Raw genomic sequence first — 57671 nt, 5'->3', positions numbered from 1 at the left:
GGTTGTGGTGGAAGAGGTCATAGTCCTGCCGCAATGACCGCATTTAATTAATCCCGATAACCAATGTTTATACTCCGTAACCGGACGAGACTTACTTAAAGGAGTGTATTCTTTACTGAAACGTTCCTGGGCTTTTTCAAAAAGCTCTTCAGAAATGATAGGTTCCAGCTCTCCTTTTTCTATAATCCATTCAGATTCCTTTTTCACTGTTTTTGTATCATTATGAACCCGGTTCCACCTGACATATCCCTTATAGATTGGATTTTGAATAATATATTCTACGGATCTGCGTTCAAAGTTTTTACCTTGTTTTGTTTTTAGGTTTAAGGTATTTAAATATTTTGCCAGTTGGAAAAATGTAAGTCCTTCATAAACATATTTATTAAAAATGGTTTTTACAATCTCCGCTTCGTCAGGAACAATAACTGGTATAGCGCCATGATGCTCAATCTTATAACCAAGGGGTGGGCTTGCTTGGTATCCCCCTCTGAGTGCTTTTTCAGTCATACCTCTATACACTTCTCCCGATAGTCGGATGGAATAGTATTCATCCATCCATTCTATGATTCTTTCAATGAGAGATCCGAAAGGGCCGTCTATTAAAGGCTCCGATATGCTTATTACCTCAATATCATTCTTCTTCAATAAAGATTTATAAACGATACTTTCTTCTTGATTTCTGGCAAAGCGGGAGTATTTCCAGACCAATATCACATCAAAGGGATGTTTTTTTTGTTTTGCTAATCCAATCATTTTTTGAAATTCAGGACGTTTGTCCGCCTTTTTCCCGGATATTCCATTTTCTATAAAGATATATTGTTCTGATACAACCATATTATTCTTTTTAGCGTAATCCAGTAATAATCGCTTTTGAGCATCCGGAGAAAGTTCTTCCTGCTTATCGGTACTTACCCGGATATATAAAGCGGCTATTCTAACAGGTATAGTTATTTGCATATTATCAACTCCTTTTTTCATTATATTGAGAAAAGGTCATAAAAATGCACCTCTAATCCTTAGATATATTTGTCTAAGTTTGAGGTGCATTTCAATATTTATTATACGCAAATAGTAGATAATAGAATAGGAATTTTAACTGTTTATATCATTTTCATTACTCCAAGGTTAGGCTCGAAATAAATGATGTAATTATCTACAGCGGTGTACTCTCCATATTTACTACGATAATACTTAATAGCATCCTGTAGAAATTCTTCCGTAACATCTAAGTAATCAGCCATACTGTATAAATTATGGCAGCCATATTCATAGGCCCTGATTATTCCAGTTAATCCTATTTGATTATTATATGCCCATAGCCTTGCTCTTAATTCCTGCTTCTTATTTTTAACATTTTGTAAATCTATAATGTTTCCCACAGTAGTATGATAATGTCCAAGTTCCTCTGCAAGGATACAAGCTTTTTCTTTTAATGTTGGGACGTCTTTTTTAATTGCAATCTTCTTGTCAAAAATTCTACCCTTATTCCCTAAAAGAGGTTTCTCTTTTACTATTAGTCCATAACTGGATGCCTCTTCAAGCAGTTCATCATATGTCATATATAACATCACCCTCCAATAAAAATTAGAAATTATCGTCATTCATGATATCATCATCATGCTTTAATTCTTCTTCTGTTGCGCTTTCTATGGCATGAGCTGCATTCACAACCAGGTGGGGTTTGTTACAACGGTTATACTCCATTTCTAAAACGGTATCTACAGTATGTCTACCTTTGTTATCAATGGAACGGTATTTATATAGGTGTTCTTCCTCAGATTTGGAAAGTTGAGGCTGCTCCCGGGGATTTTCATCCCAACCCATCAGATAGGATGGTGAACATTGTAAGGCATCAGCTAACAATTTAATTTTATCCCGCCTTACATTTTTAATCTCCCCACTTTCATATCTTTGTATAGTCGGTGTACTAACTCCAACTATTTTTGCCAATTCATCCATAGTCATATTTAATTCCAAACGCCGATTTTTTATCTTATCTTTAAATTCCACTTTTCATCAACCTTTCTTGATTAATATTAAAATAACATATCTTTTGCGAATATGCAATAGTAATTTTGCGTAAAAGTAAAAATATTTTGCGTTTATGTATTGACACAAAAAGTGAAAGGTGATAATATGAGTTGCGTAAACGTAAGAAAGGAGGAGGCTAATGTTTGATAAACTAAAATTCTTGGGAAAAATAAAAGAAAGGGGGAAAACAATTCAGGAAGTGGCTGATTTCCTGGAGATTAATCCAGCTACACTTTATAGAAAGATGAATGGAGAAAGTGATTTCTATAGAGAAGAAATCCAGGAGTTATGTAATTTTCTAAGCTTTGAAGATCCAATGCAAATTTTTTTTGCCGAAAGAGTTGCGGAAACGCAATAAAAGAAAGTTGGATAGTAGTTTTGTTTCATTATAGTAAATATGGAAAGTTATACTTAGTATTTGCAGTTCTTGGTTAAAGTTGAAGTATTTTGAGGTGATCCCAAAAATGATTTGTTTTCTTATGGGGATATCATATAGGAAAGTAAATAGCAACAAGTACAGGTCGTCATACATAACTTACTAAGGGGTGGTTTTTTTGAAAGAACTAACTGTACGAACCTTTGTAAGAATTCATGGGGAATATCAACCATGGGAGTCACTGTCAGCAGAAAAACAAGAAGAAATTGGTGTAGCTTTAAATGACAAAGCTTTAAGAGCAATAGGCTATGCACCGGTGAAAACAGAAAAAACTACCTAGCTGGTAAAAGGAGGGAGAAAGGTTTGAACAACGAAGTAATTACAATTCAAGATTGCTTGGACATGTATGAAAAGAAGAACCGAGTTGCAGTTTTACAAAGTGGACAAGTTGTTGCATTCAGAAGGGAGGAGAAAAAGAAAAGCTCACCGGAACCGCCATTCCAAAGTGAGCCCATAACAAATTATTACCAGTGCATTATAGCACGGAATCAGGAAGAAAACAAGATGACAGAAGTATCAGTATATTAGACAGAAAAGTATCTGTTAAAGAAATTTTTCTACCTGGTAAAACTACGGGAACTTTGGGAACCGTTGTTATTAAAACCAATAATAATAGGCGATTAAGGGGTTCCCAATTACGCAGAAGACAGTGGGAACTATAGAGAACTTTGGGAACTATAAGGAGGGAAATATGTCGAATATTAATAAAAATATTCCATCATCTGAACAGATAAGGTTAATTTTTAAATATACCTATGTTCTATACCACAAATATAGAAATTCTAAAACAGACCAGGATTTTCAGAATCTAGTTAAAGCATGCCATGAATTACAGAGAAGGTTTCCATTTCAGTTGTGCGAAAAGATTCTTTTGGAAATCTGCAATCTTATTGAAAAAGAATATAAAAGTCAGTGCGGGTTGGAAAAGCAAATGAATCAAAACTAAACTTTAAATTATTTTATAAATTATGCATTATAAACTACATAACATTTAAATATGCAGTACAGGATGAATATTATTGTAATTACAACTATTAACGAAGGAGTGATATCTTGACTGAGAAAGATTTAAATCAATACAAAGCGATTAAAAAAGAAATAGCTGATCTTAATAGAAGAATAAGAGAAATAAAAGAGGGAGAAGTAGTACATCTTGGAATTGTTAAAGGCTCAAGCAAAAATTTCCCCTACAATACAAAAAACTTTCATATTAATGGGATAGATCCCGAAGATGCAAGCAGGCGTCAGGAGTTGATTATGAAACTGCTAAGACAAAGAGAAGTACAAAGGGATGAGCTGCTTAAAAAGCAAATGGAAATTGAGAATTATATATTTGAAATTAACGATAGTTCTACAAGAACAATATTTAGGATGTATTTTATCGATGAGCTAAGTCAATTGCAGATTGCCAACAGGACCGGATACGACCAAAGTGCAGTATCAAGGAAGATTAAGCAATACTTACGAAATAAATAATAACTAATTTGAGATTTTATAAACTCTTATCAGAAGCCAGCTTGTCAGAGACCATATGCGATAGAAGTATAGTTATATAAATAGGAATATATCATATTGCATAAATAGCATAATATTGTGTGTTAAAATTGTATTATGGAAAGCTGTGGGTGAGGAACACTTGGAAGTCATTTGGTGTCTAAGCTAAGCAATTATTACATTCTTCTTAGGAGCTTAAGACTTTCCCCAGTTGCATAAATAGCATAATATTAAGTGTTAAAATTGTATTATGGAAAGTTGTATGTAGGATTACCTGAAAATATTAGGTGTCAGAACTTAGTAAACATTATATTTTTTCTAAGAGCCTGGGATTTTTCACAATTGCATAAATAGCATAATATTACATGCTAAAATTGTATTATGGAAAATTGTCGGTGATGATCATCTGGAATTTATTTGGTGTCTAAGTTTAAGCGATTATTACATTTTCTAAGAACTTGAGACTTTGCCATATTGCATAAATAGCATAATATCATGTGTTAAAATTGTATTATGGAAAGTTATCGGTGAGAGTCACCTGGAAGCTATTAGGTGTCAAAGCTTAGCAAATATTATATTCTTCCTCGGAGCTTGACATTTTTAATGGTTTATATTTCCATTCATAAAGGCATTCTGTCTGTTTGGCAGGGTGCCTTTTATCGTCACTTTGGTACTTCGGACGTTAACTGTAAAGACAAATAGGACCGGACTGAACCGGGTGAAAAATGGATTTGAAAGGGGAATGAAGTGAAAAAAGAAAATTTAATTGCATTAGGTTTAACAGAGGAACTAGTAAGCGAAGTCATGGATATTTATAAAAAAGATTTAAAAGGTTACATACCCAAGAAACGCTTTGATGAAGTAAACGACTCTAGAAAAGACCTTGAAAAACAGATTGAGGATAAAAATGAGCAGCTTATAAGCTTTGAAGAAAAAATCAAAAGTTGTGAAGAAGCAGAAAAGATTATCAAGAAGCTTCAACAAGATAATGAGTCTGCAAAGAAATTCTACGCGGCTAAAATTAAAGATATGACTATCACTTCTGCAATCCAATCTAAGTTAATGAATGTTAAGTATTCGGATTTATTAGTGGATAAGTTTGATAAATCCATATTAGTTGTTAACGAAGATGGAACAGTATCCGGAATCGATGAACAACTTACTATATTAAAAAAGCAGTATAAGGATTTATTTATCATTGACACGAAAGACGAGGAACTCAATTGTCAGAAAAAAAGCTCGGAAGGAGTAAAGAATCCCTGGAGCATGGAACATTTTAACTTAGCTGTAAAGCTACAGGTTTAGAGTCTGAAATTAATGATATCCGATGTTTATAAGAAGTGATGAATTCGTAATCTTGAAAACTGTCATAAGTTTTGGATTCGTTTATCTGTAAAAAATGCAACATAATCAATTATGAATTAAAAATGGAACAACCTCTTTTATTAAAGTAATTTTGTAAAAGAGGAAACGTAGAGAGGGTGAAAAGAGCATGATAAGTGAAATAGAACAAGCTATAGTCAATAAACTCCAAGAACTATACCCAACATACCCAATATACATGGATGATGTTACGCAAAGTCTTACCAAACCTGCTTTTATAATCTTCCTAATAGAGCAGGAGTATAAAAAACGAATGAATTCAAAGTACATAGGAAGAATCAGATTTGACGTTTCTTACTATTCGGATAAACCAACTGCAAAGATTAAGCTGGATTCCCAAAAAGTACAAGAAAATCTGTTCCATGAATTTGATTTAGTCGGAACATTCAGAGCTATAAACAAAAAAACAGAGTTTGTAGAGAATGTTCTGCATTTTACATTCGATATTAAATACTCGGAAATGAAAGTGGAAATGGAAGAACAAATGAAATCTCAAACAACAAATACAAATATTTAAGAAAGAAGGGTGAATTATGGCAGGAACATGGAATAATCAAAATAAAATTTTACCTGGTGCGTATTTAAATTTCCGTACAAATGCGCCTCTCTCTATTACTCCTGGTGATAGAGGAATCGTGGTATTGTTACAGGAAATCAGTAAAGGTGTGGCAGGTGAAATGTATGTTATCACTGCATTAGATCAATCAAAATATCCGACTGATATACCGGCTGAGGACAAGCTGCTTGTCAATGAAGCATTAAAAGGAGCAAAGACAGTAATTCTATATAATCTTGGTACTGAACATACTGCCGATACAATTGCCGCTGCCCTTGATGCTTTAAAGACAGTAGAATTCAATGCACTGGTTTATCCTTATGATGATACTGCTTACGAGGCCAATAAGGCTGCAATTAAAACCTGGATTAATACAATGCGCTCAGAAGAGGGTGTGAAAATTCAGGCTGTTATGGCTAACTATGCAGGCGATGGTGAATCCATTATTAATGTTACACAAGGTGTGGAATTAGCAGATGGAACATCATTAACTCCTTCCCAGTGTACTGCATGGGTAGGTGGCATTAGTGCCGGTGCAAACATTAATCAATCCAACACCGGAAGAAAATACGATGGCGCCATTGATGTTATTCCTCGTATGACGAAAACAGAACAGGAAGCGGCTATTACTGCAGGTGAATTTATCTTCAAGGTAGATGCTGCACAGAATGTTACTGCGGTATATGATATTAACTCATTAACTACCAAAACGGTGGAAAAAGGTGAAATATTCAAGAAGAATCGTGTTGTTCGTACCATTGATGGAATCCATAAGGATGTTTCAGAGATATTCGAATCTAATTACATAGGTAAAGTGAATAACAACACAGACGGAAGATCATTATTAAGAGCTACATTAATTGAGTATTTCAACGAATTGCAAAGAATGGGAGCTATTCAGAATTTCGTACCAGAGGATGTAGCAGTTTCATCTGGAACAAGTTCTGATGCAGTAGTAATTGACTGCTTTATACAACCTGTTGACAGCATTGAGAAGATTTATATCTCAGTAAATTTAGCATAAGAAGGGGGGACTAGATCATGGCAGATAATTATGTAAGATTAAGTGATACTATATCCGCAAAAGAGGGTAAGGCGTTTATAACCATAGATGGACAGAATAGAGAACTTTTTGAAATCTCCAGTCTTAAAGCGCAATTGGAGTTAAAAGTTCAAGAGCGCCAGATGATGGGACACCGCATGACGCAGCATAAAGTAGTTGGAGCAACCGGAACCGGTTCTATGACAATGTATTTTATGAATTCAGACATGCTTAATTTAGCCATAGATTACATAAAAGAAGGTAAGTATGGTGGATTAAAACTTCGTGTTATAAATGAAGATTCACAATCTACTGTTGGAAAACAAGATGTAGAATTGAAGAATGTTTTATTCAAGACAATTCCAGTTGCTACGCTGGATGACCAGTCTGATGATCCAATTACAATTGAAACGGAATTTACATTTGACGATTTGACCGGTTTAGAGTTCTTTCAGTCACCTGCAAATTTTAGATAATATGGGAGCTTCGGCTCCCTTTTTAAGGAGGAAAATAATATGAAATCATTAAACGCTTTTTTAAACCCAGTTCAGGTAGAAAACAAAGAAGTTATTGTGTCCAATCGATTTAAAGACAACGATAAAGTTGTTCCCTTTATTATAAGACCCATTACCCAAGAAGAAAATAAATTACTAATAAAAAAATATACAAAAAAAGACAAAAAAGGTACAGAAGTCTTTGACAGAGCCGAATATGTACAGGCCTTAACTGCAAGTGCAGTTGTTTTTCCTGACCTGAAAAATGCAGAGTTACAAAATGCATATGGTGTGTTAGGTGAATCGAGCTTGTTACAAAAAATGCTATACGTAGGTGAATATGCTGAATTAGCAATTGCAGTACAAGAAATAAGCGGATTGGACAAAGATATTAATAATGATATTGAAGAAGCAAAAAACTAATAATGCAAGGTGATCCGGAGGCAAATTTAGCTCACTTTGCATTACAAAAATTAAAAATTCGAGCGGGAGTTTTATTGGGGTTATGTTCAGCAAACGAGCCTATGGGGTACCAGGAAAGGGTATTTACCTATGGCAGTATATTGGTTAGAGTTGAACAAGAAAAGAATCAAGCCTCTAAGATAAAATCGAAGGGAGGAAGGTAATGGCTACATTAGATACTATGCTTATGCCACTTAACAATTATCCTGCTACTATTAGCCCACTAAATACCAATAACCAACTAAATATCAATGCCCAACTAAATATTTTTAATCAACTAAATGTCAAAGCGGATATACTAACAGAAATAATGACGGATGCAGGCGGCAGTACAGATAAGTTTAATGAAAAGCTTGAAGCTACAGGAGCAAATGCAGATACAGCTAGTAATAAATTTGGTAAATTCTTGGATATTACAAAATTAGTAAATGGTGCCGTTAAAGGTATGAAAATAGCTGATAAATTTATAAATATAAATACTAGACTAAAATTAGCCAATGATGGCTCACAGACACAACCTGAATTTCAGGATAAGATATTTCAAGCCGCTAATCGTTCGCGTGGTTCTTATATGGATATGGCAAGTACGGTGGCTACACTTGGATCAATTGCAAAGGATGCATTTCCTACCAATGACGAGGCAATAGCCTTTTCTGAATTGCTTCAAAAATCGATGAAAGTAAGTGGCGTAAGCGGAGCAGAACAAAGTACCACTATGGGGCAAGTAGCGCAAACAATGGGTAAGGGTACATTAACTAGTGGTGATTTCAGTTCAATCACGGATCAGGTACCTGCAATTATGGAAGCTCTTATTACAGCCACAGGAAAGTCAGAGGAAGAACTTAAAGGCTTAGCATCTACTGGTCTTATGACGGCTGACTTTATAAAAAATGCTATGTTTATAGCAAGCGATCAAATAAATGAACAGTTTGACTCTATGGATGTGACATTTGCAGAAATATGCAACCGCATAAAGAATGAGGTATTTTATGCATTTCAGCCAATTATTGAAGCCGTTAGTGAATTAATTAAGAGTGCTGCATTTAATGATATATTGGACAGCATTATAATTGGAATAAATATCTTATCATTGTTTGTTAATGAAATAATTGATTGTGTTATCACAAATTGGCCAATCATTGAGTCTATTTTGTTAGCAATTGGGATATTTCTAATGTTTCAACTTATTGGATACCTTACAGCTGCTATACCAGTGCTACTGACTAATGTAGCCTTATGGTGGGCTATGAACGCTCCAATTGTAGCTGTCATAGCAACTATTGCAGCCATTATATACATGCTACAATCAATGGGGGTAACCTTTGAAGATATATTTAGCTTTATAGGTGGGGTAATTGGAGTATTTGTAGGTTTCTTCGCAAATATATTTATCACATTATGGAATATTGTTGCTGATTTCGTTAATTTCTTTGGAAACATATTTAGTAATCCGATTGAAAGTATTATAGCATTATTCGCTGACTTGGCAATAACAGTCCTAGGATTTATTGAAGGAATTGCAAAAGGAATTGAGAATTTGCTTAATCATATACCTGGTATTAAGGTAGATATCACAAGCGGATTAACAGGGCTTAAAGATGGCATTGCCGCTAAATCAGGAAAATTTAAAAGCGAAGCTGATTTAAAAACGTTCATGGAGAAAAAGGAATATTTGGATTATACGGAGGCAGCTGCAACTGGTGGAAATATTGGTAAAAAAGCATATGGAAATTTAGATAGTACTTTAAGTAATATTACTAATTCTTTTACTGGAATCGGAACTGGAAAAGAATATGAAATCGATATAAGTGATTATGGAACTTCAGGGAATCCTTTGACGGTTAAGGGAACTGGAAGAAATGATTCAATGGAAGTTGATGTGTCGGATGAAGATTTAGGCTACTTAAGGGATATAGCTGAGAGAGAATATATAAATAAATTCAGTACAGCCACATTAGCTCCACAAATTCAAGTCCAGTTTGGAGATGTTCATCAGGAAGCAGACGCTGATAAAGTAGCGGGAAGAATAAAAATGATACTCCAAGAAGAAATTGCAACGGCAGCAGAGGGGGCTTATTAATGAGAGATTATGCAGTGTTTTTTGAATATAATAAAAAAACATACAGAATTCCGGTAAATCCGGAAGAAATTGAAATATCCAGCACCCAGGCAGTTAAAAAATATGAGATCCTAAAGCTTGGACAGATTGCAGTTCCCACACATTTGGAACTGCGGGAATATTCATTCGAAACAGAATTTCCAAAGTACAGTAAAAAATATCCCCCTCACTATATTGAAACTCCAAATGAATTTCATGGTTCAGATTATTATATAAGCCTTTTCAGCCGATTACAGAGAACCCTTGTACCTGTTCGCTTTATTGCCGGAAGATTTTCAGATAATAATGGTAATGAGATAGTGGATGAAGGAGAAATTGATTTAAATAAATGTATAAACACTCTAGTCTTAATTGAAGATTTAACTATTACAGAAAAAGCTGGAGAAGAAGGAGACAAATATGTTGGGTTTAAATTATTGGAATATAGACCGTATAGTAAGAAAACTTCTGATATAACATTTGAGATAAATGAATCCGGTAAAACTGTAGCAAAAAAGAATAACACGAAGAGTAAAGATACATCAAATCCTAAATCAAACGGATATCATATAGTAAGGCAGGGAGAATCACTTTGGGCATTAGCAAAAAAATATTATGGTAATGGAGCAAAAAATAATATAATATACAACGCTAATAAAAATATTATTAAGAATCCAAACATGTTAAAGGTAGGATGGAAACTTAAAATTCCGGCAGAAAGTGAATTTAACAAATATTCCACACCACTGCGGTAATGAAATTGGAGAAGGCAGAGAAAGTTGGGTAAATAAGACATGTATGTATACTTCTGACAAACCTGTTGTTGGTATATCTTTGCACCTTAATGGCAGTAAGTATTATTGTCCTGACAGTGGAAGAACGTTTAGTAATTAAAAAGACAAAATAATCTCACTATTGCATCAAAAAGCAATTAGAAGCAGTTCGGGTGAAGAAGTTACTTCTGATGGAAATATGCATTAAGGAGGAGAGAACCGTTCTAATGAAAGGAGCTGAGAGGTATAAAGGTTGAATTGTTGGTTAATGTAGGCGGTAAAATGTACGAAATAAGTGAGCTTGTAACATCCATATCATACTCAGATAAGTTGAATGATGGATGCAGCAAGCTCGAATTTTCTTATATCGACGATAAATTGACAATAGAAAATGGTAGTCCTGTTCGATTTAAATATGATAATAAATATATATTTTCTGGAATCGCATTTAAACATGGCCACACAAAAGATAAAGAAATTGCAATCACTGCATACGATCAGTTAAGATATTGTAAAGCTAAGGATGAGATTGTCGTGCTGAAAGATACGGCTACCACATTAACGAAAAGAATGTGTACTTATTTCGGATTGAGAGCCGGGGTGCTAACGGATACAAAATATGTGTTGGCTACAGGGGTGCAAGATGGGAAGACATGGTTAGACATTGTCTATGACGGTATAAGTGAAACTTTAGTAAATACAGGTAGAAAATTCTGTTTACGAGATGAATGTGGTGTTATTACCCTTAGGGACCTTGATGATTTAAAGCTGGATCTTATATTAGGTGATGAAAGCCTTTGTTATGATTTTAATTATGAAAAATCAATTGATGATGAGTTTTATAATAGAATCAAAATATATGTCAAGGGAGATAAAGATAAGAATGGACAGTTTATAGTGGAAGATGGTGATAGTTCCATTAAAAAATATGGTCTTTTACAGTATTTTGAATCTATAGACAAAGAAATAAATATATCAAAAGTTAAAGCAAAAGCAAAAGCACTTTTAGGATTATACAATCAAGAAGTTGAATCTTTAAGCTTAGAATGTCTGGGAGACACCTCTATTCGTGCTGGTTCTAGTTTCTATGTTTATATAGATGGAGTTAAATTAAATAAGCAATTATTTGTAAAGTCCGTTACCCATAAGTTTTTGCCTAATCATACCATGAGTTTGGAGGTGGCTATTTCATGATAAATGAAATAAAAGCAATCGTGCAAAACTATCTTAACAATGCTAAACTTTGTAACGTCATGACGGGAATAGTGGAAAATAGCGGAATAAGAATAAGTGAAAAAATAGTAATTCCAAATGAATTAATCAAAGGTAATTTAATGGACCATACTTCAACTGGGGATAAAGTAAGGCTAATCCGTAATCATGGTGGGAAAGAATTTTATATCATTGAAATAATAGATAAACATTTTCTCATCAAGGGCAGCACGGTCACATTATCCAGAGATGGCAACTTATATGAATACAAAGTAGAGGATGTGGTGAAATGATACCAAAGGAAATGATTGACGCCGAATTAGAAATTATAGAAGACGTAGAAACCACTAAAACTTACAGATTAACAGATATAAATATACAAGGCTTTACAAACGAATTAAAAGCATTACAGCAAGCTATATATAAGGTATTAAATACAGAAAAGTATGAATACCCCATATATAGCTTTGCTTATGGGATAGAATTGGAAAGTCTTATTGGAAAAGATCCTATATATGTGCAAATTGAACTACAGAGAAGAGTTCAGGAGTGCCTATTGCAAGACGAAAGAATAACCGGTATAGATAATTTTCAATGCACCGTTACCGGTGATAGCTTGTTATGTACTTTTGATGTGATAAGCATTTATGGAAACATCACAATTATGAAGGAGGTGAACGTATAATGTTTGAAGATATGACCTTTGAAAATATATTAGATGATATGTTAAGTCTTGTTAAAAGTGATGTAGATAAACGAGAGGGTTCAGTAATCTATGATGCCCTCGCTCCATGTGCTTTTAAATTAGCAGAAACATATTATCAACTTAGTAATTTTCTTGACTTGGTGAGTGGTGATACGGCGGTAGGAGAATTTTTAGATAGAGTTGTTGCTGATCATGGTATCACAAGGAAGCCTCCTACCTATGCAGTCAGGCGGGTAGAAACTACAGGAGAGGTCAAAATTGGTACCAGATGGGGATTGAATGGTACAACTTACACGATTTCTGAATTAATCTCTCCAAACATTTACAAGGCTAAATGTGAGCAATTAGGATCAATAGGCAATACTTATTCAGGGCAACTTGAAAATATAGATAATGTAAGCGGAGTTACAGCCACATTGACGGATATTGTAACTCCAGGAGAAGACGAAGAGTCGGATGATAACTTAAGAGCCAGATTTTACATGCAGATACAGGCGCCTAGTACATCCGGAAATGCTGATAACTATAAGAAATGGGCTTTAGAAGTACCGGGAGTTGGAGATGCAAAAGTATTTCCATTGTGGAATGGCAATGGTACTATAAAAGTCATTGTAGTGGATGAAAACATGGATTTAGATACTGCTTTACCAATGAAAGTATTTAATTACATTGAAGCAGTAAGGCCCATAGGAGCCACAGTTACAGTAGAAAGTCCTGAAGAAAAAACAATTAATGTGCTGGCAAATGTTATATTAGATGGGTCAAAGACAATGGATGAAGTTAAAGCTGCCTTTACATTGGCTTTAAATTCTTATCTAAAGGAAATTGTATTTAAGACTTATTCCATCAGCTACGCACGTATTGGAAGCCTATTATTATCTACTGCAGGTGTTACAGATTACTCTGATTTGCTTGTTAATGGTGGAACCGCAAATATAACTTTGCTGGATACAGAAATGCCTATTCTGGGCATTGTTACATTAACGGAGGTGGAATAAGATGGAGTTAATGACATTACTTCCAGAATACTATAAAGGTAATAAGACCATGGAAGAATTGCAAGGTATTCTAAGTACGGATATAAACCATCTTGCAAATAATATCAATACCGCTATAGATCAGTGCTTTGTAAACACTGCAACAGCATTATTAAGCCGGTATGAAAAAATATATGGAATACAAGTTGATGTGAGTAAATCCAATGAATTTAGACGAGAACGTATCAGGGCAAAAATAAGAGGTACTGGTACGGTAACTAAACAGATGATTGAGAATGTCGCAAAAAGCTATAGTAATGGAGAAGTTGTGGTTATAGAAAATACCGAAGATTATAGTTTTAAAGTAAAATTTGTTGGTACAAAAGGGATTCCAAATAATATGGCAGATTTAACATTAACTGTAAATGAGATAAAACCGGCACATTTGTCGTTCTCTTTTGAGTACACATATAATATATGGAATAATGTTGCTGGAATGATTTGGGATGAAACAAGTGCCTATACATGGGAAGAACTGAGAGTGAGGTGAAGAAATGGCTGAATATACAAAAAATTATAATTTGGAAAAGCAACAAGGAAATGACAATATAAGTATCGAGGGATTAAATGAGAATTTTGATAAAATAGATACTGCGTTGGGAAATTCTGCAAAGTTTGAAAAAGCAAGCGGAACAGGGACAGGCATTACATTGAAGGGTATCGTTTTAGAAGATGGTGCTAGTAAAATTTTTATAGTGTCAATTAGTAATAACGGTGCAGCAACAACAATTAATGGTAAGAAATTATACAAATCAGGTACAACAACATCACCAAGTTTGATAGCCGGCAAAGCTGTTACAGTGTGGTATAGTCAGACGAATGATTGTTTTTATTCCGATGCATATGCCGATGAAATTCATACCCATGCTGTATCAGATATTACGAACTTTCCAACTTCACTTCCGGCCAATGGGGGCAATGCAGCCACAGTAAACGGTAAGACCGTAGCTGAAAACGTTCCAGCTGGTGCAAAATTTACAGATACAGTTTATATACATCCTGATAAACATGCACCAAGTATTTTATCAAATGGAGCACTTCCAATAGGAGTAACTGCCGCAGGTTCGAGCGCCGATTATGGTACAGCAAGGCTAAGAAATATTTATGCGGGTACTGCGGATTTAACAGCAGGTGCGTCTGCATTACCTAGTGGTTACCTGTACATAGTATATGAATAGAGGTGATATGAATGGCTAAAGGCGTATACTTCGGTGTAGGTGAAAAAGCTAGAAAGGTGAAAAAGCTTTATTTTGGTGTAGGGGATAAATCAAGAAAAGTAAAGAAAATGTTCTTTGGTGTGGATGGTAAGGCAAGAATATGCTATAGTGCAGGACTTAGTAAAGTTAAAACTATGACTGTAAATAATAAAGTTGAAGGTCGTTGGAGTAACTTCCAAGGAGCGTGTACTTCAATCGGGAGTTATTTGCTTATAGATTCTATAGATGATAAAAGTAAAGGGCATGCTGAATATATTAATACGTCTCTTATTAGGGGTGATGCAACTCCTGCATATGGCGCTGGGAGAAAATATAAAGGGGCTGCATCAAATTCAAACTACGCTATATTTACAGGAGGTTTAGTCGAATCTAATAATTACTATTCCAGAAGTGGAACATGTTACACTCCTGAGTTAACAATAACAGATTCAATTACCTTTATAAAAACTGGCAGGAGTGGTATGGGCTGCGGAACAATAGCTAACAACGCAGTGTTTGCCGGAGGAGATATCAGCTCCTCTGCCCAAACTAACATTGTAGATGTCGTAAACTCGTCTTTGGGTGTTTCCGTCCTAAACCTACCTTTTGATATAGCATATCCAATAGGTTTAAACATTGGAGGAGTACTATTATTTGCCCATGGTTATAACAGAGTTGCTGCATATAACTATAGTACTGCCTATATAACGCAGGGGCTATCAGTTTCTCAGCACACTTCTGTATCAAGATTTACTAGCAGTGGAGATAGTGCAGGGGCTGCAAATAAAAACTATGCTCTCTATCAAAATGGTTCGTCTGTAGATGTTTTTACAGCAAATTTAGCTTATGATAGGCTGGAAAATTTTCCTGGTAGTTATAGAATGGCAGGTTTATCATTTGATGATTACGCAGTTTTTGCAGGTGGTACTTTATCAGGAAATAAAGTTTACGTGTATGATAAGAATTTAGTGGTAGATGTCCTAGAGGATTTAAGTGAATCTAAAACGCGTATTTTAGCTGGAAAACTCGGTGACAGAGGTTTTTTTATTGGTGGCGCACTCGAACAAGGGACGTCAAACCTCGTAGACATATATGAAATTTAAGGGAGGAATAAAAAGTGAAAAGGTTTTTAGAATTTTACAAAGCAGAAAAAAATTACTATTACCCTAACAATAAGTTAGCTACCCCGGAGTTAGACTATCCAATAGTAAATTCTGGACTAAAGATGGTAATCGAAACAGATGAGGATGGTATTTATATGTATACTGTTCCAACAACTTTAAATATCCTAGCAGGAAGAAATGAAGTTGATATTACAGGACTATCAAGTGAGGAAGCTTTACAAGCAATTGAAAATAAAATGAATGAACCATTACCTGCGCCTGAACCATCTGCGGAGGACAGGATTGCAGCTGCTTTAGAATATCAAAACTTATTATCAATGTAAAAGGAGGCCTACGGTATGACTTTTGAAATTATTAAAAAGAACTATGACAGAAAGCTATGGAACAAACAAATGGTTAAGACAGCAGTAATTAAAGGTGTTATTACAGATAAACAGTATAAAGATATCACCGGAGAAGTTTATGAGCCTTAGGGCTCTTTTTTAAGTTTGCCCGCCATGGGCGGGCTCTAACAGGTGAAAGTCCTGAACATACCCAGGTAGTGGGAAGTGTATAGCCGAACAGCAAGGGTGTCTATCGCGAGATAGAATCTGAAGGAAGCTGTAAGCAAACCTTTGGTCCGACGAACAGAAATCGCATATAAGGCGGGGCTCTGAGAGATAAGCTTGATTAAAGAAGCAAAATCTGATAGCTACCACTTTTGTAGGAGTAACGTAAATGCGGCGGATATATGGAGGGAAAGAGCTCGCACCTTAAGCGGGGAGGTCTCACAGCGGTTCCATTAGCCGAGTAACAACGAACTGTGAGAAGTCAGCCGAGCCCATAGTGTGCGACTTGAAAGTCGCCACTTAGATTGTGATAAAACACTACTACTTCCATTTCGTAGTATTCCTACCGCATAGTGCCCAGTAAGCGATGAACGGTGCGGAGCAGCGGGACAACGTGAGAAAGGTAGAAACCACATTTACCCTATTGCAAGGAAAAGGTATGCATGGTTAACATATGTGAACTGCCGTAAGGGTCGTCAGTCTGATAAGAGGTGAAACGTGGTTGATACACCTTGACTAAAATAGTGCGGAGTCGGGGGACACGGTAATTACTATGATGCCGTGCCGAAATGGACAGAGAACTCCCGGTCTATAGGCAGAACCTAAACATACCATAATTATCTAGGTGGCGGAACAAGATAAACCTTATACGCTCCCAATGGGTAGGCAAATCGTAAGAGCTGTACAATGCGTAGAAGGCAAGGGATATCAGAAAAAGCGAAGGCTTCTGTGTAATGCAGAAGATAGGGGTTCGAGATTTGCCCCATCTGAAAGGAAGCAGACTTCTGATGCGTATCAATTACATGAAGGAATTGGAAGCTGTGAATGTATCAGGTTCAATTACACAAAAGTGAGGACAATGCAGACAATGAAACTTCAATGGAACCAGATTGACTGGAAGAAGGCTGAAGAACAAGTTAACAGAATACAGATTCGGATTGTAAAGGCAACATTGGAACAAAAATGGAGATTAGTTAAAAGACTACAGTATCTAATTACAAATTCATTTTATGCCAAAGTATTGGCAGTGAGGCGTGTAGTAACGAACAAAGGAAAGAATACGCCAGGAATAGATGGAGTTTTGTGGAAAACGGACAGAGATAAAATACATGCTGTACAAAATCATTGGAACTTTCGTAAATTCAAAGGAAAACTAATAATCCAACCATCACGAAAGTCTTTGAGTAAGATAACTGCAAAAGTCAGCGAGCTGATTAAAAACAGCCGAACATCCAAACAGGATATTTTAATCCTAAAGCTAAATGAAATCACTAGAGGATGGGCGAATTATCATCATTCCGCTTGTGCCAAAAGAGCATTTAGTACAATAGACCATCGCATATGGGAAATGCTGTGGAAGTGGGCAAAGCGAAGGCATCCAAACAAAAGTAAGCACTGGATAGTAGATAGGTACTGGAAAACGCACAAAGGTCGAAAATGGAGCTTCATGACGGATAAACAAATCTTATTTCTGCTGATGGATATGCCAATAGTCCGTAAAGGGCAAATGGCTTTGAATAAAAATCCATTTCTTGATAGGGAATATTTTGAAAATCGAGCAAAGAAGCATCGACTAAACCGAAAGAAAGCCATATGTTCCAATAGAGCCGCGCAAATAGGTTATTATGCGTTATAGATGCGTGAGCGGAATGCGGTGAAAGCTGCACGTTCCGTTCTTTGGGGAGGGAGTGACTGCAAAGTAACTCCCTTACCCGACACCTATGATGTCTGTGCAAGAAAACGCAGATTAGGAAAGGTTCCCTACTTCATTCAAGTTTGTAGAGAGGGTAAGAGTGAGAGAATGTCATGCAGACTAATAACTCCAAAGACAAAGTTCGACAACTTCAAAACAAACTATATCTAACAGCCAAGAAATGCAGTAGTAGAAGATTTCATGCACTTTATGACAAAGTATATCGAGATGATGTACTGTTTGAAGCATGGAAAAGAGTAAAGGCTAACAAAGGTTCTAGTGGAATAGATGGAATTGGAATTGAAGACATCGAAGCAAAAGGTGTAAATCGGTATTTAACAGAAATTCAAGAAGAAATAAAGAGTGGAAATTATAGACCGTCGCCAGTAAAACGTGTCATGATACCAAAACCAGATGGAAGCCAGAGACCACTAGGGATTCCAACGGTCAGAGACAGAATTGTTCAAATGGCTACAAAAATAGCGATAGAGCCCGTATTCGAAGCGGACTTTAAGGAGTGTTCCTATGGATTCAGACCGAAACGTAGTGCAAAACAGGCGCTAGAAGTAGTTAGAAAGGCATGCAATAACAAAGGATATTATGTAGTTGATGCAGATATTGAAAAGTTCTTTGATAACGTAAATCAAGAAAAACTGATGACGCTCGTAGAACAAAGAATCTCAGACCGAAGAATCCTAAAGTTAATCAGACAGTGGTTGCAAGCGGGAATTATGTATGGAAACATACTTGAAATAAGTGAACTCGGCACAAGTCAGGGTTCGGTTATTTCGCCACTGCTGGCGAATATCTATCTAAATACACTAGACAGACTACGGGAAAAGTATGGACTTACCCATGGAAAACTCGTAAGGTACGCAGATGATACTGTTATCATCTGTAAAAACAAGAAAAGAGCAAATCATGCATTGTCGCTGTTACAGTACATCATGGGAAAACTGGAATTAAAGTTACATCCAGTAAAAACGAAAGTAGTATGTATGTGGGATGGAAAAGAGGGATTTGACTTCCTTGGAATGCATCACAGAAGAATGACTACGGAAACAGAGCATGGAAAAACGTTTCAAGAAACGTATCAGTATCCATGCAAGAAAGCTATGAAGAAAATAAAAGCAACGGTGAAAGTGAATGTAAACAGCAGACAACTACTTGTAGCAAAGGAAGAAGATCTAATAAAGAATCTAAATCTGAAAATCACGGGATGGAGAAATTACTATCAGACCAATACAAGCAATAAATGGATGCAAGCACTAGACTGGTACATTATCTGTACCTTTACGAGATGGTATAACAATAAGCATCAAGGACGAAATAAAATGTCGAAGGTGAGATTTGTTAGAAAGAACATTTACAAAAAAGGACTAAAAAGAATGTCTGTTGCATAACACAAAGCTGTAGAAAGAAAATGTCGGAAAGCCGTGTGAGGGAAAACCTCATGCACGGTTTGATGAGGGGAAAGAGGGCTTACGCCCTCTGACCTACTCTACAATGAAAGGATGATATATATAATCCATGAATGAAGAATATGTCACAAAACAACTGGAAACCCACGAAAAAAGGTTAAATAACCATGGAGATAGGCTTGACAAGCTAGAGCAATACCAATCCAGGTCAGAAGTCCAAATAAGCAACTTATGTGAGCAAATTAAAAGCCTCATATCAACGATAAAGTGGTCCATGGGATTATTAATAACAACTCTCGTAGGATTTATTATTTGGTACATACAATCCTTATGAAAGGGTGAATATTATGATAGAAAAAGTAGAGAAACTTATTAATGTAAAATCCATCGTAACTATAATTCTAACTGGCATATTTGCATTTTTGTCAGTTAGAGGAGATGTTACCAGTGAGCAATTTCTGATGATTTTCACTACAATTATTGCTTTTTACTTTGGGACACAAAGCGAGAAGAAAAAGAATGAAGGTGAATAGTGTGAGAATAAACATTGATGCAGGTCATGGGGCCAATACTGCCGGAAAGAGAACACCGCCAATGCCGGAAACCATAAAGGTTAATGGAGAAATAACCATTAAGAAGGGTGAACAGTTTAGAGAACACATTGCTAACGTAGGAGTGGCGTATTATTTGGAGAAAGAATTGATCCGCTGCGGATTCGATACGACCCGTACCGGTTGGGATGATGATAACGCTTTTAATGACGAAGATACTGCTTTATTAGCCAGACAAACGGCCATAGCAAAAGCTGACTGTGATTATAGTATATCAATCCATTTCAACGCATTTGGTGATGGTAACAGCTTTAACAGCACCGAGGGAATTGGTATCTACATACATAATAAGTATGCAGGTCAATCTAAAAAGATAGCGGATGCGGTGCTAAAGCACTTATTACAAGGAAGTTACCAAAAGGATAGAGGCGTATCTCCTGCCGGCCTTGCAATGTGTAACTGCAACAACATGGATGTAAAAGGAGCAATCCTTATCGAATTAGCCTTTATGACAAATAAGCGGGAGGCCGTAGAATTGATGGCTAATGAAACCTATTGGAAAGAAAGTGCCATAGAAATTGCCAAGGGTCTGTGTGAATATACTGGTATAAAATATGTTCCGGAAAAAGGAGACTATGTCCCCACTGCTCCTATCAATCATCTGTCAGATGCCAAGGCCATCAAATGGCTGCAAGATCGCCTTAATAAGGCCAATCCTAATTACACAATACCTGTGACTGGAGAATATGATTCTAAAACCAGGATAGCAGTTCTAATTTTTGCAGAAACAAAAGGTTGGGATTGGAGCAAGGCCACCGGGTATTCAGTAGGTCAGGGTACTATTAATACCCTTAAAAAAATATAAAATTATCCCGGAGGGTTATTCCTCCGGGAACATCATAGAAAAGTCATGATCCATTTGCATTCATGCATAAAAAAAATCAATTTAACATTATGGCGGATTTCATTTATTACAATTTCACAGGTATATTCCAGGGAAGGAATCCCGGAATAATTCTTTGGCTCCGTATAAATCACCTTAATTTCTCTTACAGTCTGCATTTCACTATTTTCATCTATGAATTTTATCATGTATGGGATAGCCCTTTTCTGGCTTGTAAACCAGCAAGCACAGGCTATTTCTAATTGATTACCTTGAATTTCTCCATCATTAGTGCTTTGGCTATTTATACCGATTCCAAAAGCAGACATGACAATACTCCTTTCAATAATTATCTATTTTTAATTTACTATAGTCTACAGTTCTCTTTTCTCTGGAAATACCTCCGGACATATGGTCTATAGGATTGTTCAAGAACACAGCTCTTTTAATGGAGTCGATTCCATGTTTGCTTCTAATGGTATCAATCATCTGGTCAGCAGACTCCAGTTTTTCATAATCTTCTGTATCAAACATATTTATTTGTCTGTTAAAATCAAAGTCCTTTATCCGGCTAGTGTGAATACCCAGATGCCTTATGGGGGAACCATTCCAAAGTTCGTCAAATAGGGTACAGGCAGCCTTGTGAATTTCCAGGGTTATATTCGTTGCAGCGGTAAGAACTTTTTGGTGGGAGGCATAGGAAAAATTATAATCCTTGATACCAACAGCAATTACCTCGGCTTTTACCTCATGTTTACGCAAACGTGCTGCCACAGTCTCTGCAAGGGCTAAGAGGACTAATTTGGCAGTGCTGGAATCGGTTACATCAAAGGGAATTGTAGTACTGTTACCATATCCCTTGTTGGGAGGAGGAGAGGATTGAACTACGGACATATCTAAACCATTAGCGAAGGCCCAAATGACTTCACCATGCTTTTTAAAATATGACTTAAGCATAACGGGATCCGCATTTGCTAATTCACCAATGTAGTGTATCCCAAGGCCGAATAATTTTTTCGTGGTTGCCCGGCCAACAAAAAAAAGTTCGGATACCGGTAGAGGCCACATTTTTTCTTTTATCTCATCTGGAAATAAAGTGTGCACCAGGTTGGGTTTCTTAAAATCTCCTGCCATTTTGGCCAAAAGTTTATTGGAGGAAACACCAATGTTCACAGTAAAGCCCAATTCTCTCTGAATCCGATCTTTTATTTTATGAGCTACAATGACGGGAGAACCGAAAAGCCTTTCGGTGCCGGTCATATCCATAAAGGCCTCATCGATACTGTATTGTTCCACATCGGGAGAATAGTCTCTGAGTATTTGCATAAAGGCAGTAGAAGAGTGTTCATACAGATTATAATTGGGAGGAACCAGAATAAGATTTGGACATTTCTGTTTTGCCTCCATAATGCTATCGCCGGTTCGGACACCATACTTCTTTGCTAGTGGTGATTTTGCCAATATAATTCCATGGCGCATAGCCATATCACCACCAACGGCAGCAACCATTTCCCTCAAATCTTTTGTACTTCTTAAATGTTTTAGGCGATAAACGGCCTCCCAGCTTAGAAATGCTGAGTTAACGTCAATGTGAAATATTACTTTTTCCATTTTACTACCTCACATAAAAAAGAACATACGTTTGTTAGAATAAAGTATAACAAACACATGTTCTAAAGTAAAGAGGGAATGAATGTAAATTTATGCGATAATTAGAAATTTAACCTTATCAGGCGAACTTTCTTGTTTCAGCAAGAGTGAGGGTTCCTGCTGAATGGTTATTTTTCCATTAACCTTTATGGTTTCCGGCATTGAATGTCACGTAGTGGTAATGAGGTTAGAGCCGTAGTGTAAGGGGATAAACTTGCCTGTAGGCAAGAGGAATACCACTTTGACTAAAGATCCAGCTGGATTTGTTCGAATTCGGCTTTTCTTTCTAAGATAGTTGGAACCTGCTTTAAAAAATCTTGGGTCTGGCTATTATCAAACAACCAAGAATGAAGCTGCTCTCTTTGCAGAATCAGCGGCATTCGATCATGCACATCCCCAATAGAGGGATTCGCATTCGTTGTAAGAATTACAAACCGATTTTCTTCATTAAAAACATTGTATATTCCGGCCATATAAATGATATCACTGTTTGGTTGGGTGAAGTAGATTTTTTCTTTATTTTTGTTCCATTCGTAAAATCCATTTGCCGGTATAATGCAGCGTCTGGATATTAGACTTTCCCGGAACATATTTCTTTCAAAAGCCGTCTCGGACCGGGCGTTAATTATAACTCCTCTGCTTTTTGAATTCGGAAATCCCCATGCAAGTAAATCTGGAATAATATCATCTTTTTGTGCTACCAAAATAGGAACTCTATCCGTGGGAGATATTTCTCCGGTTTTATAGTTCTTGCTAGAATTTTTCTTATCAAGATCTTGTAGAATTTTTTCAATTTCTTTCGATGTTTCGTCATCGATGTAATATCTGCCGCACATATCATATCCTCCAATATTATTCCCGTAGTGTGTTAATTTATCATAGGTTATATTCATAGTTGAAAGTAAAAAAATAATAAATAAATTACATGCCTGAGAAATTTAAAAATCTCCGGCATATTTGTAAAAAGTGTAGTGTAAAGGCTCTTTTGCTATTTGTTTAGCGTAATATCTTATTAACTTATAGTAACATAATATTACTTACTTTAAAATACCTTGTAACGAGTTGGGATAATCAATCCTATCTCCTTCACAATTCTCCTATCTCCTTCATAATGCGTTTTACAATACATACCCTATTACTATAAGGATGACCCAATGGGGAAGCAAATATCTTGGAGATCAAGGTTACGAAGCCATCCAAATACTACGTAATTTTTACGGTGATTCAATATTTATTAATTCAGCACCGGAAGTAGCAGGTGTACCTGCCTCCTGGCCAGGAAATAATTTAACAATTGGATCCACCGGGCAGCCGGTAAGAATGATTCAGGAACAGTTAAATGCAGTTGCTGATGTTTATAGTGCTATACCAAAAGTTGCAGTGGATGGAAGTTTCGGCCAAAATACCGCCGAAGCGGTAAGAGCATTTCAAAGAGTTTTTGGCTTGCCTGCTACGGGAATCGTTGATTTCCCTACATGGTATCGTATATCTGAACTATATGTAGCAGTAACACGTATTGCAGAATTATAAGCAGATTCAAGAAATTGAAAAATAAATTAGTTAAGAGGCTTTGAAGACATAATAGTGGAAAGTTAATAAAGACGGTATTTTACAGACAGTGAAAGTAAGTAATAAAGTTTGTTCTAAAAAAGTATTAAAAATAGAAAGTTAAATTATTAAAAAGGTTCAACTATTAAACCGAGTGAGTTTATGATAAAAACTTACTCGGCTTTTAATTTACCCCAAGATAAAAAATAATTATTTATTATATATATTTATAAATAAGATTATGAATAATAATAGGTACATTTGAATAAAAATGAAAAAACTTATTGTATTTAAAAAACAGTTGTGATAGAATCTTATCAATTTGGGTACCTATAATTAGCACAGTAAAAGAGGAATAACCATGGTATTATCTACTCTTTGCTGAAAGTAAATATCATGTTATATAACATTTCTTTTGAAATGAAAGTTCAAATAAAAATATTTATACCGGTTATAAGAAAAATAGAATCATAGTTACTTTTATAAATTTGCAAATTTATTGTTACTGTAGACAAGTTTTTGAAAGGAAGGAAGTTATGAAAGCATTTTTGATTCTGGAAGACGGTACTGTCTTTGTGGGAAAAAGTATTGGAGCAACTGGGGAAATAATCAGCGAGATTGTATTTAATACTTCTATGACCGGTTATCTTGAAATACTGACGGATCCCTCTTATGCCGGTCAGGCCGTTGTAATGACATATCCGCTGATAGGCAACTATGGTATTTGCTATGAAGACATGGAGTCGGCAAAATCATGGGTGGGAGGCTATATTGTTAAAGAAATAGCAAGGCGGCCAAGTAATTTCCGAAGCGAGGGAAGTATTGAGAAATTCTTAATAGAAAAAAATATTCCAGGAATAGAAGGTATTGATACCAGAGCATTAACGAAGATTTTGAGAGAAAAAGGTACCATGAATGGTATGATTACTACCAATGAGAATTTTAACCGTCTGGAAATTATTGAGAAACTAAAGAATCATCATTCCACTAATACAATGAATATAGTGACCTGTAAGGAAAAGGAAAATCTTCTTTCCAAAGATTATAAGACCACAGAGGCAGAGCAGGCAAGAAGCGGACTTAAAGTGAATCCTTACAAAACCGGTAAGTTTAGCATAGCATTATTGGATTTAGGTTCTAAAAAGAACATAGCAGACTGCCTGCTGAAAAGAGGATGCGATGTTACAGTGTACCCCGCATTTACAAAAGCAGAAGATATAATTAAAGATAATCCGGATGGAATCATTCTATCCAATGGTCCTGGAGACCCTAAGGAATATGTTGATATCATTAAGGAAGTCAAAAAACTATATGACAGTAATATTCCTATCTTTGCTATTTGTTTAGGACACCAGCTTATGGCTCTTGCCAACGGCGGTAATACAAGAAAAATGAAATACGGTCACAGAGGTGCCAACCATCCGGTCAAGGATTTAAAGACCGGAAGAGTCTACATTTCTACGCAGAATCATGGATATGTGGTTGAGGGGGAAAGTTTAAGTGGCAGTATAGTGGAGCCAAGCTTTATAAATGTCAATGATAGAACTATAGAAGGGCTCCATTATTTGGGAAAGAATATATTTACCGTCCAATTTCATCCGGAAGCTTGTTCCGGACCACAGGATACAGAGTTTCTCTTTGATGAGTTTATACAGATGATGGAGGTGTCAAAATAATGCCAAAGATAGAAAGTATTAAAAAAGTATTAGTAATTGGTTCCGGTCCCATTGTAATCGGACAGGCAGCAGAATTCGATTATGCCGGTACACAAGCCTGCAGATCCTTGAAAGAAGAAGGTATTAAGGTAGTGCTGGTAAATTCTAATCCCGCTACTATTATGACCGATAAAGATATTGCAGACGCAGTTTACATTGAACCATTAACACCTGAGTTTGTAAAAAAGATTATTTTAAAAGAAAAACCGGACAGCGTTCTGCCAACCCTGGGAGGACAAGCAGCCTTAAATATAGCTATGGAATTAGAAGAATCCGGATTTTTAAAAGAACAGGAGATCAACCTGATAGGAACCACATCGGAAACCATTAAAAAAGCAGAAGACCGTCAGGAATTTAAAAATACTATGGAGAAAATAGGAGAACCCTGTGCTCCAAGTACTGTGGTCACCACGGTGAAAGAGGCAAAAGCTTTTGCAGATACAATCGGTTATCCCGTTGTTGTACGCCCTGCCTATACATTAGGGGGAAGCGGCGGCGGAATTGCGGATAATGAAGAACAGCTTACAGATATCTGCAGCAATGGTCTTAGACTGAGCCGTGTAGGACAATGTTTAATTGAACGAAGCATTGCCGGATGGAAAGAAATCGAATATGAAGTAATGAGAGACCGTCAGGGAAATTGTATTACGGTCTGCAATATGGAAAATCTGGACCCCGTGGGAGTTCATACAGGAGACAGTATCGTTGTAGCTCCTTCTCAAACACTTTCTGATAAAGAATATCAAATGCTAAGAACCTCAGCCATGAATATTATTACAGAGTTAAATATTACTGGCGGGTGTAATGTACAGTATGCACTAAATCCCAATACCTTTGAATATTGTGTAATAGAAGTAAATCCAAGAGTCAGCCGTTCCTCTGCGTTGGCTTCTAAAGCCACAGGCTATCCGATAGCAAAAGTTGCAGCAAAAATTGCCTTAGGCTATAACCTGGACGAAATTAAGAATGCCGTTACCGGTAAAACTTATGCCAGCTTTGAACCGGCACTGGATTATGTAGTTGTTAAGATTCCAAAATGGCCCTTTGATAAATTCATTATGGCAAAAAGAGCGTTAACCACCCAAATGAAGGCAACAGGGGAAGTAATGAGTATCTGCACCAATTTTGAAGGTGCCCTGATGAAAGCCATCCGTTCTTTGGAACAGAATATTTATAGCCTGTATCATGGAAATTATGAAGGATTTACAAAGGAAAATATAAAAGAAAAATTATATATTATAGATGATAGAAGAATATTTGTAATAGCAGAAGCCATTAGAAGAGGCATTTCTTTGGAAGAGATTCATTCTATTACCAAAGTAGACATTTGGTTTTTAGACAAAATCGTATATTTGGTAGAAATAGAATCGTACTTAAAGAATCAGCCTTTAACAAGAGAATTATTGTTGGAAGCTAAACGGTTGGAATATCCGGATCGGGTAATTGCTGAACTTTCAGGAAAATCTTTAGAAGAGGTTAGGAAATTACGAAAAGAAATATATAAGATTATTCCAACTTTTAAGATGGTAGATACTTGCGCTGCCGAATTTGAAGCAGCCACACCTTACTATTATTCTTGCTATGACAGTGAAAACGAAGTGGTAACAATTAAAAATAAGAAAAAAATACTGGTCTTAGGTTCCGGTCCCATTCGAATCGGGCAAGGTATTGAATTCGACTATTGTTCTGTTCACAGTGTATGGGCATTACGTAAAAGCGGCTATGAAACCATTATTGTAAATAATAATCCGGAAACCGTCAGCACAGATTTTGATATTGCAGATAAACTCTATTTTGAACCTCTAACACCGGAAGATGTGGAGCACATAGTAGACTTGGAGCAGCCAGAGGGTGCAGTAGTTCAATTTGGCGGTCAAACAGCCATTAAATTAACAGAAGCCCTATTGAAAATGGGGGTTAAGATTCTTGGTACCTCAGCTGAGAATGTAGATGCCGCGGAGGACAGGGAATTATTTGATGAGATTCTAGAAAAATGCGGCATACCAAGGCCTGCAGGCCATACGGTATTTACGACAGAGGAAGCGGTTAAGGCTGCCAATGAATTAGGATATCCCGTATTAGTAAGACCTTCCTATGTATTAGGAGGTCAGGGAATGCAGATAGCCATATCCGATGAGGATATCAGGGAGTTCATGAATATTATTAATCTGAATGTGCAGGAACATCCGATTCTGGTAGATAAATATTTAATGGGAAAAGAAGTGGAAGTGGATGCAGTGTGCGATGGGGAGGAGATACTGATACCTGGTATTATGGAACATGTAGAACGTGCAGGTGTTCATTCCGGTGACAGCATATCGGTATATCCGCCACAGAGTTTATCCCATGAGATAGAAGGGGTAATCGTAGACTATACAAGAAAGCTGGCAAGATCCCTTCAAGTCATTGGATTAATAAATATACAATTTATAATATATGATAACCAGGTATATGTAATAGAGGTAAATCCCCGCTCCAGCAGAACCATTCCTTATATCAGTAAAGTTACCGGAGTTCCGGTTGTAGAGCTTGCTTCCAGAGTCATATTGGGAGATAAATTATCAGACTTAGGTTATGGAACCGGAATTACTCCCATAGCTGAATATACAGCCATTAAGATGCCGGTGTTTTCTTTTGAAAAATTACGGGGTGCTGACATTAGTCTGGGACCGGAGATGAAATCCACCGGTGAATGTTTGGGAATCGCAAAGACTTTTAATGAAGCCTTATATAAGGCATTTTTAGGAGCTGGTATAAACCTGCCTGAGCATAAAAAGATGATTATAACGGTAAAAGATGCAGATAAAAAGGATGCTGTTACAGTTGGAAGACGTTTTCAGGCTTTGGGGTATGAAATCTACGGAACAAGAAATACCGCAAAAATATTGAATGAGAATGGTGTAAAAGCCATTCCGGTTCATAAAGTGGATGAAGAAGCACCAACCATATTAGACTTAATATTAGGCCATGAGATTGATTTAGTCATTGATACTCCAACACAGGGCAGAGATAAAACAAGGGATGGATTCTTAATCCGCCGTAACTCCATTGAGACCGGAGTAACTTGCTTAACCTCTCTTGATACAGCCAATGCTTTACTTACTAGTCTGGAAAATGCAGATAAAGACAATATTACTTTAGTAGATATTGCGAAAATATAAAATAGCATAAATTACATTCTAATGTCCATTTATTACATCTTAATAAGAAAGAATGTATTATAAACTTAAAAGTAATGGCTCTAAGTACAGCACTGAGGTGGAATTCAGAGAATCCACCTCAGTATTTTGTACCAAGAGCCGTAGTAATGTTACGATATATATCCTTTCCTTAAATTCACTAAAAGTTATGCTAGCTATTGTTTTTATTCTTGTTTTTCTTCAGCAACTTTCATAAAGAATTTAATAATTTCATTTACAATAAGAGGAATCAATGCAAATCCAATTACAATTGCCCAGTCATTAAGAGGTAAATTGTGTACGTTAAATGCATTTGCTAATACCGGAACAGAAATAACTATTTCTTGAAGTAAAAATCCAACTATAATAGCACCGATTAATTTCATATTAGAGAATAAACCGATTTTGAAAATGGATTTTGATGAATTTCTTACAGATAAAGAGTAGAACAATTGGGATGCTGCAAGTACAACAAAAGCCATTGTTCTGGCATATAATAACTGATCTTCCGTAGGGTCTCCGGCACCGAATAAATATCCCCGCTCTGTTAAGCCAAAATAGAAAGCAAGTAAGGTCAGGCAACCGATTAAAACACCGCCAATTACTGCTCTGACACCGGCACCTCCTGCGAAAAAGCTTTCCTTAGGATTTCTTGGTTTCTTCTTCATAACATCTTTATCGCCTGGATCAACACCTAAAGCAATAGCTGGCAGTGCGTCAGTAATTAAGTTAATCCAAAGAAGCTGAGTAGCAGTTAATGGTATTGGCCACTTGAAGATAATGGATAGTAATATGGTAATAACTTCACCTAAGTTACAGGATAGTAAGAAAATAACAGATTTCTTAATGTTATTATAGATATTTCTACCTTCTTCAATTGCATTTACGATGGTTGTAAAGTTATCATCTGTTAAAATCATATCGCTGGCACCCTTAGCAACGTCAGTACCGGTAATACCCATAGCAACACCGATATCCGCATATTTTAAGGAAGGAGCATCATTTACACCGTCACCTGTCATGGAAACAATATTTCCGTGAGCTTTAAAAGCTCTGACAATCTTAACCTTGTGCTCCGGTGAAACTCTGGCAAATACTCTGTAATTATTAATTTGGTCAGAGAATTCTTCATCGGATAATTCATCAATTTCAGCACCTGTTAAACTTTGGTTAATGGATTCAGCAATACCTAATTCTTTTGCAATAGCAACAGCGGTATTTTTGTGGTCACCGGTAATCATAATAGGTGTAATACCTGCAAGTTTTGCTTCTTTAATGGAGTCTTTTACTTCTAATCTAGGAGGGTCAATCATACCAACAATACCTATAACAGTTAAATCTTTCTCCATTTCTTCCGGAGCAATCATGCTTGTTGTATCTTTATAAGCAACACCAAGAACTCTTAGTGCCGCATCGGACATATCTTCCGTTCTCTTTAATAAATCAGATTTTATTTCTTCTGTTAATGGAACAACTTTTCCATTAACAAGTGCAGTAGTTGATATCTTTAATAAGTTATCAATAGCACCTTTTGTATGAACTCTGTAACCGGAATCTTCAACATTTAGAGTTGACATTAACTTTCTATCTGAATCAAAAGGATTTTCGGAAACTCGCTTATACTTAACATTTAAATCCGATTTCTTCATGTTGTATTTATCGCCTAATACAACAAGAGCGATTTCCGTAGGATCTCCGGTACCTTCTCCATTTTCATAAGTAGCATCAGAACATAGTACGAAGGAGCAAATTAATTCTGCCTCATCATTAGCAGGTGTAAGATTTTCACCTGTAACGGAAACATCTTTTAAATTACCAATAGTATAATTCTTTACAACAGTCATCTTGTTTTGTGTTAATGTACCTGTTTTATCAGAACAAATAATATTAACAGAACCAAGGGTCTCAACTGCAGGAAGTTTTTTAACAATTGCATTAATCTTAGACATTCTGGTAACACCTAATGCTAAAACAATAGCAACGATAGCAGCTAAACCTTCTGGAATTGCGGCTACTGCTAAACTGATTGCTGTTAAGAACATCTCAAATAAATCTCTTCCTTGTAAAAGGGCAATACCAAAGATAAGAACACAAATACCAATACATAAGTATCCCAGGACTTTTCCCAATTCTTCTAAACGTTTTTGCAATGGAGTCAATTCGTCGTTATCTTCATCCAGAATCTTAGCAATGGTACCGATTTCTGTTTCCATAGCAGTGGCTACAGCAATACCTTCACCTCTACCATAAGTAACAAGGGTAGACATAAATGCCATATTTGATTTATCACCAATTGGTGTTTTAGGATCTTCATGAATATCATCTGCATCTTTGCTAGAAGGTACAGATTCACCAGTAAGCGCAGATTCTTCTATTTGTAGATTCGCACTTTCTAATAAACGCAAATCGGCAGGAATGAATCTTCCTGCATCTAATATAATAATGTCACCGGGAACAACCTCCTCGGAATTAATTTCTTTAACTTCTCCATCACGTCTTACAAGGGATTTCGGTGTTGTCATTTTCTGAAGGGCTTCTACCGCTTTTTCGGCTTTTGCTTCCTGAACTACACCGATAACTGCGTTAATAAGTACAACTAAAAGGATAATAATAGAGTCAACATATTCGCCGATGAATATTGTGATAACAGCGGCGGCTAACAGGACATAGATTAGCATATCCTTAAGTTGCGCAAAGAAAAGAGAAATTAAACTCTTCTTTGGTTTCCCCTTCAACTTATTAAGACCATATTTCTCAAGTCTGGCTTTCGCTTCCTGAGTGGTCAAACCGGTTGAAGGATTGACGTTCAATTCTTTGGTGACGTCATCTTTTGATTTTGAAAACCACATAAAAACACCTCTCTAATTTTAGTTTTTTGTGTAAAAGAAAATATAAATTAATTAAAGGAAGTTCTACTACATTATTCCCTTTAAACTAATTTCTTTATACTTATTTAATAATTTTACTATAATATTGGAGGTGAGTAAATAAGAGTAAGATTAGAAATAGATTAAAAAATCTAAGAAAATTGAAAATATTTGTTAAATATTTCAATAATATTGTTTTAGATTATAAAGGATAGGTAAAATGCAATAACAACGATGTAAAAAAAAGAAGCTGCTGCAAAATATCTATTTTGAGAATTCATTCAGTTACATTAAATGAATTCTGAATAACAGATTATTATTTTGCGACAGCTTCCGATAGTAAATGTCATTGAAATGCGATAACGACATGGTAACAATTATTCAATTCTGCATCCTACATGTTCAATACTATTTCTGATTTCATTTTCATTTGTGGAATCATTATAACCTACCTCGATAGAACTTCTGCCTAAGTCCACATTGATTTTATGAACTCCATCAATTTCGCTTAAAACGTTTTTAACTTGAGTTTTTACAGAATTATTCAGTAGTCCGGATACATTATAGTGTACTCTGTTCATAAGACTCCTCCTATTGAAATGCAGATTTTCAGGACGACATTAATAGGATTTGTATTGTAAGCTGTTTTTATGATGGGAATAATTATATCATCGGACTGGTATACTAGTCAAATTGAGGAATATACAACTTAATATTGTATTAGGCGGCTCTTTTAGCGGATTTTAATAAAAATAAATGGTTCCGGTATTATTTTCCGGAACCATTGGATATTTTGATTTTTTAACTTGAAATAGAAATTATTTTTTGTTACTTTTTAATATATCCACCTTTTAGGGTTTTTACATCATTAATAATAATAACAGCATTTTCTAAATGAGTATGTATTATTTCCATTGCTTTCGGTATACGCTTTCGCAACAAATGAAGTACCATTAAATCTCGTTCTCCATCTTTGCCTTGTCCTTTAATTATAGTAACGGCAAATTCACTTTGTCTTAAATCTTCTAACAATGCATGGCTTTGCTCGTTGTTTGGCACAATAACCTGAATAGAACTCAGCCCAAAAGCCAATTTGTTTTCCATCCAGGAACCTAAATAGTTTCCTATAGAAAATGCCAATGCAAATACCACAACTCGTAACATGTCTTCTTGAAAGCCTTCTAAAACTGTTCCAGTAACAAATAACCATATTAAAATTTCAAAGAATGCAATAAATGCCCCAATTTTTTTCTCTCCACGGTTAATGAGTACAACACGAACGGTTGCAACGGTTACTTCCAGAATTTTACCAAAGAAAATAATAAAATAAATCCATATGCCGGTATTATCTAAGAAATTCATAAAAACACCCCAATCTCTCTAAATTAATCAAAAGATATTTCACAATGATTTATGTAAATAATAACATAAGTAGGTTATATTGGCTATCATTATATTGATAGAAGTTTGGGGTTGTAAAAATTATTAATTTACAATATAATGAATTGAATTAGTAAAAATTAGAGGAGTTTGCTTATGCAGGATTGGATTATTAACATTATGGATGATTTTGGGTATTTGGGAATATCTATGCTAATTATGCTAGAGAATATATTTCCTCCAATACCTTCTGAGGTAATATTAACTTTTGGCGGATTTATGACAACATATACACAATTACATGCCTGGGGAGTTGTGGTGGCATCTACCATAGGTTCTTTACTGGGTGCTGTGGTCTTATTCGGAGTAGGACGTATATTATCAGCGGAACGTCTTGGAAAGATTCTGGATGGGAGAATCGGTCAGATATTGCATTTTAGAAAAGAGGATGTATTTAAAGCTTGTGATTGGTTTAATAGCAAAGGCAAAAGTACTGTTTTATTTTGCAGATGTATACCCATTGTTCGAAGCTTAATATCCATACCTGCTGGAATGGCAAATATGAAGTTTGGAATATTTATGTTATTTACAACCATAGGTTCTCTTATATGGAATACAGTATTGGTAATTTTAGGTGTAGTAGCCAGTGCTTCCTGGGAAAAGATAGTTAAGGGAACGGATACTTTTACCCAAATCACTATTGTTGTTCTAGGTGTTATTTTTCTAATTTGTGCAATTTTATTCATTAAGAATCGATTTTTAAATAAAGAGAAATAATTACAAACTTTCAGCTGCCGGCTACATAGTTTTGAGGGAAAAGTAATATAGATTATCATATATGTAAAGGGGAGAAAATTTCATGAAGGGCATATTAATTAAGAAAGCTGTAGAAGAAGATGCAGAAGCTATTATTAATTATTTGAACATAGTAGGGGGAGAAAGCGATAATCTTTTATTTGGTAAAAATGAGTTTTATATGACAATAGAAGAGGAACAAAAATTTATAAAAGATTTCAATGGTTCATTAAATTCTATTATGCTATTGGCGAAAGATAATGGTAATATAGTAGCGGTAGGAAGCTTATCCGCTTTCGGAAGAAAAAGAATATCACATAGGGGAGAAATAGCTATTTCAGTTAAAAAAGAATATTGGAATAAAGGTATTGGTTCAGCTATGATGAAAGAACTAATACAATTTGGAAGAGAGAAGGCGAAACTTTCCGTTATTCAATTAACGGTTAAAGCGGATAATGAAAATGCCATACAACTTTATAAGAAGTTTGGCTTTAAACAAATAGGATACTATGAAAAGTTCTTTCATATTGATGGAAAATTCTATGATGCATATTTTATGAATTTGTATTTGGATTAACAGTAAACAGAAGTTTTTAAAAATATAGTTAAAACAAAAGGGTACCCTTTCAGCAGACACAGAGTTGTGTTAACTGACAAGGGTACCCTTTCATTTTTATATTATATTAAAGCACCATCAAGATAAACTTTCTCGATATTGTAATCCGGATCTAATATTATAAAGTCAGCTTTTTTTCCAACTGCAATGGAGCCAATTTGATCTTCTGCCTTAATAGATTGGGCAGGAATCATAGTTGCGCTAAGAATAGCTTTTTCTTTTGGAACTCCAAAACGGATAGCGCGCTTCAATGCTTCGTAAACATTAACGGTAGAACCGGCTATAGTTCCATCTTCTAAAGTGGCTTTGTAGTCTTTTACAACAACTTTTTGTCCCCCAAGTTCATAGATACCGTCTTCCAGACCAGCAGCGCACATGGAGTCGGATATAAGAATCAGTTTGTCTGCATCTGCTTTAAACATAAGACGGATAACACTTGGATGAATGTGTATACCATCACATATAATCTCCGCATGTACTTCATTATCGGAAACAGCACCTACAATACCTGGTTCCCTGTGATGTAAACCGTTCATTGCGTTAAATAAATGGGTTACGTGGGATGCTCCGGCTTCAATTGCTTTGTTGGCTGTATCATAATTGCAGCTTGTGTGTGCAAGAGAAACAGTAAGAGAATCTGAATACTTTTCAATAAATTCTTTAGAATGGGATAGCTTTGGATCTATGTCCACAATTCTTATGTTGTTGCCGGATAACTGATTTAATTCGTCAAAAAAATCATCATCAATATCCATTAAAAACTTAGGATCATGAGCCCCTCTTTTATCCAAGCCAAGAAAAGGTCCTTCCATATTAATTCCTACAATTCGGCTGCCTTTCACTTTAGAATCAATGGCTTGTTTAATATTTCTCATGGCCTGTTTGTGAATTTCAGGATCAATAGTCATAGTAGTTGCTAAGATAGAAGTAATGCCATTGCCGGCATAAAACTCACACATTTTTTCAATTTCATTCACATTGGCATTAATAAAGTCGTAACCAACACAGCCATGGGAATGGATATCAATAAATCCGGGTAAAATTAATTTACCTTCACAGTCTATACAATCGTTGTCGTTATCAGAGGACAAATTATCTTTAATAAGTGTAAATCTATCCTCATTCACTTCGAAATCTACTTTTTGAAATTTGCCATCTACAAATACTTCTGCATTTATAAATTTCATATTTGACACATCCTTTCTTTTAAATCTTTTATGCTATTAGGCATTAAAGCAATAAGCCACTGTTAAATCCGGATGAAGTTGCAAAACAGATGCAGGAACTTCAGGAGTTATAGGACCGTAGATAGCTTTGTCTATAATTTCCTTCTTATCCGGACCATTAGCAACTAAGATAATTTTCTTTGCAGACATAATGGATCTGATACCCATAGTGATAGCTTTCTTTGGAACTTCTTCTATGGATTCAAAGAATCTTGCATTTGCCTTAATGGTAGTTTCATCTAACTCAACAACATGAGTTCCTTTTTCAAATGTAGTGTCCGGTTCGTTAAAACCAATGTGACCATTATGTCCGATTCCAAGTATCTGTAAATCAACACCGCCTAAATCTTCAATTAATTGATCATATCTTTTGCATTCCGCCTCTGCATCAGCAGCTAATCCATTGGGAACATTTGTATTCTTTATGTCAATGTTTACGTGATCAAAAAGATTATGATTCATAAAATAACGGTAACTTTGTTCGTTACTGGTTTCTAAACCGCAATATTCATCTAAGTTTACGCTGGTAACTTTTGAAAAATCAATATCACCTTTTTCATACCATTCAATTAATTGCTTATAGGTTCCAATGGGAGTGGAACCAGTTGCAAGGCCCAATACACAATTTGGTTTTAATATCACCTGTGCGGAGATAATGTTTGCTACTTTTCTGCTTAATTCCTTATAATCTTTTGCTTCAATAATTTTCATTTCTATTTCCTTTCTTATGCTTATTTAAATATTAATTCCTATTATAACAGATTATAATATAAAAGGTGTATTTATAACAGGGGAAAAAATTTTAAAAACTGTCTTTTTGTATGAGTTGATAAAAAATCTCATTTATTTAACATTTGTTCCGCTATGGCAGCCATACCATAGACACCTGCATTATTACCTAGTTGTGCAGGAACTATCTTTATTCCCTGAAAGCTATCCATAATTTTATTTTGGATTTTGTCATTAATGGAATCGATGATATACTTTTGTTTCATAATTCCGCCCCCCAGTATAATGCAGGAAGGATTAAAAATATGTACTAAATTAATTAAGCCATATATAATTTCATCAATCCAGTTATCTACTATATCTTTTATCTCTTTATTGCCTTGCTCCAATTCTGCAAAAATCAAATATCCAGTATTAAGAGTCGCATCATAGGCCATGGCATCCCGTAAAAGGGCAGTGGTAGATGCGTACTGTTCATAGCATCCTTTGTGGCCGCAGTTACAGGACAAACCATTTATATGGGTAACCATATGGCCCATTTCTCCTGCTACGCCTTGACTGCCTTTGTATATTTTACTATTAAAAACAATAGCACCTCCAATACCGGTACCATAAGTAAGACATAGAAAATCTTTTTCACCTTTACCGGCTCCGTAAAAACCTTCTCCAATGGCAGCAGCATTTACATCGTTCTCAATAAAGACTGGCTTCTTATATTTTTCCTTTATAATTTCGCTTAATTTAGTTCCTGTATAATTAGGTACATTTTCATTAGCATATATAATACAGCCTTTTTCGCTGTCAACCTGCCCGGTAGTGCTTATACTTATTACATCATAATCAGGATAAGAATCAATGGTTTTCATAATATTTTGAATTAACTTGGGGCCTCCAAGCCTGGCTTCCGATAAACATTCATCCCCTTTTAAAATCTTACCGTTATTAATCAGTGCAGACTTAATTGCGGTACCCCCAACATCTAAGGCTAATATATTCATAACAAGACCAAATCCATATCGTAAAGAATACTTACGACACTGCCAAATATAGGTGTAAAAGAATTCAGGTGGCAGCCTTTCATTAAAATTTTCTTTTTCACCGTTAAATAAAAATTATTTTCATTTTTTTGTTTTTTACATTGAAAATAAGGTATTACATATAAGAATGCAAGGTTTCCTTTATTAAAAATTATAGTATAAATATAGGAAAAAGCAAGTAAAAATAAAAATATTTTTCAAAACCAAAGCTTTTGAAAATATTTTTTATTTATTTTTATGAAATATATTGACTTATTGGTTAAAAAGTTATAGGATAATACTAATAAAAAAAATATTTTTCATTTAGTGAGTCGAAATAAAAATTATTTTCACAATTTTAGGTAAATTAATAATAATTTGGAAAGAAGTCGGTAGTTGTTATGGAAAAGGATATTAGAGATATTGATAAGAATATGTCGAATAACGGATTGACATCAACAGAAGGCATTAAGTGGTTTAAACCATATGAAGCACCTTTAAGATTAAGCGGCTTTCAATATTTTTCAGAAGACAGAGTTTATAGAAGATTGCCTCTTAGTAAAAAAGAGTTGTTTGAGAGGGTTAATAACAACCTAAATATATTAAGCGAGGATACTGCAGGAGGGCAAGTTGCTTTCCGAACCAATTCTTCCAAAATACTAGTAAGGGCAAAGAATAAAATTGGTCATGATATGGTCAATATGGCTGCAAGTGGTCAGAACGGATTTGACTTATATATGGGGCAAAATGGGGAACGTCTTAAATTTTACGGTATTACAAAATTTGATGTAAAATATAAAGAATATGAATGTGAAATCATTGCAAACTTGCCTGTGGGTCAAATCAGAGATGTACTCCTTAACTTTCCCTTATATGACGGAGTGGAGTATGTAGAAATAGGAGTAGATGATGGAGCAGAGGTATTGCCACCAAAGCCATTTGCAGCACCGGGGAAACTTGTTTTCTATGGAACTTCCATAACTCAGGGTGGTTGTGCTGCTCGTCCGGGAACGGCCTATACTAATATATTGAGCAGATGGCTGAACAGAGAAGTTATTAATCTGGGCTTTTCCGCCAATGGTCTTGGGGAATACGAGATGGCAGAATTAATCGCAGATATTGAAGATGCTTCCATGGTAGTGCTGGATTATGAAGCCAATGCAGCTACAACCGGCAGGTTAGAAGCTTCACTATCCGGCTTTATAGATATTATAAGGAAGAAGCACCCTGACATTCCAATCCTTGTTTTATCAAGAATACAATATTTAGCTGACTTTTATGATGAAACATTGCAGAAAAATAGAGAACATTATCGTAAATTCCAACTAGATACAGTGGAAGAAAAAAGAAGACAGGGCGATAACAATATTTATTTTTATAATGGAAATGACCTCTTCGACGATTATTTTGATGAGTATACAGTGGATTTTATACATCCCACAGATTTAGGTTTTTGGAAAATGGCAGAAGGCTTACATGGAGTAATTAAAGAACTTCTTTAATAGAAGAGAAGGTTGAAAAATTTCCTTCCTTCAATGGTTGAAATTCTTTCAACCGGAGATTTGTGCATGCAGCAAGTCTCCAGACTTTGAAAGGAGCATGATTATGAGAAAGTATCATTTTAAAAACTGCAATGGGTTGCAGATGAATGCTATTACAGAACTACAAAAACTATTACAATTTACAATTTCAAGTGACGGAATCTGTGTGGAACTTGAAAATACGGAATCAGGACTTGCAGTTGACAGCACTGCAGAAGGTTATAAAATAAAGTTCAGTAGTTTACATACTTTATTCCGGGGCATATTTCTTCTATATGCAAAGGGAGATAAGAAAGACCTACATATAAAACAGGAGTGCAGTTTCAAAGATTTTGGCATTATGCTGGACATATCAAGAAATGCAGTATTAAAAACAGAGACAATAAAGGATATAGTCTTGCATCTTGCATTGCTTGGGTATAATTCCTTGCAATTATATACAGAGGATACTCTGGAAGTTGAGAACGAGGAATACTTTGGTTATATGCGAGGCGCTTTAACGGGTGAGGAAATAAAAGAAATCGATGACTATTGCAAACTTTTTGGAATCGAGTTAATACCTTGTATTCAGACTTTGGCACATCTAAATCAGATAACCAGATACGAAAGATACGATAAGATTATAGATTATGGGGATATTCTACTGGTTGGTGAAGAAAGAACCTATGAATTATTGGAGAATATTTTTAAGACAGCATCTAAACATTTTACCAGCAGAAATATTAATATTGGCATGGATGAAGCCCATATGGTTGGACTGGGCAAATATCTGGATAAGAACGGATATAAAAACCGTTTTGATGTTATGTTGGAACATCTTAATAAAGTTTTAGAATTATGTGATAAATACGATTTTAAACCTAGAATGTGGAGTGATATGTTCTTTCGATTGGTTTCGGGAGGAGATTACTATAATACGGAAATTGATGGAGAGATACAAGGGTTATTTGATAAGATTCCAAAAGAAGTAAAACTTATTTATTGGGATTATTATTCTCTGGATTCTTCCAGGTATGAGAATAACTTGAAGCTGCATAAAAAGATTTCAGACAATGTAGGGTTTGCAGGTGGTGCATGGAAGTGGACCGGATTTGCTCCGGATAATCTGTTTAGCATAAAGACAGGGGAACAATCCATGAAAGCATGCAAAAATGTAGGAACGGACAGCTTTTTATTAACCTGCTGGGGTGATAATGGAGCGGAAGCAAGTGTATATTCCATTCTGCCTTCTATTTATTATTACGCGGAAGAAGCATATTCTGATCAGTTTGAAAAAGATTCCTTTTTAGCTTTGACCGGAATTGATTTTGATGATTTTATGAAGCTGGATTTACCTAACAGAATTATAGAACCTTCTGATTATGACAGAAACAATGCAAGTAAATTTTTATTGTACAACGATCTGCTCATAGGTACCTTTGATTCTCTGGTATTTGATACTATTGACGAAGCATATGAAAAAAATGCAATGGAATTAAAAGAAATCTGCAAGGCGGATAGATATGGGTACCTGTTTGATACGCTGTATAAATTGTGTGATGTACTTTCATTAAAAGCAAAACTAGGAGTGGATTTAAAAGCTGCTTATGACAAAAATGACAGGGAAATGTTATTAGAGATTAAAGATGCGATTTTGCCAAGATTAATTAATAAATTAGAATCCTTTTATGAAAGCTTCTTTTATCAATGGCATAAGGAAAACAAATCCTTTGGATTTGAAGTACAGGTTGTAAGGCTTGGAGGCTTGAAAAACAGAATGGAATATGTTCAAAAACGCATAGACCAGTACTTAAGAGGAGAGATATCTAAAATAGAAGAATTAGAAGTTCCAAGAAAACCATTTAACTATTTTGAAACAGTGGATTATAATAAAATAATTTATAATTTATGGAGTGTCATTGTGACACCATCCGTTATTTAACCCCATCAGGGAAGCGGATTCGCCTGTTTCAGCAGGAGTTTAAGCTCTCTGAAATGCCACGTAGTGGCAATGAGGTTATGAGCAGGTAGCGTAAGCGGAGAAACTTGTCTGTGTTGAGTAGAATATCCGCAGTTAGGCCACAAAAGGTGATTCTAGTTATTATTCATATGGAAAAGCCATTGCTTATTACACAGGACAGAACACTTTTCTTGTATTGAATAATAATTAAAATAAATATTATATGGAGGTATTGTGATGAAAGGGAAAAAAATCGCAAAAGTATTAACCATGCTGCTTATTTTAGCAACAATGTTTACTGTGGTTGGATGCAGCAAAAAAGGTGAGGAGGACAATACTGAAACAAAAACAGAAACAACAGGTAAAACAGAAACTGCAGAAACCCCTAATGAGGGAGAGGGAACTGCAAAAACATTAGCAGATTACGAAAAAGTAAATGCTTTTAAGTATTTCGGTATGGGTTCAGGGGTTGAAACCGAACAATTCAACAATAGCCCAACAGCACAGCTTGTAAAAGAACATACTGGTTATGATGTTTATTATGATCAGGCACCAGCTGATCCAATTGATGCACAGACTGCAATCACTAACATTTTTATGTTAAAGTCTGACTATCAGGCTGTAAAAGTATCCAAAGAACAATTCTATACATTACTAGAAATGGATGCATTACTTCCAATTACAGAATATGTAAATGCTTCTACTAATTTAAAAGAAGTTATAACAGATTTTGGATGGCAAACAGCAACAAAAGATGGTGAAATCTATGCAATTCCACAAAAGAATGCACGTTTAGCGTCTGATACAGCAATCGCTTTCAGATTAGATTGGCTAAATGAATACAATACAGCAAATCCAAATGCTCAGATTCCAGTTCCATCAAAAGAAAACAACTATTCCATGACATTATCAGATTTCAAGGCTATGTTAACATTCTTTGCTACAAAGGTACCTGCTGGTGGAAAAGCAATGGCAATTGACGTACAAACTGTTTATCAGGAAAATATCCTGCCTGCTTTTGGCATCTACAATGAATGGGCTGAAGTAAATGGTAAATTGGAATATGCTATTAATCAGCCAGGATTTGAAGATTACATGAAGTACATGGAAGACCTATTTGATAATGGATTAATCCAATATCAGGCTACCGCTAATGATGCAGGTGCTGCTAAATCATTACAAGCAAGAACTGTAGGTGCAGGACGTATTCCTCACTGGAATGCAGCAACTATAGAAGCAACGGATACAGCTGCTACAGATGACAACATTTCTTACATTCAGGCACTTGTACCAGATGAAAACAAAGGAGATGCAAACGCAGTTAGAGTATTTGCTAAACAAGGCTACGGTTTTTATACTGTTATTCCTAAGTATTCAACACCAGAACAAGCTGCAGCAGTGATTGACTGGGCAGATAAAAAACTTGATAAAGATTTCTTCTTAGAGATGGTATTAGGTACAGAAGGTGAAACTTATACAGTAGAAAACGGAGAGTATTATCCAATTTTACCTACATTTGATGAAAAACAAGGTCTGGCTGACAAATTCATGGATGGTATAAGAGAAGACGACTATGCTACCTATTGGTTATGCCGTACAAGAAAAACAGAAGCTCAAGATAAGATGTTTAGTATTGCAAACTACAATATTGAAAAAACCGGTATTCAAAATCCAATAACTGTAATGCCTCCAAACACAGCTTATGATACTTATTACACAGCTGCTAATATTGAGGTAAAAGATACTTTAGTTACTACTTTATTTGAAAAAGGTACTAGTTTATCTGTTGATGATATCAAAGCCGTATTTAACGGATTACAAGGTGAAGAAATTACAGCTTCCGTAAATGAATGGTATCAGAATTGGGAATTAAAAGATTCATTTAATACCGTACAACCTAGATAATATTGGACAATGTTATTACCATCTGCCTGTTTACAGGCAGATGGATTCACCAAAATACGTAGGTGACAACTTAAAAGGTGTGAATATATAACATTTGTCCACTACGTATTTTGGTGAGTTATATTATTTAAAAACAGGAGGTAAAGCCGGTGAAAAAGGTGAAAGAGAAAAAAGTAAAGGTTAGCTTTGGTGAGCAATTAAAGCGCAATGGTAACTTGTTTATATTCTACATACCAGCGGTTGTGTTTGCCATCTTATTTTATTATACTCCAATGCTTGGATTGGTTATGGCCTTTAAAGAAAATCCAAACTTATTTGGCAGCAGCTCGGCATTAGCTGGTATTTTGGAGGCAAATTGGGTAGGATTAAAGAATTTTAAAACAATATTTAGTAATCCACAGGTGTTAAATGCTCTCCGTAATACTTTAATTATCAGTACTATGAAAATAATTATAGTTTTTCCTATTCCTATTGTGCTTGCTATATTAATTAGTGAAATGAAAGGAAAAATTGTAAAGAAATCTTTACAACTTACCATGTATCTTCCTTACTTTTTATCCTGGGCTACCATAGGAGGAATCTTTATCGCAATATTGAATAAAGAAACCGGTTTAGTAAATAACATTCTGGAATGGTTGGGACATGAAAGATTTAATTTTATAACCAGTAATGTTTCTTTCCGATCCGTTATTGTATCAACAACAGCCTGGAAAGATATTGGCTGGAGTACTATTACATATTTGGCGGCTATTACTGCTTTGGACAGAAATCAACTAGAAGCTGCAAAAATTGATGGTGCTTCAAAATGGCAGCAAATCAAATATATCACACTTCCCGGAATTATGCCGGTAGTTGCGGTTATGTTTATATTAAGAATTGGATTCTTGATGGATGCCGGATTCGAACAAGTCTTTGTATTCTATTCACCATTCGTTCAGGAATCAGGTGATATATTGGGTACTTATACTTATCGTTTAATTCGACAATCCGCTTTAATCCCTCAATATGCACTATCCACAGCGGTAGGATTCTTTAATTCCATGGTAGCGTTGATACTTGTTGTTGGAGGCAATTTTGTTTCTAAAAAATTCTTCAACAAAGGTATTTGGTAAAAGGAGGCGTGAGCATGAAGAAATCAAAACATAATGAATTATTAACAAAAGCTGAGAAACAACAAAGATTTCTTGACAGGGTTTTGTTAACGGGAGGTATTATTTCCTTAGCAATTCTATTGGAACAAATCATTTATGTAAAATTAAGTGCATCCATTAATTTTAAACTGGATTTGGTTTATGCATTAATTTGGGCGGTATTTGCACTGGAGAATATAAATAGAGTAATAAAATTAAAAACAAAAACAGATAGAATCTATTATGCAAAATTTGATAAAGCTGAAATTCTGTACTTTATTATTTCACTTATTGTAGTTCCGCTATCCTTTGCGATGCCGTCATTAAAAGTGGCAAGGTGGATTATTCTGTTAAAGTTCCCGCATCTGTTTCGAAGATTTAATGATGAAAAAGTATTTCAGGTGATAACTAAAATCGTTGGTGTACTATTAATAGCTTTTTTCTTTGTACCATTTTTAAATGTAATAGCAGTAAGTTTATCATCACCGGGTCAAATCATTAATATTTTCCCGAAAAAAATTAATTTCTTTTCTTTAAAATATGTATTAACAGATATGGGATTTATTAAATCTTTTGGAAATTCCATATTTATCACAGTGGTAGGTACTTTAATATCAGTAACCTCAATGGCAATGGCTGCATATCCCTTATCAAAACCGGATATGCCCCTTAGAAAAACGATGATGCTGTTCTTTATGATTGTTATGTTATTCTCAGGTGGAATCGCTCCTAATATTTTAGTAGTAAATGCACTTGGATTAACAGATACCATATGGGGACTTATATTACCTACCGTAGTTATGGTTTATTATTTACTATTATTAAAAGGATTTTATGAAAGCATTCCTGATGAACTGGAGGAATCTGCAAAATTAGATGGTGCAAATAATTTTCAGATATTATTTAAAATTATTTTCCCAATAGCATCACCTATGATTGCAACGGTAACATTCTTTACTGCAATCAGTTTTTGGAACAACATTAACAGCTCTATACTTTATGTTACATCAAACCAAAGTATATATCCGGTTCCTATGTATATTAAAAACTTTTTAAGCAGAAATCCTATGGATGTTGCGCAATCTATGCCGGAGCTGTTACCATTCTGGGATAATATTAAAATGAGTTATATTTTAATATCCATTATACCAATCCTGTGTGCATATCCTTTTATCTTCAAATATATCAAAAACGATGTATCTGCAGGTGCAGTTAAAGGCTGATAGGATAGAATAAGAGATTTATAGTAAGGTTGAAAGAAAATTAATGATGGAAAGCCATAATGTGATTCTTTAACTTGTGGCAGTATCAAGTCTGTAAGCAGAGTATCCTGTTTGAAAGCAGAGGCTTCCATATGCTTGCAGCTGGGAAATGTAATGGTTAAAACATTGAAAGAATACAGAAAAGGGGAAAGAGAATTGATGAAGTTTGATATTGCTATTATAGGTGGCAGTTTAGGCGGAGTGCAGGCAGCAATCAGTGCCGCAAAAAAAGGGAAAAAAGTATATATGTGTGAAGAAACGGACTGGGTGGGAGGTCAGTTAACGACTCAGGCTGTTCCTCCTGATGAGCATAAATGGATAGAAGAATTCGGTGCAGCAGGAAGCTATCTAAAATATAGACAGGATGTTAGAAATCATTACAGAAATTTACCCAATATCAGTGATGAAATTAAGAATAAGGACAGATTTTGTCCCGGTAATTCCTGGGTATCCAGAATTGCCCATGAACCCAAAGTGGCACTTAAGATTCTAAACTCCTATTTAGAGCCATTTATACAAAATGAAACCTTGTTAATTGATTATTACACTGCACCAGTAGACAGCCTGGTAGCAAACGATGTGATCCAGTCAGTTACCGTAAAAAATACAAAGAGTCAGGAAACAAAAGTAATAGAAGCAGATTATTTCTTAGATGCTACCGATTGCGGAGATTTGTTACCAGTTGTTCATGCTGAATATAGAACCGGTGCGGAAAGCAAAGAAGAAACAGGAGAACTTCATGCTCCGGAAGTTGGAAATCCCCATGATATGCAGCCAATTACCTGGGTTGTAGCATTAGAATTAAATCCGGAGGGGGATTACAAGATTCCAAAACCAGAAAAATATGAGTTCTTTAAGAATTTAGATGTAACTTATGATAATAATAAATTATTCAGCTGGTATGCCCCGGAAGCTGAAACACAGAAAAAGGTATTATTCTCTATGTTTGATAATGAAGTGCCAGAAAAGCCTTTAGGCTTATGGAGCTATAGAAGAATTATTGATACAAAGAATTATAAAGATCCATCTGTGAAAGAAGTTTCACTGATAAATATACCTCAGAATGACTTTAGCTTAGGTAATATATATGATGATAAAGATGCAGAAGAAAACAGAAAGCTGGCAAGAGAGCAAACCATGTGCCTTGTTTACTGGCTTCAAAATGATGCACCAAGGGCAGATGGCGGCTTTGGATATCCGGTTGGATTAAGACCTGATATTATGGGAACAGAGGATGGGATTGCTAAAGCACCGTATATAAGAGAATCCAGAAGAATTGTTGCAAAGAAAACCATTTGTGAGCAGGATGTAAGTAAAAAATTTAATAAAGTACCCCCAACTGTGAAAGATTCTGTAGGAGTGGGACATTACGCTATTGATATTCATTTGACTACCAAAACCCACTCTTTCCTTTATGATGCTACTTATCCTTTTGAAATTCCATTGTCTGCAATGATTCCGGTAAGACTTAAGAATTTGATTCCAGCATGTAAAAATATTGGATGTACCCATCTTACCAATGGTTGTTACCGTCTGCATCCGGTGGAATGGAATGTTGGAGAAGTTGCCGGGTTATTAGCAGCTTATGCAATGGATTGTAATGTAAGTTTAGAAGAGATTTTAGAAAATAGAATGGAGGATTTCCAACAAGTATTAGTTAAAGAGGGAATTCAATTACATTGGGATTATACGAAAATGGAGGTTTAAGTCATGAAAAAAATAGTATTACTTCCACTGGATGAAAGACCTTGTAATTATCATTTTCCATATAAATTATTCGATAATAGCTGCAATTCCGGTGCTACAGCACCAGTTAATAACGACAGCAATTTTGTGTCACATCAGAAATTGCCAGTTGAAGAAACAAGTTTTTTAAACTTAGATTTTCAAATTATAAAACCGGATAAATTAGGAGATAAAAAAACACCTGCAAATACATCGGACATCCAGGAATTCCTTAAAGAATCCTGTAAAGATGCGGATGGATTAGTAATATCTATTGATACTCTTGCCTATGGAGGTTTGATTCCGTCAAGACTTCATCATTCCAGTGAAGAAGAACTTAGGGAAAGACTAGAAATTCTCAAAGAGTTAAAGAAAGAAAATAAGAATCTGAAAATATACGCTTTCCATTGTATTATGAGATGTCCTAAATATTCTTCTGATGATGAAGAACCGGATTATTATGAAGAATGCGGAGCAGAAATTCATAAAATAGGTGAATTAGAGCATAAAGCCAGATTAGGAATAGAAACTGATAAGGAGCTGGCTGATTTACACAAAAAAGTAAAAAGTCAGTATTTGGAGGATTATACTAAGAGACGTAAAGTGAATCTTTCTTTGAATTTATTATCTTTGGATTATGTAAAAGAAGGTTATATTGATTTTCTGATTATACCTCAGGATGATTCCGCTAAATATGGTTTTACTGCAATGGATCAGGAAATTGTAAGAGAAAAGATAACAAATGAACTACTACAAGACCAGGTATTAATGTATCCTGGCGCAGATGAAGTTGCAATGACACTCCTTACAAGGGTAATCAATAATATAAATGGAAGAATCCCTAATATTTATATAAAATATGCTTCTATTCATGCACCATATATAATTCCTGCATATGAAGATCGATCCTTGGGCGAAACTTTAAAATATCAGATTATGTCTGCCGGGTGTATGCAAACAGAGTCCCCGGCAGAAGCAGACCTTATTCTTGCAGTCAGTGCACCTGCTGGTGAAATGTTAGAAGCATCTGCCCAGCCTGTAAAAAATCAGAATTATTGCGTAGAAAGAAATCTGACGGAATTTGTTCTGTTTATTGAAGAACAGTTAAAGAAGGGCAGACCCGTTACCATAGGTGATAATGCCTTTGCCAATGGAGCAGACTTAGAATTAATCGCTTTACTGAATAAAAAGGACCTATTAATGAAAGTTGCAGGGTATGCAGGATGGAATACTTCTTCCAATACACTTGGAACTGCTATCAGTCAGGGGGTTTTATATCTTTATAGAAATGATTGTAAGGAGCACAGAGATTTTCTGGTAGAAAGATATATTGAAGATGCAGGTTACTGCGCTGTTGTTCGTAAATATGTAACCGAACAAAAATTAGACAGCCTTGGAATGAACTACTTTGATGTAAAAGAAAGTAATGGTGTTGTAAGTAAGTTAGTTCGGGAAACGTTACAGGAATTTGTGGATTCAAAATTATCTTCTATAGCAGAAAAGGTATGTATCAATCAAGTATATATGCCGTGGAGAAGAATGTTTGAGATTGGCCTTGATGCCAATTATAAAATATAAAAATAAACTACATATATACTATAAAATCAATATCTATTGTAAAAGAATATACTATATAGTAAAATTAGGTAGAATTGATTTGACGGATTGGACCAAGCTTAGCTTTAGCCCAACGCTTTGGTATATATATCTGGAGGTCAAAGCAATGAATAAGAAGACAGAAGTTTTTAGCAAAATTAAGGGTGGGTTAATTGTTTCTTGCCAGGCACTGGATAATGAGCCTCTTTATAGCTCTTATATCATGTCCAGAATGGCATATGCAGCTCAGCTGGGAGGAGCTTGCGGAATTCGTGCAAATTCTCCTGAAGACATTACAAAAATCAAAGAAACAGTTGATTTGCCAGTAATAGGTTTATATAAAAAGAATTTTAAGGACAGTGAGGTTTACATAACACCTACAGAAGAATGTGTAGATGCACTTATGGAAAGTAAACCGGATATTATTGCAATAGATGCAACTGATAGACTTCGTCCCTTTGGTATTACATTGGATGAGTTTTTTAAGAAAATTCGAAGCAAATATCCAGATATGATTTTTATGGGCGATTGTTCTTGCTTAGAAGATGGCATTCATGCGGAAAAATTAGGATTTGATCTTGTGGGGACTACCCTATGCGGATATACGAATGACACGCAAGATACGGAGCTTCCTAATATTTCTTTAATGAAGCAACTGACCAGTACACTAAAGATACCTGTTATTGCGGAAGGAGGCATATGGTCTCCGGGAGAATTAAAAGCAGCAATTGATAGTGGTGTACATGCGGCAGTAGTGGGAACTGCAATCACTCGTCCTATGGAGATTACTAAGAGATTTGTTAATGCTATAAGAGTGTAAATAAGACGGAGGGTATAATTATCATATCTCTCAGAGATTACATGTGACATATGGGGCTGCCTGGGCAGCCATGTCACAATTGTGAAGAAGAGCGTCTTTACACCGGCATTAAGGTAGAAAGGTTAAAAGATAAAAGGAGAGACGGATAATGAACGGGATTTTTGCAACCATTGAAGGAAATTATGCAAAGTTTACAAAATCAGAAAAGAGAGTAGCAGATTTTATTTTTGAGAATCCACAGAGGGTATTATATACTTCTATAACAGATTTGGCAGAAATGTGCGGAGTGGGAGATACTACTGTGTTCCGCTTCTGCAAAGCACTTAAACTAAATGGTTATCAGGAATTTAAAATGCTGCTGGCTCAGGATATATCCAATTCCAACGGCAGTAATAACGTATTGGTTGGAACTATAAATCCGGATGATGATGTCAAAACCGTTTGTGAAAAGGCGTTATCCACTAACATCGCAGCTTTAAATGAAACCTTTCATGTTCTGGATTTTGATGCTGTTTCGAAAGCGGTAGATCTAATTTCTGCTGCGAGACGAATCCATTTTTTTGGAATGGGTTCTTCCGGCGTAATTGCATTAGAAGGAAAGCAAAAATTCATGAGAATTCTGCCTAATGTGGAATATGTTTCTGATTGTCATATGCAATATATGGCTGCATCTTTACTTGATAGCAGAGATTTGGCGGTAATCGTCTCATATTCCGGCTCAACAAAAGACATGATTGAAATCCATAAACTTATTAAGAAAAATGGTTGTAAGTCAATCTGTATCACAAGATTTGCGAAATCCTCCCTAACCAATATCGCCGATGTGGTTTTATTATGCGGTTCCAATGAAGGACCGTTGGAGGGAGGAGCTTCTTCCACAACTATGGTACAGCTATATATATTAGATGTATTATATTTGCAATATTTTATTAAGCACTATAATCAATCAAGAGAAAATAAATCAAGAACAACGGAATCTATATCAAATCAGTTGTTGTGATTCAGAGAGGCTGTTGCAAAACAATTAACTGTCATTCTGAGATTAAATTTAGCATAGCTGAATTTTAGCAATGAATCTTAAGATAAGATTCTATGAACTGAAAATTCAATTTTCTGAATTGTATCTGAGAATAACTATTTTGCAACAGCCCTTTACTTTGCGGTAAAGTGTGAAACAGAAACTGCAAAGAGCCATATAGAAAAGTGTGAAGAACAAGCTTCTTCATCCATTATTTAAATGTTGAAAGAAAATATAACTATAGAAAGGCTGCCACGAAAGGATTCTTTCAATTTGATTTTGTGGCAGTGTCACATTTGAAAGCGAAAGTATAACTAAAATTGAAGTATTACAACTGCTAAGAGAAATATTATATCTGTAGACAGAGATATTTCTATAATCAAATTTGACACTGGATATGAATATGAATAAAAATTATAGTTTACCGGGTTTATTAATAGAAACCACCTTTGTATATGACTTTATCAGTCAAGGTGAAGTAAAATCCATCGATTATATTAACCCTGATAATGGGGATATTCTTATGGATAAAGATAATGCTGTTATTTTATTTACTGGGGGGAATCCAGTTATTGTAAGTAATGAAATGAAAACAGGATGTGTTGCGGTGGTTGTAGATTCGAATATGGCCGTAACAAAAGTAATAAATAAAGTCCCTGACAAGGGAATAAAACCTTCTTTTACCGAATCGGTGGATGTTGAAATTCCAGATGGAGGGTTTATGGTTCTTTCTTATGATTCTGATTATGAAAATTCAGGGATTCGAAGCTTTTTTGCAGAGAAATTTAACAATGGAGATATTATAAAATTGAGAATGAACAATACAAAAATCTCCTTGGAGGAAGTTCTGCAATTAACAGGCCAGGCAGAAATGAAAGCATCCATATCTTTGTTAAATGGAGATTACTGTACTACAGAGGAAAGGGATTTAAAGCTTGCAGGTTTCATAAGAAATCCATTAACATCTGCAGAATATAAAATTGAAGTGAAAAAATACGGCGCTTCCGGAGAGTTTGTAGAAGAAAAAATAGTAGAAATTACTGATAAGGATGACTTCGGTTTTCTTATATCACTTCAACTAAACGATGGTGTGAATTACGTTGACCTTTCTCTCTATGAAGCTGGACAATTATTAAACTATGCAAATCAAAAAAGAATTGTATTTAAGAAGAAACAAAAAACTTTAAATAAAGATAAGCAAGTGATTATGTGGGTAGAGCAGTTTGTGAATGCTAAAACCTTAAATACGGTGGAGAAAATGGAGCAAGTAATTGCCACTGCCAAAGATGCCGGAATTACTGAATTTGCTGTTGATGTAAAAGGCTGTGAAGGATTTGCCGCATATAAAAAAGCTACTCTTACACATGCACCTTATATAACCGAAACAAGAGATCCCAGAAAAAAGGCAGAAATGGAAATTGATTTCTTAGAGGAATTCGTAAGAATTGCCCATAAACATAATATGAAAGTATATGCCAGCTTTAATTTCTTTGTAGAAGGTAATATATCAACAGAAGATTATGCCATTCATGTTCCGGATAAGCATCCGGGATGGGCAGAGGTAATTCAGGCACCAGAAGACAAGGGTGAGCTTAAAAGTGTATTACATACTAAAAGAAACGCTATGCTTTTATATGTTAACCCGGCTAATGATGAAGTACAGGATTTCCAATTAAAAAGAGTGGAAGAAGTTCTTATGAACTATTCTATCGATGGTGTTATATTGGATAGAGCCAGGTATGATCATCAGTATGCAGATTTCAGCGAAGAAACAAAAGAAAAATTTATTGCTTATTTAACAGGTAAGAATAAGGCGTTAGATAATTGGCCTGCCGATGTTTATTCTATCGGTCCAGATGGGACTGTGGTGCTTGGAAAGCATTATTTTGAATGGATAACTTTTAGAAGTTTGGTAATTAGTAATTTCTCCAATCGTTTAAGAGCATTGGTTAATCAGTATGGCAAAAATCAAAACAGGGACATTAAACTTGCTGCATATGTAGGTTCCTGGTATGAAACATACTATCAAAATGGGGTCAATTGGGCAGATGAAAGTTTTATTTATAATGAAAGACTGGATTTTCCGCTTCCGCCTCTTTATACAAGAGAATATGCGAAAGCAAGCTATTTAGATAATATTGATTTTATTATGATTGGGTGCTATTATGATACCAAAGAGCAAATTGAAAAATATGTAACTCTTGGTAACATACTAACCAATGAGAAAGTAGATTTAATAGGATCTATCAGCCTACCTGATTTGAAAACACCGGAGGAATTGCGCAATGGATTTCAAACGGTTTATCAAAACAGCAATGGCGGTATGATTTTTGATTTGTGTTATACAGATTGGACGAAATTAAAACCGGCTATTCAGAACGAAGAAATATAAAGTGAAAAATAGTGATACATAACATAAAAATATCGGAGATCTGTTAATTGTGAATAATTATTTTCCAGCAATTTATAGTGATTGTTGAAAAGATAAGTTTTGTCTTATCTATAATACTATTTAAATTTAACAAATCATAATATATATGTAGTGTAAATTTTTTAGAAATAAGGAGATGGGCATACAGGTCTGAACGGGATAGGGATACATCTGTCAATAAATTAAGACATAATAAACTGCAGAAAAGAAAATGAACTTGTTTAAAATACCAGAACGTTATTGTTATAAACAATTACATAAATGTAAGGAGATGAGTATTTTGAAAATTGAAGTTTCATGGTTCTACTACGCATCTATTATTGTTTCATTACTCGCATTTGGAGCTGCCTTTTGGCTGTACAAATGGGTGGCTTCACAGCCTTCCTCTAACAAAAGGATTGAGGAAGTAGGTCAATTGATTCGTAATGGTGCAAATACCTTTTTAGCAAAGGAATTCAAAACATTAGGACGTTTTTGTGCAGTGGCAGCTATTATTATATTTATTCTCTTGCCTGTTCCTATATGGACTGGGAATCTGATGGATAATATATCTATGGCTGTATCCTATCTGTTTGGAACTTGTTTTTCTGCTGTTGCAGGCAAGGTTGGTATCAGTATAGCAACCATTGCCAATATAAAAGCAGCAGAAGCTTCTACAAAGGGAATCAAACCCTCTTTCATGTCTGGCTTTCGTGGTGGAGCAGTTATGGGCATGGCTGTAGTTGGCTCCAGTTTACTTGGCGTAACCTTGGTATTGATGTTTACTGATAATACAACTGCACTTTTGGGTTTTAGTTTTGGGGCAAGCTCTATGGCACTATTTGCAAAGGCTGGAGGCGGTATTTTTACCAAGACAGCGGATATTAGTGCAGACTTAGTGGGAAAAGTAGAACTTGGAATACCGGAAGACGATCCCAGGAATCCTGCTGTTATAGCGGACAATGTAGGGGATAATGTTGGTGATGTGGCGGGAATGGGAGCGGATTTATTTGACTCTAATGTTGCTTCCATGGCGGCGGCTCTCGTTATGGCATCTGCCTTAGATAAAATTACCGGCGGAAGCATGAATATGAGCATGGTATTCTGCTATGCTGCAATTGGCTTGTTTTCATCCATTATTGGTGTATTAACTGCCAAGATGAATGACAAAGGAAACCCTACAAGAGCATTAAATAGTAATACATATGTAACTACAATAATATATGGAGTACTCACCGCTTTGGCTACCTATCTTTTTAATTTTGAGTGGAGAATCTGGATAGCCAGCGTAATTGGTTTATGTGTAGGTGTTCTGATTGGAATCGCCAGTGATTACTTTACCAACGATACGAAAAAACCGGTTCATGCAGTGGCAAAAGCCTCCGAGTCAGGACCTGCATTTACTATATTATCCGGTATCTCTTATGGACTGATGAGTACTTTGCCGTCTATGATCGGCATTGGATTATCTGCCTTGGCAGCTTATAAAATCTGTGAACCTTTAGGTGAGGGATATCCTATGTTTGGAATCGCTATGTCGGCAGTAGGAATGCTCTCTATCGTAGGCATGATTATATCCAATGATGCTTATGGGCCCATTGTTGACAATGCCAGAGGTCTGGTTGAAATGGGGGACCTGGGAGATAAAGCACTTGAAATTACAGATTCTTTGGACAGTGCAGGAAATACGGTAAAAGCTATTACAAAAGGATTCTCTATTGGAGCAGCAGGACTTACAGTTATTGCTTTGTTAGGAGCCTTTATAAGTGAAGTGAATGCCGGGGCACTGGAGATGGGAAAAGAAGTACTAACTGGATTTGACGTGCTTAATCCTGTCGTTTTCTTTGGTTTATTAGTAGGTGCAGCCATACCGCCTGTTTTTTCTGCTATGCTAATGCTTGGAGTTGACAGGAATGCCCAACGTATGGTGGAAGAGATCCATCGCCAATTCAGGGAAATTAAAGGCCTTAAAGAAGGTCATAAAGATGCGGTTCCCGAATATGATAAATGTATTCGAATAGCTACGGATGGTGCTTTGAAAGAATTAATACCTGCAGGATTAATGACGATATTGGCAACGATCTTAGTTGGATTTATTGGAGGAGTGCAGGCTATTGGAGGCTTTATTACAGGCAACATTGTCAGCGGGTTAATCTTTGCATTATTTATGTCTAATTCAGGGGGACTTTGGGATAACAGTAAAAAATATATTGAGGCCGGCCATAATGGAGGAAAGAACTCAGAAACTCATAAAGCAACGATAGTCGGTGATACGGTAGGTGATCCTTTTAAAGACACGGCAGGACCGTCCATAAATACACAGATTACAGTTATTTCTTTGGTAGCCTCTTTAACTGCAACACTATTTTTAACATTTTCATTATTTGGTTAATATAATATAAGATTAGATACGGTATATCAGAATTATCACATGTAAAACTACATTTTCAATGGCATTACTTTATGTGATAATTCTGAGCCGTTTTTTTGGTTAGATTAATTATTTTAAGGAGAAAACAAATGCAATGTCCTTATTGCAATAAAGAAATGAAATTAGGTTCTATTGATGTTTATGACACATTAAGTTGGTCACCTGAAGGTGAAAGGAGAAAAGGACCTTCAAAATATAGTGTTGCCAGAAATGGTATTGTAATATCAAAATACTTTCCTCTTACCTCTGCTTCAAAAGAAGCCTTTTACTGTTCTTCATGTAAAAAAATAATTATAGATGTGGAGTAATAAATCAGAAAGCCCTAAAGTTAACATTTTGACGGGTGGATCTTTAGAGGATAAAACAACAGATAAAGTTACCAATATGAAAATGAAGAATTAATATAAAAAAGCGTCCATGAGAATCTTAAAAAAAGATGCTTGTTTTTAGTTGTTTGAAAGCAGAACTACATTGTAGTTCTTATTACTAATGGGATTGATAAAGCCTATAACAGGAATTGCAGCCTTATATTATGCGCAAAACTTGCAAAAGTGATTTAAATATGTTATAATACATAATCATTTATTAACCAATTATTATTTTTTATTTTTTTAGGAGGAACGATACATGGACGATGACCCCGACGGGGATAGTATTTTGATGCAAATACTATTGCTTTTATTTTTAACTCTAATCAATGGTTTTTTCTCATGTGCCGAAATGGCTATGGTATCTGTTAACAAGAATAAGATTAAAAAGTTAGCAGACGGAGGAAACAACAAAGCCATCTTGGTTCAAAGATTTCATGATGAACCAACCAAATTTTTATCAACGATTCAAGTTGCAATTACACTTGCTGGATTTTTCTCAAGTGCATCTGCCGCAACAGGACTTTCAGATCCTTTAAGCAGATGGTTGACAGATCTGCGGGTTCCGTACAGCGGACAAATTTCTTTAATAACAGTTACTTTAATACTTTCATTTTTTACCTTGGTTTTTGGTGAATTAGTACCAAAAAGAATTGCTATGCGTAATCCGGAAGCAATCAGCATGTTTTCTGTAAAACCCATTGGTGCCGTTTCCAAATTTGCATATCCTTTTATCAGACTTTTAACGGGAACCACCAATTTAGTAATGAAAATCTTCGGTAACGAAAATGAAAATGTACAGGACATGATTTCCAGAGAAGAAATTAAATCTCTTGTAGAAGAAGGACAAGCACGCGGTGTAATTAATAAAAAGGAAAAAGAGATGATTGATTCCATTATTGAATTCGATGATACCTTGGCAAAAGAAGCAATGACACCAAGAATTAATGTTTTTGCCATAGATATATTAGAGCCAATGGAAGAATATCTTGACGAATTATTGGAAGTAAAATATTCAAGGATTCCTGTTTACGAAGATGACGTTGATAACGTTATTGGTGTTTTATACATGAAGGATTTTATGCGTGAAGCTATAAAAAAAGGATTTGACAATATTGATATAAGATCTATTATGAATAAACCTTTTTTAGTTCCGGATAGTAAAAATATTGATGAGTTATTTAAAGAAATGCAGTTATCTAAGACGCAAATTGCCATATTAATTGATGAATACGGTGGATTTTCCGGTATTGTAACACTGGAAGACTTAGTAGAAGAAGTAATGGGTGATATTGATGATGAATATGATAATAATGCACCTAAAATTAAAAAAATCGACAATTCTACTTATTTAATTGATGGTATGATACCAATTGATGAGTTAAATTATAAATTGGATTTAAATATCAGTTCAGATAATTTTGAAACCATATCAGGTCTATTAATCGATACACTTGGTGAAATACCAAGAGACCAAGATGACCGTACTATTGAATTGGATGGATTGGTTTTTAAAATTGAAAGTGTTAAGAAAAAGCGCATAGATAAAATAAAGCTCTATATTGGAACAAGAGAAGAAACAGTTCAACAATCATAAGAGAATTATTACAAATTAAATAAAAATTTAGACTACTAACAATAGTACACTTTGCCCAATATGGGGTA

56 protein-coding genes and 1 pseudogene (1 of these 57 running past the window's edge) are annotated in these 57671 nt (G+C 35.4%); 45 read left to right on the top strand and 12 right to left on the bottom strand.

From position 1 onward, the window contains the following. The 3 genes from RT261_RS15295 to RT261_RS15285 form a co-directional block, all read right to left on the bottom strand. Positions 1-957, bottom strand: partial view of a recombinase family protein gene (locus RT261_RS15295; RefSeq protein ID WP_313133764.1) — the 5' portion only. 513 nt of this gene lie to the left of the window's left edge; only the first 957 of its 1470 coding nucleotides appear in the window; its start codon is at positions 955-957; its stop codon lies beyond the left edge, outside the window. Between the two features lie 143 nt (positions 958-1100). Next, on the bottom strand, positions 1101-1559 hold the full coding sequence (locus RT261_RS15290) for an ImmA/IrrE family metallo-endopeptidase (protein WP_313133763.1): 459 nt from the start codon (positions 1557-1559) through the stop codon (positions 1101-1103). A gap of 25 nt (positions 1560-1584) precedes the next feature. Beyond that, the gene (locus tag RT261_RS15285) at positions 1585-2010 is read right to left on the bottom strand and encodes a helix-turn-helix domain-containing protein (RefSeq protein WP_313133761.1); all 426 of its coding nucleotides are present in this window, start codon (positions 2008-2010) and stop codon (positions 1585-1587) included. Between the two features lie 160 nt (positions 2011-2170). Here RT261_RS15285 and RT261_RS15280 point away from each other — a divergent pair, with 160 nt between their 5' ends. The 27 genes from RT261_RS15280 to RT261_RS15150 all read left to right on the top strand — a co-directional run bounded on the left by RT261_RS15280 (position 2171) and on the right by RT261_RS15150 (position 21122). Next, a complete protein-coding gene (locus RT261_RS15280) occupies positions 2171-2389 on the top strand; it encodes a helix-turn-helix domain-containing protein (protein ID WP_313133759.1) in 219 nt (72 codons plus the stop codon). Positions 2390-2585: 196 nt separating this feature from the next. After that, complete coding sequence (locus tag RT261_RS15275) at positions 2586-2747, top strand: hypothetical protein (RefSeq protein ID WP_313133757.1); 162 nt, start codon at positions 2586-2588, stop codon at positions 2745-2747. Between the two features lie 23 nt (positions 2748-2770). Continuing rightward, positions 2771-2995 carry a hypothetical protein gene (locus RT261_RS15270; protein WP_313133756.1) on the top strand — a complete coding sequence of 75 codons (225 nt, stop codon included), beginning with the start codon at positions 2771-2773 and terminating at the stop codon, positions 2993-2995. A 163-nt stretch (positions 2996-3158) separates the two neighbouring features. Beyond that, positions 3159-3413, top strand: coding sequence for a hypothetical protein (locus tag RT261_RS15265; protein ID WP_313133754.1), 255 nt, complete (start codon positions 3159-3161; stop codon positions 3411-3413). A gap of 107 nt (positions 3414-3520) precedes the next feature. Further along, the gene (locus tag RT261_RS15260; protein WP_313133753.1) at positions 3521-3943 is read left to right on the top strand and encodes a DUF1492 domain-containing protein; all 423 of its coding nucleotides are present in this window, start codon (positions 3521-3523) and stop codon (positions 3941-3943) included. 765 nt (positions 3944-4708) lie between these two features. After that, positions 4709-5266, top strand: coding sequence for a phage scaffolding protein (locus RT261_RS15255; protein WP_313133752.1), 558 nt, complete (start codon positions 4709-4711; stop codon positions 5264-5266). Positions 5267-5453: 187 nt separating this feature from the next. After that, the gene (locus RT261_RS15250; RefSeq protein ID WP_313133751.1) at positions 5454-5861 is read left to right on the top strand and encodes a phage tail terminator family protein; all 408 of its coding nucleotides are present in this window, start codon (positions 5454-5456) and stop codon (positions 5859-5861) included. A gap of 16 nt (positions 5862-5877) precedes the next feature. Continuing rightward, the gene (locus RT261_RS15245; RefSeq protein WP_313133750.1) at positions 5878-6924 is read left to right on the top strand and encodes a phage tail sheath subtilisin-like domain-containing protein; all 1047 of its coding nucleotides are present in this window, start codon (positions 5878-5880) and stop codon (positions 6922-6924) included. Positions 6925-6941: 17 nt separating this feature from the next. Further along, positions 6942-7418: a phage tail tube protein gene (locus RT261_RS15240; RefSeq protein WP_313133748.1), complete on the top strand. Its 477-nt coding sequence runs from the start codon at positions 6942-6944 to the stop codon at positions 7416-7418. Positions 7419-7457: 39 nt separating this feature from the next. Beyond that, positions 7458-7859, top strand: coding sequence for a phage tail assembly chaperone (locus tag RT261_RS15235; RefSeq protein WP_313133747.1), 402 nt, complete (start codon positions 7458-7460; stop codon positions 7857-7859). Positions 7860-7861: 2 nt separating this feature from the next. Next, complete coding sequence (locus tag RT261_RS15230) at positions 7862-8062, top strand: hypothetical protein (protein ID WP_091685763.1); 201 nt, start codon at positions 7862-7864, stop codon at positions 8060-8062. Further along, a complete protein-coding gene (locus RT261_RS15225) occupies positions 8062-9978 on the top strand; it encodes a tape measure protein (protein ID WP_313133744.1) in 1917 nt (638 codons plus the stop codon). Before RT261_RS15230 ends, RT261_RS15225 begins: the two co-directional genes overlap by 1 nt. Further along, positions 9978-10751, top strand: coding sequence for a LysM peptidoglycan-binding domain-containing protein (locus RT261_RS15220; RefSeq protein ID WP_313133743.1), 774 nt, complete (start codon positions 9978-9980; stop codon positions 10749-10751). The genes RT261_RS15225 and RT261_RS15220 overlap by 1 nt, the downstream gene beginning before the upstream one ends. A gap of 300 nt (positions 10752-11051) precedes the next feature. Then, positions 11052-11963 (top strand): XkdQ/YqbQ family protein, encoded by a 912-nt coding sequence (locus RT261_RS15215; protein ID WP_313133741.1) that lies wholly within the window; start codon positions 11052-11054, stop codon positions 11961-11963. Further along, the gene (locus RT261_RS15210) at positions 11960-12274 is read left to right on the top strand and encodes a DNA helicase (protein ID WP_313133740.1); all 315 of its coding nucleotides are present in this window, start codon (positions 11960-11962) and stop codon (positions 12272-12274) included. Before RT261_RS15215 ends, RT261_RS15210 begins: the two co-directional genes overlap by 4 nt. Then, positions 12271-12666, top strand: a complete 396-nt coding sequence (locus RT261_RS15205) for a DUF2634 domain-containing protein (RefSeq protein ID WP_313133739.1) — start codon at positions 12271-12273, stop codon at positions 12664-12666. Before RT261_RS15210 ends, RT261_RS15205 begins: the two co-directional genes overlap by 4 nt. Next, the gene (locus RT261_RS15200) at positions 12666-13685 is read left to right on the top strand and encodes a baseplate J/gp47 family protein (protein ID WP_313133737.1); all 1020 of its coding nucleotides are present in this window, start codon (positions 12666-12668) and stop codon (positions 13683-13685) included. The genes RT261_RS15205 and RT261_RS15200 overlap by 1 nt, the downstream gene beginning before the upstream one ends. Position 13686: 1 nt before the next feature. Next, positions 13687-14214 (top strand): putative phage tail protein, encoded by a 528-nt coding sequence (locus RT261_RS15195; RefSeq protein WP_313133736.1) that lies wholly within the window; start codon positions 13687-13689, stop codon positions 14212-14214. A gap of 4 nt (positions 14215-14218) precedes the next feature. Beyond that, positions 14219-14902, top strand: coding sequence for a hypothetical protein (locus RT261_RS15190; protein ID WP_313133735.1), 684 nt, complete (start codon positions 14219-14221; stop codon positions 14900-14902). 11 nt (positions 14903-14913) lie between these two features. Continuing rightward, the gene (locus RT261_RS15185; protein ID WP_313133733.1) at positions 14914-16023 is read left to right on the top strand and encodes a hypothetical protein; all 1110 of its coding nucleotides are present in this window, start codon (positions 14914-14916) and stop codon (positions 16021-16023) included. A gap of 14 nt (positions 16024-16037) precedes the next feature. After that, a complete protein-coding gene (locus tag RT261_RS15180; protein ID WP_313133732.1) occupies positions 16038-16367 on the top strand; it encodes a hypothetical protein in 330 nt (109 codons plus the stop codon). 15 nt (positions 16368-16382) lie between these two features. After that, positions 16383-16517 (top strand): XkdX family protein, encoded by a 135-nt coding sequence (locus RT261_RS15175; protein ID WP_313133730.1) that lies wholly within the window; start codon positions 16383-16385, stop codon positions 16515-16517. Positions 16518-17460: 943 nt separating this feature from the next. Continuing rightward, on the top strand, positions 17461-18228 hold the full coding sequence (locus tag RT261_RS15170) for a reverse transcriptase N-terminal domain-containing protein (RefSeq protein ID WP_313133729.1): 768 nt from the start codon (positions 17461-17463) through the stop codon (positions 18226-18228). A 170-nt stretch (positions 18229-18398) separates the two neighbouring features. Then, positions 18399-19688 carry a group II intron reverse transcriptase/maturase gene (ltrA, locus tag RT261_RS15165; RefSeq protein WP_313133728.1) on the top strand — a complete coding sequence of 430 codons (1290 nt, stop codon included), beginning with the start codon at positions 18399-18401 and terminating at the stop codon, positions 19686-19688. A 127-nt stretch (positions 19689-19815) separates the two neighbouring features. Then, a complete protein-coding gene (locus RT261_RS21175) occupies positions 19816-20040 on the top strand; it encodes a hemolysin XhlA family protein (protein WP_313133727.1) in 225 nt (74 codons plus the stop codon). A 13-nt stretch (positions 20041-20053) separates the two neighbouring features. Continuing rightward, positions 20054-20239 (top strand): hypothetical protein, encoded by a 186-nt coding sequence (locus RT261_RS15155; RefSeq protein ID WP_313133725.1) that lies wholly within the window; start codon positions 20054-20056, stop codon positions 20237-20239. Position 20240: 1 nt separating this feature from the next. Further along, positions 20241-21122, top strand: coding sequence for an N-acetylmuramoyl-L-alanine amidase family protein (locus RT261_RS15150; protein WP_313133722.1), 882 nt, complete (start codon positions 20241-20243; stop codon positions 21120-21122). A gap of 32 nt (positions 21123-21154) precedes the next feature. On the opposite strand, the gene RT261_RS15145 is transcribed toward RT261_RS15150, so the two are convergent. From RT261_RS15145 to RT261_RS15135, 3 genes are all read right to left on the bottom strand, one after another. Then, positions 21155-21469 (bottom strand): hypothetical protein, encoded by a 315-nt coding sequence (locus tag RT261_RS15145; protein ID WP_313133721.1) that lies wholly within the window; start codon positions 21467-21469, stop codon positions 21155-21157. Between the two features lie 13 nt (positions 21470-21482). Continuing rightward, a complete protein-coding gene (locus RT261_RS15140) occupies positions 21483-22751 on the bottom strand; it encodes a DNA polymerase Y family protein (protein WP_313133720.1) in 1269 nt (422 codons plus the stop codon). A 284-nt stretch (positions 22752-23035) separates the two neighbouring features. Further along, the gene (locus tag RT261_RS15135; RefSeq protein ID WP_313133718.1) at positions 23036-23683 is read right to left on the bottom strand and encodes an SOS response-associated peptidase; all 648 of its coding nucleotides are present in this window, start codon (positions 23681-23683) and stop codon (positions 23036-23038) included. A gap of 253 nt (positions 23684-23936) precedes the next feature. On the opposite strand from RT261_RS15135, the pseudogene RT261_RS15130 reads away from it, so the two are divergent. From RT261_RS15130 to carB, 3 genes and pseudogenes are all read left to right on the top strand, one after another. Then, positions 23937-24320, top strand: a pseudogene (locus RT261_RS15130) (peptidoglycan-binding protein); the annotation flags it as partial. A 554-nt stretch (positions 24321-24874) separates the two neighbouring features. After that, positions 24875-26014, top strand: coding sequence for a carbamoyl phosphate synthase small subunit (locus tag RT261_RS15125; protein ID WP_313133716.1), 1140 nt, complete (start codon positions 24875-24877; stop codon positions 26012-26014). Then, on the top strand, positions 26014-29214 hold the full coding sequence (carB, locus tag RT261_RS15120; RefSeq protein WP_313133714.1) for a carbamoyl-phosphate synthase large subunit: 3201 nt from the start codon (positions 26014-26016) through the stop codon (positions 29212-29214). Before RT261_RS15125 ends, carB begins: the two co-directional genes overlap by 1 nt. Positions 29215-29417: 203 nt before the next feature. On the opposite strand, the gene RT261_RS15115 is transcribed toward carB, so the two are convergent. The 3 genes from RT261_RS15115 to RT261_RS15105 all read right to left on the bottom strand — a co-directional run bounded on the left by RT261_RS15115 (position 29418) and on the right by RT261_RS15105 (position 33461). Beyond that, on the bottom strand, positions 29418-32081 hold the full coding sequence (locus tag RT261_RS15115; RefSeq protein WP_313133713.1) for a cation-translocating P-type ATPase: 2664 nt from the start codon (positions 32079-32081) through the stop codon (positions 29418-29420). A gap of 395 nt (positions 32082-32476) precedes the next feature. Next, on the bottom strand, positions 32477-32680 hold the full coding sequence (locus RT261_RS15110; RefSeq protein ID WP_313133711.1) for a heavy-metal-associated domain-containing protein: 204 nt from the start codon (positions 32678-32680) through the stop codon (positions 32477-32479). 247 nt (positions 32681-32927) lie between these two features. Continuing rightward, positions 32928-33461, bottom strand: coding sequence for a DUF2179 domain-containing protein (locus RT261_RS15105; RefSeq protein ID WP_313133709.1), 534 nt, complete (start codon positions 33459-33461; stop codon positions 32928-32930). 174 nt (positions 33462-33635) lie between these two features. On the opposite strand from RT261_RS15105, the gene RT261_RS15100 reads away from it, so the two are divergent. Both RT261_RS15100 and RT261_RS15095 read left to right on the top strand, forming a co-directional pair. After that, positions 33636-34256 carry a DedA family protein gene (locus RT261_RS15100; protein WP_313133707.1) on the top strand — a complete coding sequence of 207 codons (621 nt, stop codon included), beginning with the start codon at positions 33636-33638 and terminating at the stop codon, positions 34254-34256. An 82-nt stretch (positions 34257-34338) separates the two neighbouring features. Continuing rightward, positions 34339-34851, top strand: a complete 513-nt coding sequence (locus RT261_RS15095; protein WP_313133705.1) for a GNAT family N-acetyltransferase — start codon at positions 34339-34341, stop codon at positions 34849-34851. Between the two features lie 101 nt (positions 34852-34952). Here the strand turns inward: RT261_RS15095 and nagA are convergent, their stop codons facing one another. From nagA to RT261_RS15080, 3 genes are all read right to left on the bottom strand, one after another. Beyond that, entirely contained in the window at positions 34953-36077 is a 1125-nt protein-coding gene (gene nagA, locus RT261_RS15090) for an N-acetylglucosamine-6-phosphate deacetylase (protein WP_313133704.1), read from the bottom strand. A gap of 36 nt (positions 36078-36113) precedes the next feature. Beyond that, a complete protein-coding gene (gene nagB, locus RT261_RS15085; protein ID WP_313133703.1) occupies positions 36114-36827 on the bottom strand; it encodes a glucosamine-6-phosphate deaminase in 714 nt (237 codons plus the stop codon). Between the two features lie 128 nt (positions 36828-36955). Beyond that, a complete protein-coding gene (locus RT261_RS15080) occupies positions 36956-37843 on the bottom strand; it encodes an ROK family protein (RefSeq protein ID WP_313133702.1) in 888 nt (295 codons plus the stop codon). A gap of 419 nt (positions 37844-38262) precedes the next feature. Between RT261_RS15080 and RT261_RS15075 the strand changes: the two genes are divergently transcribed. The 13 genes from RT261_RS15075 (at position 38263) to RT261_RS15015 (ending at position 57603) form a co-directional block, all read left to right on the top strand. Then, positions 38263-39363: an SGNH/GDSL hydrolase family protein gene (locus tag RT261_RS15075; RefSeq protein ID WP_313133700.1), complete on the top strand. Its 1101-nt coding sequence runs from the start codon at positions 38263-38265 to the stop codon at positions 39361-39363. A gap of 103 nt (positions 39364-39466) precedes the next feature. Continuing rightward, positions 39467-41323, top strand: coding sequence for a beta-N-acetylhexosaminidase (locus tag RT261_RS15070; RefSeq protein ID WP_313133698.1), 1857 nt, complete (start codon positions 39467-39469; stop codon positions 41321-41323). Positions 41324-41578: 255 nt separating this feature from the next. Then, positions 41579-43246, top strand: a complete 1668-nt coding sequence (locus RT261_RS15065) for a hypothetical protein (RefSeq protein WP_313133695.1) — start codon at positions 41579-41581, stop codon at positions 43244-43246. A 149-nt stretch (positions 43247-43395) separates the two neighbouring features. After that, positions 43396-44358, top strand: coding sequence for an ABC transporter permease (locus RT261_RS15060; RefSeq protein WP_313133694.1), 963 nt, complete (start codon positions 43396-43398; stop codon positions 44356-44358). Between the two features lie 14 nt (positions 44359-44372). After that, positions 44373-45599: a carbohydrate ABC transporter permease gene (locus RT261_RS15055; protein ID WP_313133692.1), complete on the top strand. Its 1227-nt coding sequence runs from the start codon at positions 44373-44375 to the stop codon at positions 45597-45599. A 153-nt stretch (positions 45600-45752) separates the two neighbouring features. Then, positions 45753-47345, top strand: a complete 1593-nt coding sequence (locus RT261_RS15050; RefSeq protein WP_313133689.1) for an FAD-dependent oxidoreductase — start codon at positions 45753-45755, stop codon at positions 47343-47345. Between the two features lie 3 nt (positions 47346-47348). Then, positions 47349-48941, top strand: coding sequence for a DUF4127 family protein (locus tag RT261_RS15045; protein ID WP_313133688.1), 1593 nt, complete (start codon positions 47349-47351; stop codon positions 48939-48941). 145 nt (positions 48942-49086) lie between these two features. Then, entirely contained in the window at positions 49087-49779 is a 693-nt protein-coding gene (locus tag RT261_RS15040) for an N-acetylmannosamine-6-phosphate 2-epimerase (RefSeq protein WP_313133686.1), read from the top strand. 148 nt (positions 49780-49927) lie between these two features. After that, entirely contained in the window at positions 49928-50779 is an 852-nt protein-coding gene (locus RT261_RS15035; RefSeq protein WP_091685821.1) for a MurR/RpiR family transcriptional regulator, read from the top strand. 421 nt (positions 50780-51200) lie between these two features. Next, positions 51201-53189 (top strand): family 10 glycosylhydrolase, encoded by a 1989-nt coding sequence (locus RT261_RS15030; RefSeq protein WP_313133684.1) that lies wholly within the window; start codon positions 51201-51203, stop codon positions 53187-53189. Between the two features lie 319 nt (positions 53190-53508). Beyond that, a complete protein-coding gene (locus RT261_RS15025) occupies positions 53509-55599 on the top strand; it encodes a sodium-translocating pyrophosphatase (protein ID WP_313133683.1) in 2091 nt (696 codons plus the stop codon). A gap of 128 nt (positions 55600-55727) precedes the next feature. Next, positions 55728-55946, top strand: a complete 219-nt coding sequence (locus RT261_RS15020; RefSeq protein WP_313133798.1) for a PF20097 family protein — start codon at positions 55728-55730, stop codon at positions 55944-55946. Between the two features lie 319 nt (positions 55947-56265). Then, positions 56266-57603 (top strand): hemolysin family protein, encoded by a 1338-nt coding sequence (locus RT261_RS15015; protein WP_313133682.1) that lies wholly within the window; start codon positions 56266-56268, stop codon positions 57601-57603. Positions 57604-57671: the final 68 nt, after the last annotated feature.

It is taken from the genome of Anaerocolumna sp. (assembly GCF_032079385.1).
Taxonomy (GTDB): Bacteria; Bacillota; Clostridia; order Lachnospirales; family Lachnospiraceae; genus Anaerocolumna.
Note: the sequence above shows the minus strand (reverse complement) of the source record. Positions and strands in the feature narration are given on the sequence as shown.

Coding starts and splice junctions, on each gene's coding strand:
- RT261_RS15290 (WP_313133763.1), bottom strand. CDS start 1,559: ATGACATATGATGAACTGCTTGAAGAGGCATCCAGTTATGGACTAATA.
- RT261_RS15280 (WP_313133759.1), top strand. CDS start 2,171: ATGTTTGATAAACTAAAATTCTTGGGAAAAATAAAAGAAAGGGGGAAA.
- RT261_RS15265 (WP_313133754.1), top strand. CDS start 3,159: ATGTCGAATATTAATAAAAATATTCCATCATCTGAACAGATAAGGTTA.
- RT261_RS15250 (WP_313133751.1), top strand. CDS start 5,454: ATGATAAGTGAAATAGAACAAGCTATAGTCAATAAACTCCAAGAACTA.
- RT261_RS15245 (WP_313133750.1), top strand. CDS start 5,878: ATGGCAGGAACATGGAATAATCAAAATAAAATTTTACCTGGTGCGTAT.
- RT261_RS15240 (WP_313133748.1), top strand. CDS start 6,942: ATGGCAGATAATTATGTAAGATTAAGTGATACTATATCCGCAAAAGAG.
- RT261_RS15235 (WP_313133747.1), top strand. CDS start 7,458: ATGAAATCATTAAACGCTTTTTTAAACCCAGTTCAGGTAGAAAACAAA.
- RT261_RS15230 (WP_091685763.1), top strand. CDS start 7,862: ATGCAAGGTGATCCGGAGGCAAATTTAGCTCACTTTGCATTACAAAAA.
- RT261_RS15225 (WP_313133744.1), top strand. CDS start 8,062: ATGGCTACATTAGATACTATGCTTATGCCACTTAACAATTATCCTGCT.
- RT261_RS15220 (WP_313133743.1), top strand. CDS start 9,978: ATGAGAGATTATGCAGTGTTTTTTGAATATAATAAAAAAACATACAGA.
- RT261_RS15215 (WP_313133741.1), top strand. CDS start 11,052: ATGTACGAAATAAGTGAGCTTGTAACATCCATATCATACTCAGATAAG.
- RT261_RS15210 (WP_313133740.1), top strand. CDS start 11,960: ATGATAAATGAAATAAAAGCAATCGTGCAAAACTATCTTAACAATGCT.
- RT261_RS15205 (WP_313133739.1), top strand. CDS start 12,271: ATGATACCAAAGGAAATGATTGACGCCGAATTAGAAATTATAGAAGAC.
- RT261_RS15200 (WP_313133737.1), top strand. CDS start 12,666: ATGTTTGAAGATATGACCTTTGAAAATATATTAGATGATATGTTAAGT.
- RT261_RS15195 (WP_313133736.1), top strand. CDS start 13,687: ATGGAGTTAATGACATTACTTCCAGAATACTATAAAGGTAATAAGACC.
- RT261_RS15190 (WP_313133735.1), top strand. CDS start 14,219: ATGGCTGAATATACAAAAAATTATAATTTGGAAAAGCAACAAGGAAAT.
- RT261_RS15185 (WP_313133733.1), top strand. CDS start 14,914: ATGGCTAAAGGCGTATACTTCGGTGTAGGTGAAAAAGCTAGAAAGGTG.
- RT261_RS15175 (WP_313133730.1), top strand. CDS start 16,383: ATGACTTTTGAAATTATTAAAAAGAACTATGACAGAAAGCTATGGAAC.
- RT261_RS15170 (WP_313133729.1), top strand. CDS start 17,461: ATGAAACTTCAATGGAACCAGATTGACTGGAAGAAGGCTGAAGAACAA.
- ltrA (WP_313133728.1), top strand. CDS start 18,399: ATGCAGACTAATAACTCCAAAGACAAAGTTCGACAACTTCAAAACAAA.
- RT261_RS21175 (WP_313133727.1), top strand. CDS start 19,816: ATGAATGAAGAATATGTCACAAAACAACTGGAAACCCACGAAAAAAGG.
- RT261_RS15155 (WP_313133725.1), top strand. CDS start 20,054: ATGATAGAAAAAGTAGAGAAACTTATTAATGTAAAATCCATCGTAACT.
- RT261_RS15145 (WP_313133721.1), bottom strand. CDS start 21,469: ATGTCTGCTTTTGGAATCGGTATAAATAGCCAAAGCACTAATGATGGA.
- RT261_RS15140 (WP_313133720.1), bottom strand. CDS start 22,751: ATGGAAAAAGTAATATTTCACATTGACGTTAACTCAGCATTTCTAAGC.
- RT261_RS15135 (WP_313133718.1), bottom strand. CDS start 23,683: ATGAATATAACCTATGATAAATTAACACACTACGGGAATAATATTGGA.
- RT261_RS15125 (WP_313133716.1), top strand. CDS start 24,875: ATGAAAGCATTTTTGATTCTGGAAGACGGTACTGTCTTTGTGGGAAAA.
- carB (WP_313133714.1), top strand. CDS start 26,014: ATGCCAAAGATAGAAAGTATTAAAAAAGTATTAGTAATTGGTTCCGGT.
- RT261_RS15115 (WP_313133713.1), bottom strand. CDS start 32,081: ATGTGGTTTTCAAAATCAAAAGATGACGTCACCAAAGAATTGAACGTC.
- RT261_RS15110 (WP_313133711.1), bottom strand. CDS start 32,680: ATGAACAGAGTACACTATAATGTATCCGGACTACTGAATAATTCTGTA.
- RT261_RS15105 (WP_313133709.1), bottom strand. CDS start 33,461: ATGAATTTCTTAGATAATACCGGCATATGGATTTATTTTATTATTTTC.
- RT261_RS15100 (WP_313133707.1), top strand. CDS start 33,636: ATGCAGGATTGGATTATTAACATTATGGATGATTTTGGGTATTTGGGA.
- RT261_RS15095 (WP_313133705.1), top strand. CDS start 34,339: ATGAAGGGCATATTAATTAAGAAAGCTGTAGAAGAAGATGCAGAAGCT.
- nagA (WP_313133704.1), bottom strand. CDS start 36,077: ATGAAATTTATAAATGCAGAAGTATTTGTAGATGGCAAATTTCAAAAA.
- nagB (WP_313133703.1), bottom strand. CDS start 36,827: ATGAAAATTATTGAAGCAAAAGATTATAAGGAATTAAGCAGAAAAGTA.
- RT261_RS15080 (WP_313133702.1), bottom strand. CDS start 37,843: ATGAATATATTAGCCTTAGATGTTGGGGGTACCGCAATTAAGTCTGCA.
- RT261_RS15075 (WP_313133700.1), top strand. CDS start 38,263: ATGGAAAAGGATATTAGAGATATTGATAAGAATATGTCGAATAACGGA.
- RT261_RS15070 (WP_313133698.1), top strand. CDS start 39,467: ATGAGAAAGTATCATTTTAAAAACTGCAATGGGTTGCAGATGAATGCT.
- RT261_RS15065 (WP_313133695.1), top strand. CDS start 41,579: ATGAAAGGGAAAAAAATCGCAAAAGTATTAACCATGCTGCTTATTTTA.
- RT261_RS15055 (WP_313133692.1), top strand. CDS start 44,373: ATGAAGAAATCAAAACATAATGAATTATTAACAAAAGCTGAGAAACAA.
- RT261_RS15050 (WP_313133689.1), top strand. CDS start 45,753: ATGGTTAAAACATTGAAAGAATACAGAAAAGGGGAAAGAGAATTGATG.
- RT261_RS15045 (WP_313133688.1), top strand. CDS start 47,349: ATGAAAAAAATAGTATTACTTCCACTGGATGAAAGACCTTGTAATTAT.
- RT261_RS15040 (WP_313133686.1), top strand. CDS start 49,087: ATGAATAAGAAGACAGAAGTTTTTAGCAAAATTAAGGGTGGGTTAATT.
- RT261_RS15035 (WP_091685821.1), top strand. CDS start 49,928: ATGAACGGGATTTTTGCAACCATTGAAGGAAATTATGCAAAGTTTACA.
- RT261_RS15030 (WP_313133684.1), top strand. CDS start 51,201: ATGAATAAAAATTATAGTTTACCGGGTTTATTAATAGAAACCACCTTT.
- RT261_RS15020 (WP_313133798.1), top strand. CDS start 55,728: ATGCAATGTCCTTATTGCAATAAAGAAATGAAATTAGGTTCTATTGAT.
- RT261_RS15015 (WP_313133682.1), top strand. CDS start 56,266: ATGGACGATGACCCCGACGGGGATAGTATTTTGATGCAAATACTATTG.